The sequence below is a fragment of the Lachnospira hominis (ex Liu et al. 2021) genome (assembly GCF_014287955.1).
GTDB lineage: Bacteria > Bacillota > Clostridia > Lachnospirales > Lachnospiraceae > Lachnospira > Lachnospira hominis.
This window is the reverse complement of sequence record NZ_JACOPD010000005.1, coordinates 173015-230685: the sequence shown is the minus strand read 5'-3', so window position 1 is coordinate 230685 and position 57671 is coordinate 173015. Positions and strand designations below refer to the sequence as shown.

66 protein-coding genes (2 of these 66 running past the window's edge) are annotated in these 57671 nt (G+C 35.7%); 22 read left to right on the top strand and 44 right to left on the bottom strand.

Features of this window, described 5'->3' with window-relative positions:
* From H8S01_RS08740 to H8S01_RS08700, 9 genes are all read left to right on the top strand, one after another.
* On the top strand, positions 1-679 hold the 3' portion of the coding sequence (locus H8S01_RS08740) for a rod shape-determining protein (protein WP_186836924.1). 341 nt of this gene lie to the left of the window's left edge; only the last 679 of its 1020 coding nucleotides appear in the window; its start codon lies beyond the left edge, outside the window; the stop codon is at positions 677-679.
* Between the two features lie 45 nt (positions 680-724).
* Complete coding sequence (gene mreC, locus H8S01_RS08735; protein ID WP_021865460.1) at positions 725-1573, top strand: rod shape-determining protein MreC; 849 nt, start codon at positions 725-727, stop codon at positions 1571-1573.
* A 30-nt stretch (positions 1574-1603) separates the two neighbouring features.
* On the top strand, positions 1604-2134 hold the full coding sequence (mreD, locus tag H8S01_RS08730; protein WP_186836923.1) for a rod shape-determining protein MreD: 531 nt from the start codon (positions 1604-1606) through the stop codon (positions 2132-2134).
* Entirely contained in the window at positions 2118-4871 is a 2754-nt protein-coding gene (locus H8S01_RS08725) for a penicillin-binding transpeptidase domain-containing protein (RefSeq protein ID WP_021866684.1), read from the top strand. The genes mreD and H8S01_RS08725 overlap by 17 nt, the downstream gene beginning before the upstream one ends.
* A gap of 15 nt (positions 4872-4886) precedes the next feature.
* A complete protein-coding gene (minC, locus tag H8S01_RS08720; RefSeq protein WP_186836922.1) occupies positions 4887-5615 on the top strand; it encodes a septum site-determining protein MinC in 729 nt (242 codons plus the stop codon).
* A gap of 97 nt (positions 5616-5712) precedes the next feature.
* Positions 5713-6519 (top strand): septum site-determining protein MinD, encoded by an 807-nt coding sequence (minD, locus tag H8S01_RS08715; protein ID WP_021866686.1) that lies wholly within the window; start codon positions 5713-5715, stop codon positions 6517-6519.
* A gap of 59 nt (positions 6520-6578) precedes the next feature.
* Positions 6579-6854 (top strand): cell division topological specificity factor MinE, encoded by a 276-nt coding sequence (gene minE, locus H8S01_RS08710; RefSeq protein WP_186836921.1) that lies wholly within the window; start codon positions 6579-6581, stop codon positions 6852-6854.
* Positions 6855-6878: 24 nt separating this feature from the next.
* Positions 6879-8033, top strand: a complete 1155-nt coding sequence (locus H8S01_RS08705) for an FtsW/RodA/SpoVE family cell cycle protein (protein ID WP_021866688.1) — start codon at positions 6879-6881, stop codon at positions 8031-8033.
* 28 nt (positions 8034-8061) lie between these two features.
* The gene (locus H8S01_RS08700; RefSeq protein WP_021866689.1) at positions 8062-8457 is read left to right on the top strand and encodes a methylglyoxal synthase; all 396 of its coding nucleotides are present in this window, start codon (positions 8062-8064) and stop codon (positions 8455-8457) included.
* Between the two features lie 65 nt (positions 8458-8522).
* On the opposite strand, the gene H8S01_RS08695 is transcribed toward H8S01_RS08700, so the two are convergent.
* Positions 8523-8732 (bottom strand): DUF378 domain-containing protein, encoded by a 210-nt coding sequence (locus tag H8S01_RS08695; RefSeq protein WP_021866690.1) that lies wholly within the window; start codon positions 8730-8732, stop codon positions 8523-8525.
* A gap of 102 nt (positions 8733-8834) precedes the next feature.
* Here H8S01_RS08695 and H8S01_RS08690 point away from each other — a divergent pair, with 102 nt between their 5' ends.
* From H8S01_RS08690 to H8S01_RS08645, 10 genes are all read left to right on the top strand, one after another.
* A complete protein-coding gene (locus H8S01_RS08690; RefSeq protein ID WP_186836920.1) occupies positions 8835-10271 on the top strand; it encodes an HlyD family efflux transporter periplasmic adaptor subunit in 1437 nt (478 codons plus the stop codon).
* A gap of 24 nt (positions 10272-10295) precedes the next feature.
* Positions 10296-10997, top strand: a complete 702-nt coding sequence (locus H8S01_RS08685; RefSeq protein WP_021866692.1) for a YggS family pyridoxal phosphate-dependent enzyme — start codon at positions 10296-10298, stop codon at positions 10995-10997.
* A 17-nt stretch (positions 10998-11014) separates the two neighbouring features.
* Entirely contained in the window at positions 11015-11551 is a 537-nt protein-coding gene (locus H8S01_RS08680) for a cell division protein SepF (protein ID WP_021866693.1), read from the top strand.
* A gap of 76 nt (positions 11552-11627) precedes the next feature.
* Positions 11628-12719: a 3-dehydroquinate synthase gene (gene aroB / locus H8S01_RS08675; protein ID WP_186836919.1), complete on the top strand. Its 1092-nt coding sequence runs from the start codon at positions 11628-11630 to the stop codon at positions 12717-12719.
* Positions 12720-12738: 19 nt separating this feature from the next.
* Entirely contained in the window at positions 12739-13266 is a 528-nt protein-coding gene (gene lspA / locus H8S01_RS08670; RefSeq protein WP_021866695.1) for a signal peptidase II, read from the top strand.
* Positions 13259-14191, top strand: a complete 933-nt coding sequence (locus tag H8S01_RS08665) for an RluA family pseudouridine synthase (RefSeq protein ID WP_186836918.1) — start codon at positions 13259-13261, stop codon at positions 14189-14191. The genes lspA and H8S01_RS08665 overlap by 8 nt, the downstream gene beginning before the upstream one ends.
* 18 nt (positions 14192-14209) lie before the next feature.
* On the top strand, positions 14210-14755 hold the full coding sequence (locus H8S01_RS08660) for a hypothetical protein (RefSeq protein WP_021866697.1): 546 nt from the start codon (positions 14210-14212) through the stop codon (positions 14753-14755).
* Between the two features lie 104 nt (positions 14756-14859).
* Positions 14860-15492 carry an AAA family ATPase gene (locus H8S01_RS08655; RefSeq protein WP_021866698.1) on the top strand — a complete coding sequence of 211 codons (633 nt, stop codon included), beginning with the start codon at positions 14860-14862 and terminating at the stop codon, positions 15490-15492.
* Between the two features lie 112 nt (positions 15493-15604).
* Positions 15605-16690, top strand: a complete 1086-nt coding sequence (locus H8S01_RS08650; RefSeq protein ID WP_021866699.1) for a L,D-transpeptidase family protein — start codon at positions 15605-15607, stop codon at positions 16688-16690.
* Positions 16691-16777: 87 nt separating this feature from the next.
* On the top strand, positions 16778-18310 hold the full coding sequence (locus tag H8S01_RS08645; protein ID WP_186836917.1) for a sodium/proline symporter: 1533 nt from the start codon (positions 16778-16780) through the stop codon (positions 18308-18310).
* 78 nt (positions 18311-18388) lie between these two features.
* On the opposite strand, the gene H8S01_RS08640 is transcribed toward H8S01_RS08645, so the two are convergent.
* From H8S01_RS08640 to H8S01_RS08630, 3 genes are all read right to left on the bottom strand, one after another.
* A complete protein-coding gene (locus tag H8S01_RS08640) occupies positions 18389-19450 on the bottom strand; it encodes a tyrosine-type recombinase/integrase (protein WP_021866701.1) in 1062 nt (353 codons plus the stop codon).
* 122 nt (positions 19451-19572) lie between these two features.
* Entirely contained in the window at positions 19573-20712 is a 1140-nt protein-coding gene (locus H8S01_RS08635; protein WP_021866702.1) for a DEAD/DEAH box helicase, read from the bottom strand.
* A gap of 123 nt (positions 20713-20835) precedes the next feature.
* A complete protein-coding gene (locus tag H8S01_RS08630) occupies positions 20836-21180 on the bottom strand; it encodes a LysM peptidoglycan-binding domain-containing protein (protein WP_186836916.1) in 345 nt (114 codons plus the stop codon).
* A 259-nt stretch (positions 21181-21439) separates the two neighbouring features.
* Here H8S01_RS08630 and lexA point away from each other — a divergent pair, with 259 nt between their 5' ends.
* Positions 21440-22066 (top strand): transcriptional repressor LexA, encoded by a 627-nt coding sequence (lexA, locus tag H8S01_RS08625; RefSeq protein ID WP_021866704.1) that lies wholly within the window; start codon positions 21440-21442, stop codon positions 22064-22066.
* A 118-nt stretch (positions 22067-22184) separates the two neighbouring features.
* On the opposite strand, the gene rsfS is transcribed toward lexA, so the two are convergent.
* The 25 genes from rsfS to H8S01_RS08500 form a co-directional block, all read right to left on the bottom strand.
* On the bottom strand, positions 22185-22541 hold the full coding sequence (gene rsfS / locus H8S01_RS08620) for a ribosome silencing factor (protein WP_021866705.1): 357 nt from the start codon (positions 22539-22541) through the stop codon (positions 22185-22187).
* Positions 22542-23129, bottom strand: coding sequence for a bis(5'-nucleosyl)-tetraphosphatase (symmetrical) YqeK (gene yqeK, locus H8S01_RS08615; protein WP_021866706.1), 588 nt, complete (start codon positions 23127-23129; stop codon positions 22542-22544).
* Between the two features lie 5 nt (positions 23130-23134).
* Positions 23135-23764 (bottom strand): nicotinate-nucleotide adenylyltransferase, encoded by a 630-nt coding sequence (gene nadD, locus H8S01_RS08610; RefSeq protein WP_186836915.1) that lies wholly within the window; start codon positions 23762-23764, stop codon positions 23135-23137.
* Positions 23765-23790: 26 nt separating this feature from the next.
* Positions 23791-24096, bottom strand: a complete 306-nt coding sequence (gene yhbY, locus H8S01_RS08605; protein WP_021866708.1) for a ribosome assembly RNA-binding protein YhbY — start codon at positions 24094-24096, stop codon at positions 23791-23793.
* 41 nt (positions 24097-24137) lie between these two features.
* Positions 24138-25433 (bottom strand): GTPase ObgE, encoded by a 1296-nt coding sequence (obgE, locus tag H8S01_RS08600; RefSeq protein WP_021866709.1) that lies wholly within the window; start codon positions 25431-25433, stop codon positions 24138-24140.
* Positions 25434-25562: 129 nt separating this feature from the next.
* Positions 25563-25853, bottom strand: a complete 291-nt coding sequence (gene rpmA / locus H8S01_RS08595; protein ID WP_021866710.1) for a 50S ribosomal protein L27 — start codon at positions 25851-25853, stop codon at positions 25563-25565.
* Between the two features lie 5 nt (positions 25854-25858).
* A complete protein-coding gene (locus tag H8S01_RS08590; RefSeq protein WP_021866711.1) occupies positions 25859-26197 on the bottom strand; it encodes a ribosomal-processing cysteine protease Prp in 339 nt (112 codons plus the stop codon).
* 29 nt (positions 26198-26226) lie between these two features.
* Entirely contained in the window at positions 26227-26535 is a 309-nt protein-coding gene (gene rplU / locus H8S01_RS08585; protein ID WP_021866712.1) for a 50S ribosomal protein L21, read from the bottom strand.
* A gap of 116 nt (positions 26536-26651) precedes the next feature.
* Positions 26652-28022, bottom strand: a complete 1371-nt coding sequence (locus H8S01_RS08580) for an alpha-glucosidase/alpha-galactosidase (RefSeq protein WP_186836914.1) — start codon at positions 28020-28022, stop codon at positions 26652-26654.
* 13 nt (positions 28023-28035) lie between these two features.
* Positions 28036-28539, bottom strand: a complete 504-nt coding sequence (locus H8S01_RS08575) for a phosphatase PAP2 family protein (RefSeq protein WP_186836913.1) — start codon at positions 28537-28539, stop codon at positions 28036-28038.
* 14 nt (positions 28540-28553) lie between these two features.
* Entirely contained in the window at positions 28554-29759 is a 1206-nt protein-coding gene (locus H8S01_RS08570; RefSeq protein ID WP_186836912.1) for a ribonuclease E/G, read from the bottom strand.
* Positions 29759-31030 (bottom strand): bifunctional phosphoribosyl-AMP cyclohydrolase/phosphoribosyl-ATP diphosphatase HisIE, encoded by a 1272-nt coding sequence (gene hisIE / locus H8S01_RS08565; protein ID WP_186836911.1) that lies wholly within the window; start codon positions 31028-31030, stop codon positions 29759-29761. The genes H8S01_RS08570 and hisIE overlap by 1 nt, the downstream gene beginning before the upstream one ends.
* 15 nt (positions 31031-31045) lie before the next feature.
* Positions 31046-31765, bottom strand: coding sequence for a 1-(5-phosphoribosyl)-5-[(5-phosphoribosylamino)methylideneamino]imidazole-4-carboxamide isomerase (hisA, locus tag H8S01_RS08560; RefSeq protein ID WP_186836910.1), 720 nt, complete (start codon positions 31763-31765; stop codon positions 31046-31048).
* A 17-nt stretch (positions 31766-31782) separates the two neighbouring features.
* Entirely contained in the window at positions 31783-32382 is a 600-nt protein-coding gene (gene hisB / locus H8S01_RS08555; protein WP_186836909.1) for an imidazoleglycerol-phosphate dehydratase HisB, read from the bottom strand.
* A 1-nt stretch (position 32383) separates the two neighbouring features.
* Positions 32384-33682: a histidinol dehydrogenase gene (hisD, locus tag H8S01_RS08550; protein WP_021866719.1), complete on the bottom strand. Its 1299-nt coding sequence runs from the start codon at positions 33680-33682 to the stop codon at positions 32384-32386.
* Between the two features lie 32 nt (positions 33683-33714).
* Positions 33715-34359 carry an ATP phosphoribosyltransferase gene (gene hisG / locus H8S01_RS08545; protein ID WP_021866720.1) on the bottom strand — a complete coding sequence of 215 codons (645 nt, stop codon included), beginning with the start codon at positions 34357-34359 and terminating at the stop codon, positions 33715-33717.
* On the bottom strand, positions 34359-35666 hold the full coding sequence (hisZ, locus tag H8S01_RS08540; RefSeq protein WP_186836908.1) for an ATP phosphoribosyltransferase regulatory subunit: 1308 nt from the start codon (positions 35664-35666) through the stop codon (positions 34359-34361). The genes hisG and hisZ overlap by 1 nt, the downstream gene beginning before the upstream one ends.
* A 91-nt stretch (positions 35667-35757) precedes the next feature.
* On the bottom strand, positions 35758-37026 hold the full coding sequence (locus H8S01_RS08535; protein WP_186836907.1) for a diguanylate cyclase domain-containing protein: 1269 nt from the start codon (positions 37024-37026) through the stop codon (positions 35758-35760).
* 21 nt (positions 37027-37047) lie between these two features.
* The gene (locus H8S01_RS08530) at positions 37048-37581 is read right to left on the bottom strand and encodes a Holliday junction resolvase RecU (protein WP_021866723.1); all 534 of its coding nucleotides are present in this window, start codon (positions 37579-37581) and stop codon (positions 37048-37050) included.
* Positions 37539-38606, bottom strand: coding sequence for an RluA family pseudouridine synthase (locus H8S01_RS08525; protein ID WP_186836906.1), 1068 nt, complete (start codon positions 38604-38606; stop codon positions 37539-37541). Before H8S01_RS08525 ends, H8S01_RS08530 begins: the two co-directional genes overlap by 43 nt.
* Before the next feature lie 17 nt (positions 38607-38623).
* Entirely contained in the window at positions 38624-39193 is a 570-nt protein-coding gene (locus H8S01_RS08520) for a hypothetical protein (protein ID WP_021866725.1), read from the bottom strand.
* The gene (locus tag H8S01_RS08515) at positions 39171-41132 is read right to left on the bottom strand and encodes a YgiQ family radical SAM protein (protein WP_186836905.1); all 1962 of its coding nucleotides are present in this window, start codon (positions 41130-41132) and stop codon (positions 39171-39173) included. The genes H8S01_RS08520 and H8S01_RS08515 overlap by 23 nt, the downstream gene beginning before the upstream one ends.
* 48 nt (positions 41133-41180) lie before the next feature.
* A complete protein-coding gene (locus tag H8S01_RS08510; protein WP_186836904.1) occupies positions 41181-41912 on the bottom strand; it encodes a pseudouridine synthase in 732 nt (243 codons plus the stop codon).
* Positions 41903-43309, bottom strand: coding sequence for an RsmF rRNA methyltransferase first C-terminal domain-containing protein (locus H8S01_RS08505; protein ID WP_021866728.1), 1407 nt, complete (start codon positions 43307-43309; stop codon positions 41903-41905). Before H8S01_RS08505 ends, H8S01_RS08510 begins: the two co-directional genes overlap by 10 nt.
* Positions 43310-43380: 71 nt before the next feature.
* Positions 43381-44229 (bottom strand): M23 family metallopeptidase, encoded by an 849-nt coding sequence (locus H8S01_RS08500; protein WP_243204301.1) that lies wholly within the window; start codon positions 44227-44229, stop codon positions 43381-43383.
* A gap of 603 nt (positions 44230-44832) precedes the next feature.
* Here H8S01_RS08500 and H8S01_RS08495 point away from each other — a divergent pair.
* Complete coding sequence (locus H8S01_RS08495; RefSeq protein WP_186836903.1) at positions 44833-45201, top strand: hypothetical protein; 369 nt, start codon at positions 44833-44835, stop codon at positions 45199-45201.
* A gap of 92 nt (positions 45202-45293) precedes the next feature.
* Here H8S01_RS08495 and H8S01_RS08490 read toward each other — a convergent pair whose 3' ends face one another.
* From H8S01_RS08490 to der, 6 genes are read right to left on the bottom strand one after another with little or no spacing between them, the layout of a single operon-like run.
* The gene (locus H8S01_RS08490) at positions 45294-45944 is read right to left on the bottom strand and encodes a vacuolar family H+-ATPase subunit H (RefSeq protein ID WP_243204299.1); all 651 of its coding nucleotides are present in this window, start codon (positions 45942-45944) and stop codon (positions 45294-45296) included.
* Positions 45945-45955: 11 nt separating this feature from the next.
* Complete coding sequence (gene coaD, locus H8S01_RS08485; RefSeq protein ID WP_021866732.1) at positions 45956-46444, bottom strand: pantetheine-phosphate adenylyltransferase; 489 nt, start codon at positions 46442-46444, stop codon at positions 45956-45958.
* 1 nt (position 46445) lies between these two features.
* Complete coding sequence (rsmD, locus tag H8S01_RS08480; protein ID WP_186836902.1) at positions 46446-47000, bottom strand: 16S rRNA (guanine(966)-N(2))-methyltransferase RsmD; 555 nt, start codon at positions 46998-47000, stop codon at positions 46446-46448.
* Positions 47001-47004: 4 nt separating this feature from the next.
* A complete protein-coding gene (locus tag H8S01_RS08475) occupies positions 47005-48015 on the bottom strand; it encodes an NAD(P)H-dependent glycerol-3-phosphate dehydrogenase (RefSeq protein ID WP_186836901.1) in 1011 nt (336 codons plus the stop codon).
* A complete protein-coding gene (gene plsY, locus H8S01_RS08470) occupies positions 48015-48686 on the bottom strand; it encodes a glycerol-3-phosphate 1-O-acyltransferase PlsY (RefSeq protein WP_021866735.1) in 672 nt (223 codons plus the stop codon). Before plsY ends, H8S01_RS08475 begins: the two co-directional genes overlap by 1 nt.
* The gene (gene der / locus H8S01_RS08465) at positions 48686-50011 is read right to left on the bottom strand and encodes a ribosome biogenesis GTPase Der (RefSeq protein WP_186836900.1); all 1326 of its coding nucleotides are present in this window, start codon (positions 50009-50011) and stop codon (positions 48686-48688) included. The genes plsY and der overlap by 1 nt, the downstream gene beginning before the upstream one ends.
* A gap of 133 nt (positions 50012-50144) precedes the next feature.
* Here der and H8S01_RS08460 point away from each other — a divergent pair, with 133 nt between their 5' ends.
* A complete protein-coding gene (locus H8S01_RS08460; protein ID WP_186836899.1) occupies positions 50145-50969 on the top strand; it encodes a hypothetical protein in 825 nt (274 codons plus the stop codon).
* Between the two features lie 184 nt (positions 50970-51153).
* Here the strand turns inward: H8S01_RS08460 and H8S01_RS08455 are convergent, their stop codons facing one another.
* The 9 genes from H8S01_RS08455 to rplS form a co-directional block, all read right to left on the bottom strand.
* A complete protein-coding gene (locus tag H8S01_RS08455) occupies positions 51154-51849 on the bottom strand; it encodes a GTP pyrophosphokinase (RefSeq protein ID WP_021866738.1) in 696 nt (231 codons plus the stop codon).
* A gap of 24 nt (positions 51850-51873) precedes the next feature.
* The gene (gene pgeF / locus H8S01_RS08450; protein ID WP_186836898.1) at positions 51874-52899 is read right to left on the bottom strand and encodes a peptidoglycan editing factor PgeF; all 1026 of its coding nucleotides are present in this window, start codon (positions 52897-52899) and stop codon (positions 51874-51876) included.
* Positions 52889-53233, bottom strand: a complete 345-nt coding sequence (locus tag H8S01_RS08445) for a YraN family protein (protein WP_021866740.1) — start codon at positions 53231-53233, stop codon at positions 52889-52891. Before H8S01_RS08445 ends, pgeF begins: the two co-directional genes overlap by 11 nt.
* Positions 53230-53541 carry an EscU/YscU/HrcU family type III secretion system export apparatus switch protein gene (locus tag H8S01_RS08440; protein WP_021866741.1) on the bottom strand — a complete coding sequence of 104 codons (312 nt, stop codon included), beginning with the start codon at positions 53539-53541 and terminating at the stop codon, positions 53230-53232. The genes H8S01_RS08445 and H8S01_RS08440 overlap by 4 nt, the downstream gene beginning before the upstream one ends.
* Before the next feature lie 78 nt (positions 53542-53619).
* Positions 53620-55233 carry a flagellar hook-length control protein FliK gene (locus H8S01_RS08435; RefSeq protein ID WP_186836897.1) on the bottom strand — a complete coding sequence of 538 codons (1614 nt, stop codon included), beginning with the start codon at positions 55231-55233 and terminating at the stop codon, positions 53620-53622.
* A 21-nt stretch (positions 55234-55254) separates the two neighbouring features.
* A complete protein-coding gene (locus H8S01_RS08430) occupies positions 55255-55914 on the bottom strand; it encodes a ribonuclease HII (protein WP_021866743.1) in 660 nt (219 codons plus the stop codon).
* On the bottom strand, positions 55914-56765 hold the full coding sequence (gene ylqF, locus H8S01_RS08425) for a ribosome biogenesis GTPase YlqF (RefSeq protein ID WP_021866744.1): 852 nt from the start codon (positions 56763-56765) through the stop codon (positions 55914-55916). Before ylqF ends, H8S01_RS08430 begins: the two co-directional genes overlap by 1 nt.
* A gap of 21 nt (positions 56766-56786) precedes the next feature.
* Entirely contained in the window at positions 56787-57350 is a 564-nt protein-coding gene (gene lepB / locus H8S01_RS08420; protein ID WP_021866745.1) for a signal peptidase I, read from the bottom strand.
* Between the two features lie 232 nt (positions 57351-57582).
* Positions 57583-57671: the 3' end of a 50S ribosomal protein L19 gene (rplS, locus tag H8S01_RS08415; RefSeq protein ID WP_021866746.1), read on the bottom strand. Its footprint extends 259 nt past the window's final position; the window shows 89 of its 348 coding nt (coding positions 260-348); the start codon falls outside the window, past its right edge; its stop codon occupies positions 57583-57585.

The window sequence follows — 57671 nt, the reverse complement described above, 5'->3', positions numbered from 1 at the left end:
TGAACTAGTTGCTGATTCAAAAGTTAAAGCAAAAAATATATATATTGTTGACAAACCTGTAGCTGATGCCATTGGTGCCGGACTTGATGTAACAAAATCAAGAGGTATCATGATTGTAAATATCGGTGCTGAGACAACTGAGATTTCAGTTCTTTCACTCGGTGGTATTGTTATCAGCAAATCAGTTAAAATTGGCGGTAATAAGCTTGATGACAGCATTATAAGCAATGTCCGTAAAGTATATAATCTTGTAATCGGAAGCAAGACTGCAGAAGGTTTAAAGAAAGAACTCGGAAGTGTAGTCAAGGCAGAAGAGCATTTTGCACCGGGATTTGGCCGTAATGTCCTTTCAGGACTTCCTGTCAGCGTTGACATATCATCCGATGTAATTTATCAGGCTATCGTTGACCCGCTTCATTCAATTATGGATTCAATAAAAGTTATTCTTGAGCGTACTCCGCCAGAACTTGCTGCTGATATTATCAAGAACGGCATATATGTATCAGGTGGTACATCAAATATCAATAACCTTGAAAAATTCATCAACCAGGAGACAAATCTTTCAGTTAATATCGTAGAAAATCCATCTGAAAGCGTTGTCAGAGGTCTTATGGGCGTAGTTACAAATCCTGATTTTGCAGGCGTTGCATATACTCCTCAGGATAAGACTTACGATTAATAATTATCATATGGTGTATTAGAACAGATGTAAGGAATTTGTAAAATGAAAAAAAAGTTTTCAGAAATTTTCACTTCTAAATTCATACTAATTCTGGTGACAGGACTTTGCGTGATATTTATCGCAATCAGTTTTTTTACCAACAAACTTGTCACCCCTTTAAAAAATGTTGTCTCTGCTGTAGTAGTTCCTCTGCAAAAGGGAATGAATTATATGGGATTATGGGCAACTGACGGTTACGACAGACTTCAGGAAGTCAACAGGCTTTTAGATGAGAATGAAAAGCTTAATGAGCAGGTTGATAATCTTACAGAAGAAAATAACCGTTTAAAGCAGGATACTTATGAGCTTGACAGGCTGCGTGAATTGTATGAACTTGATGCAAAATATACAGAATATCCAAAAACAGGAGCCCGAATAATCGGAACATCATCCGACAACTGGTTTTCTACATTTACTATAGACAAAGGCAGTGATGATGGTCTTGAGACAGACATGAATGTAATTGCCGGCGGCGGTCTGGTAGGAATCATAACAGAAGTCGGTAAGAATTATTCTGTTGTAAAGAGCATTATAGAAGATGGAAGTTATGTCAGCGGACAGCTTATTGATACAGGGGATGTCTGCACAATCCGCGGAGATATTGAGCTTATGGATCAGGGACTTATCCATATACAATATTTTAAAAACGGAATAACAATCCGTAATGGCGATAAGATAGTTACATCTAACATAAGCGGCAAATATCTTCCTGGTATTCTTATAGGATATACAAAGGATGTGACAACAGATGCCAATAACCTTACGCAGTCAGGATATCTTGTTCCTGCCGTTGATTTTGGTCATCTTCAGGAAGTTCTTGTAATTACTAAGAAAAAAGAAAACGGAAATTAAACTTGTACCGGTAATCATATAAGGAGCATTATGAAAAGAAAAATAGGAGAATTAATTATAATTTTGCTTTTTTATCTTTTTCAGGTAACACTTGGAAGAGTAATCAGCATTGCTGGAATTATGCCAAATCTGCTTATAATTATACCTGTTATTTTTGGATATTTTAATGGCAAAAATGAAGGTATGTTTACAGGATTTTTTGCCGGTGCATTATATGATTTATCGGCTTCATCATTATTTGGTTTTTCTTCGCTTGTATTTATATACATAGGATACCTTGCAGGTATATTTTACAGAAGATATGAAGGCACAGAAATTATATTTCCGCTTATTATAGTTTCAGCAGGAGATTTAATATATGAATTTTTATCATATATAGGTAATTTCCTTCTTCATAACAGGCTGAATATTGTATTTTTCCTGACAAGATTTATAATACCAGAGATGATTTATACAATGCTTGCTTTTGTAATATTGTATAAGCCGCTTGTATGGCTTAATTCACATCTTAATGTCAGAGATAAAAGGAGAGTAAATAAATTTGATGAGAGAAATATTTGACTATTGTTTAAGTTTACTAAAGTCAAGACTTGTTCCGTTAGTGCTTGTATTTGTAGTACTTGCATCGGTACTTGTAAGCAGATTATTTTCACTTCAGATTATAAATGGCGAATCATATGCAACTAATCTTACTGAATCTATAAAGAAAACTACAAGTGTAGCTGCGACAAGAGGCCGTATTTTTGATAAAAATGGTGTGCTTCTTGCGTATAATGAACTTGCATTTGCAGTTAAAATCAGTGACAGCGGCACATACAAAGATAATGACATTAAAAATGCAACAATCAATAATGCAATTAATAAGACACTTAATATAATCGAAGAAAAAGGTGATAAGTATTCTAATGATTTCCAGATTACATATGAAAATGGTTCTTACCAGTACACTGTGAGCGGTAACTCTCTTTTAAGATTTCAAAGGGATACCTATGGTACGCAGACAATTGCTCAGTTATCTGATGAACAAAAGAATTCATCTGCTTCACAGATGATTGATTCACTCTGCTCACGTTATGGAATTAACCAGCAGGAATACACGCCTGAACATGTGCTTGAGATTATCAATTTAAGGCTTTTAATGTCTGCAAATTCATATAACAGATATATCAGTTTTACAATTGCTAATGAAGTTTCCGACCAGACAGTTGCAGCTATTCTTGAAAATTCAGATGAGCTTGCAGGTGTTACGGTTGAACAGCAGTATATCCGTAAATACGTTGACAGTGTATACTGTTCACAGATTCTCGGATATACGGGTACTGTGTCTACAACCGAACTTGCAACATTAAAAGAGCAAAACTCATCATATGAAAACAATGATGTTGTAGGTAAAGCCGGCATTGAACAGTCAATGGAACAGGAACTTTCAGGTGAAAAAGGTTCAAAAACCGTATATGTAGATACCGTAGGACGAATAACTGAAGTGTTAGATGAGACTGACCCGAAGGCTGGCAATGACGTATATCTTACAATTGATATAGAACTTCAGAAAAAGATATACAATGCAATTGAAGATGAACTTGTATCTATAATTTCATCAAACCTTACAAGCGGTACTACAAAGTATACGTATAATGCTTCAACCGGTGATATTAACAATATTTATATTACTATACCTGAGGTGTATTTTGCTCTTATTGATAACAATCTAGTATCAACAAGTAAGATTGCACAGGGAAATACTGAAAATGAACGTGATGTGTATGCAGCATTCCAGTCTAAAAAAGAACAGATATTTGACTTGTTAAGAAGTGAACTTACATCATCACCTACAGCATATGGACAACTTTCAGAAGAAGAACAGGCATATATCTGGTATATTTACAAAGATTTATTAAAAGCGAATGGCATATTTAATTCCAATAATGTTGATACGAATGATTCTGTATATAAAGACTGGACTAATGGCAATTCAACAAGTCTTGAACAGCTTTTAAGATATTCTATCACAAAAAACTGGATTAATATGTCAGATTTTACATCGGAACAGTATACAAGCCTTGATGAAGCATATAATGAACTTGTCAATTATATATTTGATGTTTTAGAGACTGATGCAGATTTCCATAAAAAATTATACAAGTATATGATTGAGAACGGCAATATATCCGGACGACAGGTATGTATGATGTTATTTGAGCAGGGATTTCTTCAGGGTGATGATGATTATCAGGCATTAAGTTCGGGAAGAATATCTGCATACGATTTTATGAGCAGCTGTATATCATCAAAGAGAATAACACCTGCACAGCTTGCATTACAGCCATGTTCAGGTTCATGCGTAATAACCGACCCTAACAATGGTAATGTTCTTGCACTTGTATCATATCCAAGTTATGACAATAACAGAATGTCCGGAACAATAGATGCAGACTATTACAAGCAGCTTAACAATGACAAATCCAACCCGCTTTATAACTGGGCAACGCAGGCTCAGAATGCTCCGGGTTCAACATATAAAGTATGTACTTCAATCATGGCTCTTGATATGGGAATTATCAATTCTTCAACTTCATTTTACTGTAGTGGTACATTTGATAAAATTACACCTAGTCCAAGATGCTGGGTACGAAGCGGTCATGGAACAGAGACAGTTACAACAGCCATCAGGGACTCATGTAACTTATTCTTCTATAATGTAGGTTACAACCTTGCTTTAAGCAATGGATTATTTGATAACACATATGCAACTTCTGTAATGCAGAAATATGCAGAAGAGCTTGGTCTTGCAACAATGTCTGGTATTGAGATTGCCGAGAAAGCACCTAGTGCATCTAATATTGATGCGGTATATTCAGCAATCGGACAGGGTAATCATGCTTACAGTACACTTAATCTTGCAAGATATGTAACAACAGTTGCTAATTCAGGAACATGCTACAACCTTACACTTATTGATAAGATTACAGATAACAATGGTAATCTTATACGAGATAACAGTGCTGAGGTTGCCAATGTCATGAATATAAGCCAGTCAATATGGGATACGGTTCATTACGGAATGAATCTCGTTGTAAATACGTATTCTGCATTGTCAAAAGTAAATCTTAATTTTGCAGCTAAGTCCGGTACAGCCCAGGAAAATAAAAAAGAGCCTGACCATGCCATGATGATAAGTTATGCTCCATATGACAATCCACAGATTGCAATGGCAGTATCAATACCTAATGGTTATTCTGGTTCGCAGGCATCTGAGCTTACTGCCAAAGTCCTTAATCTATATTTTGGACTTGAATAATATAGTAACGAGGTGATGAGGGTGAGTAATACTGTTATTATTAAAGGTAACAAACACGGTATAACTGTTGTATTAAATGGCGATGACAGCTTCGCCGATTTAAAAAACAGTGTGAGAGAAAAATTCCGACAGTCAGCGGCTTTCTTTGGAAAAGCTGATATGGCACTTGCGTTTGAAGGCAGGTTTTTGTCAGAAGACCAGCAGATACAGCTTATGGAAATTATCCAGGAAGAAACAGAAATGAATATTTTATGTATTGTAGACCTTGATAAAGACCGTGATGCTTTATTTGAAGCGGCAGTAAAAACACAGACAGAACTGCAGGAAGAAATGCCGGGCACTACAACTGCACACAACAATAATGCCGGCGGTACGTCAGAAGGCCTGTTTTATAAGGGAACACTTCGTTCCGGACAGGTTCTTGAATCTGAGACAAGTGTAATTGTTCTTGGCGATGTAAATCCTGGCGGACGCATAATCTCTGCCGGTAATGTAATTGTGCTTGGAAGCTTACGCGGTAATGTTTTCGCCGGTGCAAACGGAGACGAACATGCATTTGTTGTTGCACTTGAAATGAATCCTATGCAGATAAAGATTGCAGATGTCATAGCAAGAAGTTCAGACAGTGCTCCAAAGAAAAAGAGCAAAAATAAAGGTGTGATGCCTAAAATATCGTTTGTTGAAGACGGAAATATTTATATAGAAGAACTTACATCCGATATTCTTGAAGATATACGAATTTAAAGAAAAGAATTTGAAAGAATTTTAAAAAATTATTGATTTAATTGAAAAAATTACGCATAATGTAATTTAATAGTATTAATTAACCGGGAGGCATATAATGAGTGAAGTAATTGTAGTAACGTCTGGAAAAGGCGGAGTTGGCAAGACTACTACAACAGCCAATATTGGCACAGGACTTGCAAAACTTGGAAAGAAAGTAGTAATGATTGATACAGATACAGGTCTTAGAAACCTTGATGTTGTTCTTGGACTTGAAAACAGAATTGTATACAATCTCGTTGACGTTGTTGAAGGAAACTGCCGTATAAAGCAGGCATTAATCACAGATAAACGATGCCCTAAGCTTTATCTTCTTCCTACAGCACAGACAAGAGATAAATCAGCCGTAACTCCTGAGCAGATGATAAAGTTACTCGATGAACTCAAATCTGACCCTGAAGGTTTTGATTACATAATTCTTGACTGCCCAGCTGGTATTGAACAGGGCTTCCAGAATGCAATCGCAGGTGCAGACAGAGCTTTGGTTATCACAACACCTGAAGTTTCAGCTATAAGGGATGCAGACAGAATTGTGGGACTTCTCGATGCACACGGACTTAAAGATCATGAAGACTTAATTGTCAACAGAATCCGCATGGACATGGTCAACCGTGGCGAAATGATGTCAATTGAAGATGTTAATGATATTTTACAGCTTAATGTAATTGGTGCAGTTCCTGATGACGAAAATATAGTAGTTGCTACTAATAAGGGCCAGCCTCTTGTTGGTGATGATTCACTTGCCGGACAGGCATATATGAATATCTGCCATAGAATAATCGGAGAAGAAGTACCTTTCCTTGATCTTAATGGCAAGGGTGGTTTCTTTAAAAAACTTTCAGCTTTATTTAAAGGCGGCAAATAATATTTAATTTTGCAGCTATAGATGCACATTATACGTGTGCCAAAGATTGGAGAATATGTATGAGCTTATTAGATTTATTTAAGAAAAAAGGCTCTGGTGATGTTGCAAAAGACAGACTTAAACTTTTATTAGTTTCGGACCGTGCGAACTGTTCGCCAGAAGTCATGGAAATGATTAAAAATGATATTATAAAAGTAATATCAAAATATATGGTTATAGATGCAGACGGACTTGATATTCAGATTACATCAACAGAATCTGATACAAACAATGGCTCTGTGCCTGCATTATTTGCAAATATTCCTATTAAAGATATGCGTAACAGCGATAAATAATAATAGGATTAACGAGGATTTTTTATGTTAAAAAAATATCAGTTGCGTTCATATAATATAAGACTTGTTATAGCACTGCTTATTACATCCGGATTTGGTATAATTGTTATCAACAGTGCCAATTCAGCATATACGATAAGACAGTGCATAGGTCTTGCAATATCACTTTTTTTGATGGCTGCAGTATCCTTTATAGATTACAACTGGATTTTGAAGTATTATTGGCTTATTTACATTGTCAATCTTGCTGCATTGCTTGCTGTTAAACTGTTTGGTCATGAAAGCCATGGTGCTAAAAGATGGATAAAAGTTCCTCTTATCGGACAGTTCCAGCCGTCAGAGTTTACAAAACTGCTTCTAATTCTCTTTACAGTAAAGCTTTTATGCATGTATAAAGATAAGATTAACGATTGGAGATTTCTTACAATACTTGCAATTTTACTTGCAATACCGCTCGCTTTTATTTTGAAACAACCGAATCTTTCGACAACATTATTGACATTTCTTATATTATTTACAGTAATTTTCTGTGCAGGATTAAGTTATAAAATAATCGGAATTGCACTTCTCATAATTGTGCCTGTTGTAAGCGGATTTATGATTTATATAAGCAATCCCGATAACAAAGTATTTTTTATACAGGATTATCAAAGAACAAGAATTATGGCCTTCCTTAACTCAGATGCCAATGAATATGATGATTCCAATTATCAGCAGGAATATGCAGAACGTGCAATCGGTTCAGGACAGTTAAGTGGAAAAGGGCTTAATAATGATGATCCTTCCTCATTAAAAAATGCTCATTATATAGCAGAAGCCCAGAATGACTTTATTTTTGCCGTAATTGGTGAAGAATTAGGATTTGTCGGTGGATGTATAACGATTCTACTATTGTCATGGATTGTTATAGAGTGTATAATTGTAGCAGTAAAGGCAAAAGACTTTGCCGGGCGGCTGATATGCTGTGGTGTCTCGGCATATATAGGTTTCCAGACATTCATTAATATAGGTGTTGTAACAAGACTCCTGCCAAATACAGGTCTTCCGCTTCCATTTTTCAGTTATGGACTGACATCACTGTTTTCATTGTTTATATCAATGGGAGTAGTTCTTAATGTAAGTCTGCAAAGAAAAGTTGAAAGAGATGATGATATTTTTGCGGATGATTTTAAAGGATAGAATATAAAATGAGAAAGGGTATTGTAATATGAACATTGGTTTGATTGCACACGATTCAAAGAAAAAGTTAATGCAGAATTTCTGCATAGCTTACAGAGGAATTTTAAATAAGAATCAGCTTTTCGCTACAGGAACAACAGGACAGCTTATTGAAGAGGTTACTAATCTTTCAGTGCATAAATTTCTTGCCGGAAGACTTGGGGGAGATGTCCAGTTATGTTCATTAATTGAGAGCAATCAGATGGATCTGGTCGTTTTTCTTCGGGATGCTGTAAATCCAAAATCATATGAACCAAACTCAGAGAGAATTTCTATTTTATGTGATATGTATAATATTCCACTTGCAACTAATCTTGCAACAGCAGAACTTCTTATAAAGTCACTTGAACGTGGTGATATGGAATGGAGAGAAATATATCAGTAGGAAAGCATATGCCGGCTAAGCTTTAATTAAGCTGATGCCGGCATAATTTACCTGTGCGGTACAGTTTAATCGCTTAAATCCCTGATTCTGCCGTATACACTTATCTGGTACAGTCCACACAGACCAACAATTGCATATATTACACGCGATATCCATGTTGCCTGTCCAAATAAAAAAGCGACAAGATTAAAGTTAAAAAAGCCGATAAGCCCCCAGTTTATCGCTCCGATTATAATAATTGTTAAAGTAGTATAATCAATACATTTTGAATTCATATTCAACCTCCTTGATTTATCAGCTGCTTTTATTATTATGTCATTTAGTATTATAAGTATGTTTGAAAAATAATGGAATTTTAATCAGAAATGAGGATTATTATGGGAAATAATCACACCAAAGTCAATCGTAAAAAAGATAATAGAAAAAAAAGCAGCCGTAAAGTCATAAAATATAAAAGAAGACCGAAAGCAGCCGCATTTATATTTGCCATAATATTAATATATGTTGTAGGCTTTATTTCGCTTTACCTTACAAAATCAAAAGTCAGAACATATGAGGTTGATATGGGTGCTTTGACATCTGATGCAACATTTACCGGAATCGCACTTCGCACAGAAGAAATTGTTAATTCCGGATATTCAGGAGATATTAATTATTACAAAAAAGAAAGCAGCCGTGTTAAAGTTGATGATACAATATGTACTGTAGATGAAACAGGTCGTGTATCACAGATTCTTTCACAGTATACAAAAAGCGATGAAAATTCGTTATCAAAACAGAATCTGGCATCAATCAAATCAATGCTTAATAACTTCCGCACTAACTATGACGGAAGCAATTTTTATGATATATATAACCTGAAAACAGACCTGAATTCCGCGGTGCTTCAGGCAATGAATGAAAATATAATCGCTAATCTTGACAGCATAATTTCAAGTACCGGAAGCCAGAATCTTTTTCAGACAATAAAGAGTGAAAAATCCGGTGTGGTCGCATACTATACAGATGGATACGAAAATGTTACAAAAGATAATCTTTCTGCTGATTTATTTAATAAAAATAATTACAAAAAAGAAAATCTCAAATCAGAAGATATCGTAGTTGCCGGAAGCCCGGCATATAAACTCGTAACTGACGAAAACTGGTATATATGCATTATGCTTGACCAAAAAGATATATCAGCATATGAACTTGATAAAAAGTCAAGTGTATCAATTAAGATAAAAAAAGATAACATTATAACATCAGGTTCATTTACGATTTCAAATAAAGACGGCAATTATTACGGAATAATTGGTCTCAATAAATATATGATACGATATGCCAATGAACGTTTTCTTGATATAGAGCTTACTTCGACAAGCAACACAGGCCTTAAAATACCTGTTTCAGCAATTACTGAAGAAGAGTTTTATACAATTCCAAAAGCTTATCTTACAACCGGTGGAAACAGTAATACATATGGTTTTATATGTGAAGAATATTCAACAAATGGTGATAAAACAACACGTTTTGTTACCGCTGATATTTATAAATCAAATGATAATGTGTGCTATGTCAGCAAAGAAGATTTTACAGCCGGAAGTAATATTGTTAAGCCTGATTCAACAGAACGATATGTTATCGGTGCCGTTGAAAAACTTAAAGGCGTATATTGCATTAATACCGGTTATACAACATTTAAACTTGTTGATATAATAGATGAAAACAATGAGTATGTAATTTCAAAAAAAAGCATTTCACACGGAGTGTCAATCTATGACAGAATAGTGCTTGATGCAGAAAAATACTCACTTAATCAGCTTATTTATTAAAAATATTTATAAAAGAGGTATGACATGGAAACTAATATTGCATTAAATATTGAAAATGTTAAAAAAAATATTGAACAGGCATGTCTGCGTTCGGGACGCAATCCCAAAGATGTAACTTTGATTGCCGTAAGCAAAACGAAACCAAATGAAATGCTTATGGATGCCTATAATGCAGGTATGCGTACATTCGGAGAAAATTATGTTCAGGAACTTGTCTCTAAGATTGATACTCTCCCTGATGATATAGAATGGCATATGATAGGTCATTTACAGACTAACAAAGTTAAATATATTGTTGGAAAAGTGGCTATGATTCATTCAGTTGACTCGGTAAAACTTGCCCGTGAAATAAGCAAAGAAGCTGTAAAAAGAAATGTAACAGCTGATATTCTTATTGAAGTCAATGTTGCACTTGAGGAAAACAAATTCGGAATCACACTTGAAAACGGGATTGAAACAGTAACAGAAATTGCAAAACTTCCGGGACTTAATATACGAGGACTTATGACAAGTGCTCCATATGTTTCCAATCCTGAAGATAATCGTAAATATTTTCGCGATTTGAAACAATTATGTGTTGACATAAACAGCAAAAACATTGATAATATTCATATGGATGTCCTTTCGATGGGAATGACTAATGACTATATCACAGCGGTTGAGGAGGGTGCTACAATGGTCAGAGTAGGTACAGCGATATTTGGGGCTCGTAATTATAACAAATAAATCAGGAGATAGATGTGATGGGAATTTTAGATGGTGTTATTAACGTATTCAAACTTCATGGTGATGATGACTATGATGACGAATATGATGATTACGATGAATACGATGAAGAAGACGAGGACGACAAAGGTTCGACAAGAAAGAAACTTTTTGGTGGAAGCAAAAAGTATGATGATGATGCAGATGATGACGATACATCAGTAAAATCTACAGACAAGCCTAAGTTCGGAGGCAAAAAAGTTGTTCCGATTAAACCGGCAGGTTCAAGAGGACTTGAAGTTGTTGTAATAAGACCTGAATCAATGGAAGATGCAAGTGATATAACAGATACTCTTTTAAGTGGCAAGGCAGTAGTTCTTAATCTTGAAGGAATTCATGTTGAGGTGGCACAAAGAGTTATTGATTACTCAGCTGGTTCATGTTATGCAATGAGGGGCAATCTTCAGAAAATAACAAGTTACATATTCCTTGTAACACCTCCTAATGTTGATATTTCAGGTGACATACCTGAACTTGTCGCAGGAGGAATAGACTTATCATCTTTTAAAAACTAAGAAAAACTGCCACCTGTTGCAATTACAGCTTCAGGTGGTATTTTACCATATACAATAAAAAAATTTGGAGTGCTATATGTCAAAATTAATTACAGTAAATTACAATCAGAAACCTTGTTATAACATTGTTATTGAAAATGATTTTTCAAAACTTGCCGAAAATGTAACAAAACTTGAAATATCAGGAAGAAAACTTGCAGTTATAACCGACAGCAATGTTGGTCCGCTATATGCAGATAAAGTTGCACAATGTCTTAAAGAAACAGGCAACAACATATTTGTCTATACATTTGAAGCCGGAGAAAAGAACAAAAATCTTAATACAGTCCAGGATGTGTATGAATTTCTCATAAAAAATAAATTTGACAGAAAAGATATGCTTGTAGCCCTCGGCGGCGGTGTTGTCGGCGATCTTACAGGATTTGCTGCTGCAACATATCTTCGCGGCATTGATTTTATACAGGTTCCGACATCACTTCTTGCACAGGTAGATTCTAGCATTGGCGGAAAAACAGGTGTAGATTTCCGTGCATACAAAAACATGGTCGGTGCATTCCATCAGCCACGCCTTGTATATATGAACACATCCACACTTTCATCATTAAATACACGACTTTTTAATTCCGGTTTTGGTGAAATATTAAAACATGGTCTTATAAAAGATGCTTCATATTTCCAGTGGCTCAAAGATAATATTGAAAAAATTGCCGCTCTGGACAGTGGGTATCTTGAAGAAATGATTTACAGAAGCTGTGAAATAAAGCGTAAAGTTGTAGAAAACGACCCTACTGAGAAAGGTGAACGTGCACAGCTTAATTTCGGACATACACTTGGACATGCCATTGAAAAACAGATGAACTTTGAACTTTATCACGGAGAATGTGTTGTTCTTGGCATGATAGCAGCACTTAATATATGTGTTGAAAGAGGCACAATCACAAAAGAAGAATATGATGATATTTATAATACTTTCAAAGCATATAATTTCCCTATGACAGTTGATAAAACTACAATAGATGAGGTAATTGCCGCTTCAAAAAATGATAAAAAAATGGATGGCAACAAAGTAAAATTCATTCTTTTAAAAAAAGTCGGGGAAGCATACATTGATATGACTGTTGACGATAATACTATGCGTCGTTCTTTGAAAAATGTAGTTATAGAATAATCAATGAGGTGATTTTTATATGAAAGAAAAAAACAGCAGCTTAAAATCCATATTAATATTTGTTATATCAGTTGCAATCCTTACATTTTTTGACCAGCTTAGCAAGATAATAATGGTTGATGCATTAAAGACTACAAAAACAATACCGCTAATCAAAAATGTATTGGAATTTTATTATATCGAAAATACAGGAACAGCCTGGGGAATGTTTGGCGGTGGAAGAATATTTTTCCTTGTGCTTACTGTTATCATTATGGCAGTTCTGGTTTATATCACATATAAACTGCCAACAACAAAAAAATATATGTTAATGCGTATTACAATAATACTTCTGGGTTCCGGTGCTGTTGGCAATTTTATAGACAGGCTTTTTCTTGGTTATGTAAGAGATTTTATATATTTCAGACTTATCAATTTTCCGGTCTTTAATGTCGCTGACTGCTATGTTACAATCGGACTTGCATTATTTATAATTATGGTATTATTTATATACAAAGATGAGGACTTTAATTTTTTAAAGCCTGACAGAAAGGGCAGCAATGAGTGATTCACCTGAAACATTAATATTAAACGTTGATGAAGCGGCAGACGGAGTAAGGATTGATAAGTTTTTATCAGATACACTGACAGAATATTCACGTTCATTTATACAGAAAATAATAAAGGATGAGCTGGTACTTGCCAATGACAAACATGTGAAAAGTAATTATAAAGTAGCAGCCGGTGATGTTTTAAATATCACTATACCTGAATGTAAAACACCTGAGATTGAACCGGAAAATATTCCTCTTGATATAATATATGAAGATGATGATATAATAGTTGTCAATAAACCAAAGGGAATGGTTGTTCACCCTGCAGCAGGTCATTACAGCGGAACACTGGTAAATGCATTAATGTATCACTGCAAAGATAATCTTTCCGGAATAAATGGTGTATCAAGACCGGGAATTGTGCATAGAATTGATATGAATACAACAGGAGTGCTTGTTACATGTAAAAATGATTTTGCACACAGCCGCATAGCTGCACAGCTTGCAGTCCATGATATAACAAGGAAGTATAATGCAATTGTATGGAATCCGTTTTCTGTGGAATCAGGTACAGTTGATGCACCGCTTGCAAGAAGCCGCAAAGATAGAAAGAAAGTAGCAATTGACCAGAGCGGCAGACGTGCAGTCACACATTACCGCGTCCTTGAAAATTTCAAACAGTTTGCACATGTTGAATGCCAGCTTGAAACAGGACGCACACATCAGATACGTGTACACATGTCAAGTATTGGACATCCGCTTCTTGGAGATGATGTATATGGAAGCGGTAAATCGCCATATAATATTACGGGGCAGGCATTACATGCAAGAGTCCTCGGATTTGTTCATCCAAGAACAGGTAAATATATGGAATTTGAAGCACCTTTACCGGATTATTTTCAAAAGATTCTTAATGATCTTGAAAGCAACGGCAGGTAGTAATAGGAGAGCATATAGATGAGAAGAAAAGAATTTATTGATATTATTTTAAACAGTATATCAGATAAATTTGATATTTATCATAACTATTATTTTAATGGCAGAAAATTTGTTATTTATGCATATTGCTACAATCACAACAATCGTTTTGAGACATCAGGCGATGAATCAAAACTTTGGGATACCCGCTGTTTTGAGCATCTGTTTTTTATAAACAGTGACAATCTTGACATGCACACATTAAATAATTTAAAAGATTTTGCCATAAACAGCATTGAGCCTCATTTCGTCAGAGGTGATGGAAAATATCCTGTTAAGCATCATCTGTATTCCCATATTTCGTTTATCATAATTACACGCAATAAACCATCTTATGAAGTTGAAGAGGCAATAAAAAATATTACATGGAATAAATCATATATGTTTTCAGCCAAAGGATATTGCAATTTGAAAATGGTATGCGTAACACCACGCGAATACAGTGTAATTGCCAATGAAAATGCAAAAGATATAAAAGATTTCCTGATGGATATACTGCTTCATATTGATCATTATGAAGATTGAAAAGATTGAAAATATGTGAAAATTATATAAATTTGTAGATTTTTTACGAAAAATAATATATAATGTAAGCATAAAAATTCGTGCAGTTAAGGAGGACAATTGTTATGGATGAAAGAACAGTTATTACAATCGGCAGAGAATTCGGAAGCGGTGGTCATGAGATTGGACAGAAGCTCGCAGAAAGACTTGGTATCAAATGTTATGACAAAGAATTACTTGAGCTTGCAGCAAAGGAAAGTGGTCTTTGTCAGGAACTTTTTGCATCACAGGATGAAAAGCCAACAAACAGCTTTTTATATTCATTAGTTATGGATACATATTCTTTAGGTTATTCTAATTCATATGTTGATATGCCTATTAATCACAAGGTTTTCCTTGCTCAGTTCGATGCAATCAAGAAACTTGCACAGAAAGAATCATGTGTCATCGTTGGACGTTGTGCCGATTATGCACTTGAAGATGATCCATTTGCAGTAAGTGTATGGGTTAAAGCAAGTCTTGACAAGAGAGTTGAAAGAATCAAAAAAATGTATGATCTCTCAGAATCTAAGGCTACTGATTTAATCCAGAAGACTGATAAGAGAAGAGCTAGTTATTATAATTATTATTCAAGCAAGAAGTGGGGCGAAGCAAAGAGCTATGACCTGTGTCTTGACAGCGGTGAACTTGGAATTGATGGTTCTATTGAACTCATCCTCAAGTATATCGAATTAAAAGAAAAGAACTTAGCAAAGTAAATTTTAGATTAATTAACGCGGCAGACAGACAGTGTCAATGATTTCAAAAAACTATGTCAGCTGCCGCAAGTTTCACCATAATTTAGCTTATTTAAGGACAGATATATTTTCTATGGAATTCAAATATCAGAAAATTAAAAAGCTGGACATTAAAAAATGGCTGCAGGGCGGCAACTCAAAGATATATTTAATTATATTGGTTGTTTTCCTTGCAGCCGTAATTTTTGCACTAACCAGCATAAAAGAATTAAGCAAAAATTCACAATCCAACAATAATATCACACAATCTGACGAATCAGATAATAATAAAGAGACTTCGGCTTTTGTTGAAAATAATCTCGGCTATAAATTGCGTGTGAACAAATCACAGAATTTTATTACCGTATACAAAAAAGACTCATCAGGTGAGTTTAAGCCATTATCTGTTTTTGCATGTTCTGTAAATTCTAATGTCAATACAGGTGACACTGTAATTTCAAACAAACAGACATGGAGTATGCTTGCATCAAATACATATGGTCATTATACATGTATTCTTGGTAATGGTGCATATATACATTCTGTACCTTATTGGTCACAAAATGTAAAACAGCTCAATGTAGATGCCTATAACAGACTTGGAATCACAGCAAATACAGGTTCTATATATCTTCAGGCAAAAGACGCAAAATGGATATATGAAAACTGTGGTGTTAATATTCCCGTTGAAATATATGAAGACGCAAATGAAAAAGCTCTTCTTGATTATAAAATACCGGATAAACTTGCTGCCGGTGCCAATTATGATCCTTCAGACACTGAAGCATTAAATGCTAATATAAATGGCAAAATAGATTATATGTCAGGTGTGAAAAACTGCCAGATAGCACTCAACCAGCCATTTGACAAATGGGAGGGTATCTATGCGGTTGATACAAACGGCAATAATATAACTTCATCAATAACAATTTCTGGAAATGTTGACGTTACAAAACCTGGAGTTTACACTTTGATTTATTATTTATCTGATAATTTTGGAACTGACCTTGCATACTACAGATATGTGACTGTCGGTGAAGGTGAGACATCAAATGCTGCGGACAATAACAATAATAAACAGCAGACAACAGCTGCTCCTTTGCCATCCGCAACACAGCCTCAGACCTCACAGCCGCAGACACCTGCATCACAGCAACAGTCTTCCAATCAACAGCAGTAAATTTATTAAACAAAATCTATTCCTTTTATTATAATTTTATGTTATACTTTAATAGTTAAACTAAAAACTGAGGAATGGAGAAATAATATGTCTGATATTATAATTATGGTATCAATTGTTGTATATCTATTAGTTGTTGTTGCTATCGGTATACAATATTCCAAGAAAAACAAAAGTTCAGATGACTTTTATCTTGGCGGAAGAAAGCTTGGTCCTTTCGTAACTGCTATGAGTGCCGAAGCTTCTGATATGAGCAGCTGGCTCTTAATGGGACTTCCCGGCGTTGCTTACCTTACAGGTGTAGCAGATGCAGCATGGACAGCGATAGGTCTTGCAATCGGAACTTACATAAACTGGCTTATAGTAGCAAAAAGAATACGTATGTATTCACAGGGATATGATGCATTCACAGTTCCTGATTTCTTTTCGAAAAGATTCGGTGGATGTAAAACCTTATCATGCATTGCAGCTATAATGATTGTTGTATTTTTCGTGCCTTATACAGCATCAGGTTTTGCAGCATGCGGTAAATTATTTTCAAGCCTTTTTGGTGTCAGCTATCTTCCCGCAATGGTTATAAGTGCTGCTGTAATCGTATGTTACTGTACATTAGGTGGTTTCCTTGCTGCAAGTACAACAGACCTTATTCAGAGCATTGTTATGTCTGTAGCACTTATTGTTGTTGTTGTTTTCGGTATAAATGTTGCCGGAGGATTTGATGCTGTTGTTGATAATGCAAAGCAGCTTCCGGGCTATCTTGGATTATTTAAAACATATTCAGCCGAGACAGGTACAGCATCCAATTACAGTTTCTTAAAAATATGTTCTACACTTGCATGGGGACTTGGTTATTTCGGTATGCCACATATTCTTTTAAGATTCATGGCAATAGAAGATGAGAAAAAGTTAAAATTGTCCAGACGAGTTGCTACAATCTGGGTTGTAATTTCACTTTCAGTTGCAGTATTTATCGGTATTGTAGGTTACGGCATGTCAAAAGCAGGTGCTCTTGATATTCTTACAGGTTCAAACTCTGAGACAATTATAGTAAAAATTGCTCATCTGTTAAGCACTCATGGTGTAATCGCTGCCATAGCTGCCGGTGTTATTCTTGCCGGTATTCTTGCCGCAACAATGTCAACAGCAGATTCACAGCTTCTTGCCGCAGCTTCCGGAATATCTCAGAATCTTGTAAGAGAATGTATGGGTGTTAAGCTTTCAGAAAAAGCAGCTTTAATTGTTGCAAGAATTACAGTTGTTATCATCTCAATTGTAGCAGTATTTATGGCCGGCAACCCTGACAGTTCAGTATTTGAAATCGTATCATTTGCATGGGCCGGTTTTGGTGCAACATTTGGTCCTGTAGTCCTTCTTTCATTATTCTGGAGAAGAGCTAATAAATATGGTGCAATATCAGGTATGATTTCAGGCGGTATTATGATATTCCTTTGGAAATATGTAATATCAGGATTTGGCGGTGTCTTTGCAATATATGAATTATTACCGGCATTTATCGTTGCAATTATCGTAAATGTTGTTGTGAGTCTTCTCACAAAAGCCCCTTCAAAAGAAGTTCTTGATAAATATGATGAAGTAAGAGCAATTGAAATTAATGCATAATATATTTTAAATACAAAAATTCCTGTCCGACTTAATAAATCAGACAGGAATTTTTATTGTTATTTATCATTAGTCATTTTAATCATCAGCCTCTGTACGCAGACGTACAATATTTCGTGCACTGCGTTTATTTTCATCGACAATCTCTGCATAATGCTTTCTTGTAGTATTGACGTCTTTATGACCAAGAACATCAGCAACAAGGTAAATGTCCTTGCTTGCCTGATAAAGATTGGTACCATATGTACTTCTTAATTTATGTGGTGTTATATGCTTGACAGTTGTTACGGTAGAAGCATATTTTTTAACAAGAAGTTCAACCGAACGTACACAAAGCCTTTTATTTTTTGAAGAAATAAAAAGTGCATTTTCATGTCCTGAATCAGGATTCATCTGTTTGCGTTCTTCCATATAATCAAGCAGTGCCGCACGTACTTCATCGCCAAAGTAAACAAAGCTTTCCGAACCACCTTTTCTTACGACTTTAATTCTGTCATTATCAAAATCAACATCATTAATATCAAGTCCTACACACTCTGATACACGGATACCTGTACCAAGTAGAAGAGTAAGAAGTGCTAAATCCCTGCATTTTAATTTTTCGTGTGTCCTTAACTGTGCCGTTGTCAGCTTATTGCCATTTTCAACATTATCAAGAAGTTCAGCAACCTCATTTACATCAAGACGTGTAATTGCTTTATCGTGAATTTTAGGCATATCAACCTTCAGGGACGGATTATTTGATATCAGCTCATATCTGTAATAGTAACCATAAAAACGTCTTAATGAGCATAATTTACGCTTTGCAGCACGTTCATCATTAGTGACAGTCGTTCCATCCTTATCATAAACCTTCATATATCTTAAATAATCAGAAATATCCTGTCCGGTGACACTTTCAATATCATGAAGAGTAAAATCACTTATCTGATAATTACTGTACTGTGGAAATTCTGCTATCAGAAACTCAAAAAATGTTTTCAGATCTCTTGCATATGCAAGACGTGTACGCGGCTGTTTTGAATACTCGAGACTGTTAAAATACTCACGACAGAATTCCGGAAATATTTTAAGCAGTTCATTTATCTTCTGGGCATATTTTATATTCTGTTGTTCAGCATAAGTCTTACTTGCTGCCATAATAGCCTCCTTAATCACACATACATCACTTCGCCAAACTCCAGTTTAACGAAGTTAGAATAATGAATTAATATATACCCGTGCATGTTCTGCATGGGTATATATATTTTTATAACATTACATTATTTTGAAACAATTTTTCCATTGTACAAACGTTTCTGGACAATGTTTATATTGAATGCTTTCTGATATTTTTTAATCTTATTTAATTCATTCTCAGTTATGATTGATATACACAATCCCTGTTCGTTGTTACGTCCGCATCTGCCGGCACGGTGAAGATATTCTGTTGGTTCTTCCGGAAGATTCACATTAATAACTGTTGATACATGATCAATCTGTAATCCTCTTGCAGCAACATCCGTTGCCAATAGATATTGAAGTCTGCCATTTTGAAAATCTTCAACAGCTTTTTTCTTAGACTGTTTATCTATATTACCTGCTAATGCCGCAACATTGTAATTATGATATTGTAATTTCTGTAATGATTCTTCAAGGTCGTACTTTGTATTAATAAATATCATTGTTTTATCTGAATTAACAGCTTTCGCAATCTTACGAAGTGTCTCAATTCGTTCACGACGGTCTGATATTATAAATATATGTTTTATTGTTTTAGGTATAAGTTCTTTATTTTCCTTTGACAATTCATATATAACAGGATTATAAGTTATTGTATTAGCCTGCTTTATTGTCTTGTTACTTATACTTGCTGAAAATAAGAGAACCTGTGTTCTTTTCATAAGAGACTTTCTTATGAAAATAATGCTCTCAAGATATGTTTTATCCATAAGCTTATCGGCTTCATCAAGTATAAGTGTCTTTACATTATGAACTTTTAACTTCTTCATTCTTATAAGCTGAGCAGCTCTGGATGGTGTTGCAACAGCAATTACAGGCTTAATCTTCAGACTTTCAATCTGACGTGTAATATTTCCGTCACCAATCAACATAAGTGTATGTGCATCTGAATGCATATTATCAAACAAGAGCTGAATCTGCTTATTAACCTGTGATGCCAGTTCCTGCGTTGGTACTAAAACAAGTGCCTGAAGTGTGTTCTCAGCGAAATCAACTGACGATAAAACAGGAAGCAGATATGCAAGTGTCTTGCCGCTTCCGGTGCTCGAACATGCTATCATATCTCTTCCATCAAAAACCGGCTTTGCTGCTTTACACTGTATCTGTGTAGGCTGTGTTATATTTTGAACCTGTAATGCGTCAATTAATTCAGGTTTTATTAATAAATCTTTAAATGTCATATTAAACTCCGATTATTATATAATATATTACTGTATAAATTATATCAGATAAAATATCCAAAGTCCATACAATCATAGCCTTTCATTCGTGTCCATCCTATTCATACACTACATGCCAGGGTATCATTTTGTATAATATATAACTATATTCTGTCCCGAATAAATAGTATCATCTGTCATATTATTAAGTGACTTTACTGCATTGATATACTGCTGATGGCTCTCACCATCTGAAGCATAAGAATCTGCGATATTCCAAAGTGTATCATCAGGCTGCACTGTAATACTCGTATAGAAACGCTGCGTCTGTGATTTCTCCGGATTAGAATTAGATGCATTCACAATTATTATTCCATAAATACTTATAGCAGCCACCATAATAACAGCAAGCACAATAGTTATTAAAGTCTTCTTTGCTGATAAATGTAACCATCTCCTGCGTGAATGTCTTCTCTTATTGTTCATCATAATAAAAACCTCCTCAAAAAATAAAAATGTAAAAACCATAAATATAACTATATAAATAAGCATCCATGAACAGTTGTTCCGAATAAATGTTCTGTTTATGCTTGGATTATAGAATAAGAACATTTGTTTGTCAATATAATTCAAGTAAAAAATCGAACATTTTTTCGGAAAATTTGTTTGATTTTTTACATTTTAAATGTTATAATAAACAAAAATATTATATTTTATGGATAAACGAATTAACTGGGAGGTATGTTTAATGGCATATGGAAGAATTACAAAAAAACAGACTGAGATTCTTGAATATATCAAGTCTCAGATTTTAAATAAAGGTTATCCGCCATCAGTACGTGACATATGTGAAGCTGTCAATCTGAAGTCAACTTCATCTGTTCACGCACATCTTGAAACACTTGAAAAAAATGGATATATAAGAAGAGACCCTACTAAGCCAAGAGCTATAGAGATTATTGATGATAACTTTAATCTTACAAGACGTGAAGTTATTAATGTTCCGCTTGTAGGACGTGTAGCTGCCGGTGAGCCGATTCTTGCCGTGGAGAATATACTAAGCTACTTTCCTATTCCTGCGGAATTTATGCCGAATACAGAACTTTTTATGCTTACTGTAAAAGGCGAAAGTATGATTAACGCCGGAATTTATGATGGAGATAATATTATTGTAAGCAGACAGAACACTGCACATAACGGAGAAATGGTTGTAGCACTTGTCGATGATTCTGCCACAGTTAAGCGTTTTTACAAAGAAGAAGGACACATACGTCTTCAGCCTGAAAATGATTACATGGATCCTATTATTGTAGACAACTGTGAGATTATCGGAAAAGTAATTGGCGTAATAAGAATCGACAATTCAGGATTATAAATACAGGCACAGACATTTTTATATTCGCTATAATAAAACACAAATCAGCCACCTGCAGCATTATAATTGCAGGTGGCTGATTTTTATCTATATTATATTTTTGTTTATATTAGTTTTTCTAGATTTCTTCAGGATTGACTTCAATTCCGTCACGCCATATTCTTTCAAGATTATAGAAAAGTCTGTCTTCCTTTGAAAATACATGTATAATTACATCTTCATAATCAAGAAGAATCCAGCTTGCACTGTTATATCCCTCAACTTTAGGATCTGCAAATCCTGCTTTATATAACTGTTCTTCAACATTATCTACAATAGCCTGAACCTGATTAGGGTTATTTCCATTTGCTATTATAAAATAATCCGCAATAACTGATACATTACTGATATCTATAACTCTGATGTCCTCTGCTTTTTTGTCTTTCATTGCCTCGATGGCTGCCTTTACCATCTCTTTTGATTTTGAATCGGCCATTTAAAAACCTCCTGTACTTTTATAATAGTCACACGTTTCCTGTGTGAGTGGATCTATTGGTTTATTCCGTTTTTTTAAATACTCAATTGTGCTTAATGTTACACGATATATTGCCTCTTTTATATCTTTAAAAACAAGGGCCCGTATTTCATCAAGATTGTCTGCCTTATTTCGCAAAGGTTCCATATAATCTGCAATAAACACAATCTCCTCAAGTGGTGTCATGCCGGGATGACCTGTGCTGTGATATCTGATTGCATTGCATATATCTTCATCATCGATGCCATATTTTGTACCGGCAAAAAAAGCCCCGGCTTTTGCATGTAAAAGATATGGACTCAGACGTTCTGCCTGCGTGATTTCAATATTGTTGCTCTCACATATCTCAATCAGCTGTTCATCCGAATAACATTTGGCACAATCATGAAGAAGTCCTGCCGTAAATGCTTTCTGCATATCGACACCATAACGCATTGCAAGACATGCACTTGTCTCTGCAACACCTATTGTATGCCAGTAACGTGCTTTATCCGCTGTAAATTCCTTTTTTACCTCTTTCCGGAGTGCTTGTATATATTCGTTATCCATTACAGTTATTCCTCCAATTTGGAACTTTTAACACCATACAGACCATGCTTCATTATATAATCATAAACGGCTGGATTTATCATTTTCTCAACAGACACGCCATTTTTTAAATTTTCACGTATAACAGTGGAACTATATGGCAGGGCCGGTGTGTCAATAATATCTATTAAAGCTCCATACGTATTTTTAAGAAATTCTATACGCTGTTTAATCATTTCATCATCCAGATTGTCCCTGTTTGCGACAAGAAGATGACAGTTTTTCATTACATAATCAGCGTGATACCATTTATCTATAGAAAACAGTGAATCCGCACCTATAATAAAATAAATCAGATTATATTTCTCTTTCAGTATTTTTAATGTATCACACGTATATGTTCTTCCGGGACGTTTTACTTCAAGCTCGGAAAGTTCCATATAAGGATAATCTTTTATTGAAAGTGAAATCATATTGCATCTGTCTTTGGCATCCGCAATAAGACTTGTGTCTTTATATGATGACGGATTGCCACTTGGCATTATAAGAATTTTGTCAAGATTAAACTGGCTGTGAACATGACGGGCAATCTCGATATGTCCTGTATGGACAGGGTTAAATGTCCCACCAAATACACATATAATATCAGAATTCATATTCAATTCCTTTATTAAATCTATTATTAGTTCTTTTTATTTGCAGGTGGAAGTTCGATTTTTTTCTTGTTTTTTGATTCTTTATATAAAACAATCTTTTTGCCAATCACCTGAACAACCTGTGAATGTGTACGCTCTGCAACAATCTGTGCAAGTTCATTCGGATCATCTGCACAATTTTGCAATACATTTATTTTTATAAGTTCCCTTGCTTCAAGAGCTTCAGCAATAGCCTGTGTATTTTCAGGCGTAAGGCTTGATTTTCCAAGCTGGAAAATCGGATCCATTGTCATGGCAAGACCCTTTAAATAAGAACGCTGTTTGCTTGTCATATTTTATCTCCTTTAAATAACAATTCATTCATAATCTATAATTAATCGTAGTAATCAAATTCAAGATAGTCGCCAACTCTTACAGTATCACCCTCCTGGACACCAAGCTCTTTAAGCTGCTTTAAAATACCTGTCTGACGAAGGAACTTCTGGAAGAAATTAAAGCCTTTCTCAGATTCAAGATTAGTATATCCAAGCATTCTGTCGATTCTTGGGCCTGATACAACATAAACGCCTTTATCATCTTTTTCAACATAAAATGCTTCATTAGGATTATCAAAAAGTGTATCTGTATCGAGTTCCTTCTCAAACATAACAGGTTCATCTGTCATACTATCAAGAAGTTCACGTACATAATATAAAAGTTCTTTAAGTCCCTGACCTGTAACTGCCGAAATTGGATAGACTTTTATTCCTTCAGGTTCAAAGGCTTTTTTGATTACATCGACTGGATTTTCTGTTTCATCGTCTGTGTATATTGCATCAATTTTATTTGCTGCAATAACCTGTGGACGTTTTAAGAGTTCAGGATTATATGCCCTTAACTCTTCATTAATTGCCTTGATGTCAGCGACAGGGTCTCTTCCTTCTGTTGAAGCTGCATCAACCATGTGAATTATAACTTTAGTTCTCTCTATGTGGCGTAAAAACTCATGTCCAAGACCAACACCTTCAGATGCTCCCTCAATAAGTCCCGGAATATCAGCAATTACAAATCCTCTTCCACCATCAAGGTCAACAACACCAAGATTAGGATTAAGTGTCGTAAAATGATAATTTGCAATCTTAGGGCGTGCATTAGTTACTCTTGAAAGAAGTGTTGACTTACCTACGTTAGGAAAACCTACAAGACCAACATCGGCAATAACCTTTAATTCAAGACGCACCCATAGTTCCTGTGCATCCTGGCCAGGCTGTGCATACTGTGGGGCCTGCATTGTTGATGTTGCATAATTCATATTTCCTTTGCCACCACGGCCGCCTTTTAAGATTACCTCACGCAGATTGTCATTTGACATATCGGCAATTACTTTTCTACTCTCATCGTCATATATAACAGTTCCTTCCGGAACTTTTATTACCAGATCTTCACCGTCTCTGCCTGTACAGCGTCTCTTTCCACCCTCTTCACCGCTTTTTGCAATATATTTGCTGTTATGTCTGAAGTCTCCGAGAGTGTTAAGTCCCTTGTCAACTTCAAATATAATATCGCCGCCTTTGCCGCCGTTACCACCATCAGGACCGCCATCAGGAACATACAGTTCACGTCGGAAACTTACATGTCCGTCGCCGCCTTTGCCGGATTTTATAAAAATTCTTGCTCTGTCTGCAAACATAAATGACCTCCTCTGTAATTATTTTGCCTGTTCTGTTATATAAAAAATTCCGTTATTTATTTTATCACACGGATTATATAAGGTAAAAAAGCTCCAAATCCGAAGACTTGGAGCTCAAATAAACTAAAATTATTCGTTAGAAGTAACAGGATAAACAGAAACCTGCTTTTTATCTCTGCCCTTTCTTTCGAACTTAACAGTTCCATCAACAAGTGCGAATAATGTATCATCGCCACCGCGGCCTACATTAACACCTGGAAGAATCTTTGTTCCACGCTGTCTGTAAAGAATATTACCAGCAAGAACGAACTGTCCGTCAGCTCTTTTAGCGCCTAATCTCTTAGACTCTGAATCTCTACCATTCTTTGTAGAACCAACACCCTTTTTATGGGCGAAAAACTGAAGGTTCAAATTCAACATATTAGTTACACCTCCTCGATTGATATGGATAAGTAATCAGGATTACCGGCAGCCACCTGGGATAATCCCAGTTCAAGTGCGTTAAGTAATACTCTGATATCACTTGTAATCTCTGTCATTTCAGATGTGAGCATAAAAGAAATCAATGCTTCATCTTCGTTTACCTGTGTCTCATACTTAGCATCGGTAAAAGTATCGATGGCATTAATCGTATTAATCACAAGCAATGAAATAGCCGAACATACAATATCGCTGCCTTCATCGGCATAGCCAGAATGTCCGTATGTTTTAAATCCAAGCACCTCACCGTTAACGTGGGACTTGTAAATAACAGCATGTGTCATAAGCCATGCCTTTCTAACTTAACAAGTAATTAAGCGTTAATCTTTTCAATCTTAACCTTAGTGAAAAGCTGTCTGTGACCATTTTTCTTATGGTAGCCAGTTTTTCTCTTGTACTTGTAAACGATAACCTTTTTGTCTTTTCCTTCTCCAATAACGCTTGCTGTAACTGAAGCTCCTGCTACTGTAGGGTTTCCAACCTTAGCATCTCCGTCATTTACGAAAAGAACCTGGTCAAATGTAACAGTGTCACCAGCGTTCACGCCAAGCTTTTCAACCTTGATTACGTCGCCTTCAGAAACTGTGTACTGTTTACCACCTGTTGCTATAATTGCGTACATATGGCACCTCCTAAATTAAATACTCGCCAGTTTTGGGGAGAATATCATAAAAACATTCTGCTTGCATCCTAACTGAGCGGCACACTAGAATATAATATATTACTTGTCTTATATTGTCAATTATTTTTTTGAAAAAATCTCAAATTTTTTTCATACATTTCATCAAAAAGACTTCTGGCCTCATCAAGCGTTAAAGAACTGCAAAGAGGCTGGTTTACGAATGACTCAAATATTATCTTCTTATCCCGTTTTTTTATTCCTTCATAAAGAATATCTATATTATCGCTGCACCTTCTTACAAGCGACTGTACAGCCACAGGAAGAGGCTTTGTTGTGACAGGAACAACTCTGTCGTTTGAAAATACCGCATTTGTCTCAACAATGCTTCCCTCAGGCAGCCATGAAATCTGTCCTCTGTTTGGAAGATTTACATTGCTTATCGTAGTTGTAAGTCCGAGCACGCTACGCATAAGTTCAACAGCTTCCTCATCAGACTTCTTTACTTCAGGTTTTATTTCACCTGATGCAAGTTTTTTTGACTCCTCAATTCTTTCATTCATCTGCTTAATTCTGAAATCAACTGTTGTCAGTGCAAATTTCCACGAGTCAACCTGTGACGGACTTGCAAGGTACCATTTATTATTCATAAATTCAGCAAGATGTCTGTCTCCCGCCGCACCGAGCACACCGTAACGCTTATACATATCCATTTTTACACGGTTCGCATATGCGAATGTGTCTGTCTTGTAAGAATCAGCCGGACCGTGCTCGTAATGGCCTTCCTCAAAATGCTTTGCAATATAATCATCCATGAAATCAAATATTTCAATATCTTTATATTTTGCACTTGAAATCCATGTAAAATGATTAATTCCCGCAACTTCTGTATATATCTCTTTTCTTTTTGCCTTAATGCCCGTAAATTCTTCAAGAATATCGCACAGAAAATCCTGTGTGTGAAACACTTCATGACAACAGCCAAACGCTTTAACAGAAGGAAATACATCATACAACGTCTTTGTGCATATGCTCATTGGATTGGTAAAATTAATAACCCATGCATCAGGACAATATTTTTCTATTGCTGCCGCAAACTCTTCATAAAACGGAACTGTGCGGAGTGCTCTTGACACACCTCCCGGACCTGCCGTATCACCGACGCTCTGGTAAATATTATATTTTTCAGGATAATGGACATCCACTCTCATATCTTCAAAAGTTCCCGGAAGAATTGATATTACAACAAAATCCGCACCACATAAAACTTCCTTGAGACTGTCATATACAACATAATTCCATCTGCTCACTGTTTCAGGCTGTTTATTAATATTGTTACCTATCTGCTGATTGCGGACTGCCGCCTCTTTGTCTATATCAAAAAGCCCGATTTCACCTGTCAGGTCGCTGCACAGTGCAAGGTCATTCATAAAAACTCTCGCCCACTGCTTTGAGCCGCCGCCGATGTATGCTATTTTTATATTTTTCATAATTCAATTCCTCTTAAAAAACAAAATATATTATTCCAGAAAGTATTCCGATTACAGCCCCGGTAATTACATCTTTTGTAAAATGCACACCTGAGACAACTCTTGTTATTGCAATTATCAATGACATAACAGCAAGTACAATTCCAACCGGAAAATATACATAAAATCCCGTCATTGTTATAAGAAATGCAGATAATGTATGTCTGCTCGGAAATGACTCTCCGATTTTATCCTTATTTATAAGCGGCGTAATATCATACTTTGTGTATGGTCTTGGCGAATCAATTAATTTCCTGAAAATCGACACAACTACAAATGCTGTTGCCGGAACAACTATACATTTTGTAAACATCAGATAATCTTCTTTTACAAAACTGTAAATAATCAGTCCGCAGTAAACCGCCGCTTCAAGCACCGGCAATACCTTGTATAGAAATTTTAATATATCAAACCGTATTTGTTTCTCTTTAAAAAAAGCTTCACATTTTCTGTAAAATCTGACATATAAACAATCCAACTATATCAACTCCTTTAAAATGAAGTATCTTTCAATGCCTGTAAAAGTGTTACACCCTCTCTTTTTCTCGTCACTTCCACAAGACCGAGTTTTGTAATATCAATAAGCGTAGTTGTCACTTTGTCATTTTTAAATAAATGCCTGATACCGGACATAAGCTTTTGCGTATTATCTTCACTTTTCATATTAATAAAATCAATTATGATTATTCCTGACAGATTTCTTAACTTTATCTGTCTTGCAATTTCATCAGCAGCTTCACTGTTTACTTTGTATACAGTATCCTCTTTTGCAGCTTCGCCGCTCTTTTTTGAAATACATTTTCCGGAATTGACATCAATGCTTGTAAGTGCTTCGGTCTGTTCAATTATAATATATCCGCCGCATTTAAGCCATACTTTTTGTGCAGATGCCTGTTCAAGCTGCTTTTTAACGTCATACAGCTTATAAAGTTCCAACATCTCATCTTTGTACAGGCGTACCTTCATGCGTTCATTTTCAGGAAGATACGCACATATAGTATCATATATGTTATCATCATCGGTTATTATTTCATCAATATAATCATTCGGAAATCCAAGAATATGATTTACATATAAAGGTTTTTCTTTGTAAAGACACACAGGTGCTTTTTCATACGTTGCCCTCTGTAAAATATTTTCAAATTTTTTGGACATATCATGTGCTTCTTTTAAAATATCTTCAAAATCCGATTCATTTACATCTTTGCAGTTTGTACGTACTATAAATCCGAATTTTTCAGTATTTAAAGATTCCAGCAAAAGTGACTGCACCTTTTTGCACAGCTCATCTTTTTTTGTTTTTGAGGAAATGTTTACGCCTCTTATATCGGATGATAATACAACATATTTTCCTGTCAGTGAAACCTTTGTTGTCACAGTCGGAGGTTTTGTTTTTACAGCCTCTTTAATTACCTGGACAAGCACCGAATCGCCCTGATTTAATTTGTCATTATTTTTATTGTTAAAAAAAATGTGCCTGTTGTTGTCTGCTTCAAGAGGAAAATAACATTTTACTCCTTTTTCAATTTCAACAAAAGCACAATTAATATTTTTGACGACATTTTCTACACGTCCTGCATATATATTTCCCATAACACCGGTGGGGCTTAAAATATCAAGCCCCACACAGATATTATTGTCATACTCAGCAGATACAAGCCTGCCGTCAATATGTGTAATAATATATTTTGCACTCATTATCTGTTAGCAAGTTCCTTTACTATATCTTCCCATGTAACACCTTTTAAAACCATAAGAACCATCACATGATAAAGGAAATCAGAAATTTCGTATTTGATTTCCTCAGGGTCAGGATTTTTGGCGGCAATAATAACTTCTGTTGCCTCTTCACCACATTTTTTAAGAATTTTATCAATTCCCTTATCGAATAAATAATTAGTATATGAGCCTTCTTTTGGATGTTGTTTTCTGTCCTCGATTATGCTCATTACATTATTAAATACTTTAAGTGGATTTGTCTGTGCATATTCAGTAGAAACAAGATTACGGTAAAAACAGCTCTTATTTCCTGTATGGCATGCAGCACCAATCTGCTTTACTTTTGCAAGAAGCGTATCATTATCACAGTCTATCTCAATAGAACGGACATACTGGAAATGACCTGATGTAAGACCTTTAACCCAGATTTCATTTCTGCTTCTGCTAAAATAAGTCATTCTTCCTGTCTCGATTGTAAGGTTAAATGATTCTTCATTCATATATGCAAGCATAAGAACTTCATCAGTCTTGTAATCCTGAACAATAACAGGAATAAGCCCCTCTTTATTTAATTTGAAATCTGAAAATGGAATTGAACTTGTAAATGTATTCATAACGATACCATTTTTTGTAAGTTCATGTTTCTTTTTCATAAAATCATAGTCAGTTGTACTTATAATACTGCCAGAAATACCTGCAACTAAATCAAATGCAATTATTTCATCAAACAATACAGATGTCTCAACTATAGCCGGAATTCCATCAAAATCCGCAACTGCTTCTTTATAAGACACACCATCTTTTACAAAAACAAATGCTATCTCGTTATCTTTTGCAAGCTGAATAACATCTTTATCATATGCTCTGTATATAAGTGCAATCTTATCTTTGCCAAAACGGTCGCAGACTTCTTTCATCATAATCATATTTGACTCGCGTGATTCGTCGAGAAGAGCTGCCTTTGCTCCTGCATAAAGATACTTCTTAACATCTTCAACCCTCTTTACATTGCCGCCGGCAATAACCGGTGTGTCAAGTGCCTTTGTAATCTGTCTGATAATGCCAATTGCTTCATCATGTGATGCATCATCATATGATAAATCCATGATAATAATTTCATCTGCACCGTTTGCACTGAAGCTGTCCGCAACACTGACTGCATCATCACTTATAAGATTAGTAAGTGCTTCATCGCTATATGCTTTTGTATCTTTTAAATAAATTATTGGAACTAATTTTTTATAAGACATAATTATAAGTCTCCTTTAATTTTCAAATTCTTTTACTGCATCTTTTAATATGATTTTTTTCTCATATAATGATTTACCCATGATTGCACCATGGATACCGGCTTTGTATACATTGCGAAGATCATCCATACATGACATGCCGCCTGATGCAATAATATCTATACCGGTTTTATCAGACAGAAGCTTTGTCTGTTCAATATTTGGTCCTGATAACATGCCATCTTTTGATATATCCGTATATACAATAGTTTTCACACCTATATCTTTCATTGCAAGTGCAAGTGAAATAGCTGTTTTATCACTGACTTTTTCCCAGCCTTCAACGGCTACCATTCCATTTTTTGCATCAATTCCGACAACAATATGTTCTGCACCGAAATTTTCAATAGCCTGTCTGATAAAATCAGGATTCTCAACGGCTTTTGTGCCTATGATTGCACGATATATACCAAGATTAAGAACTGTCTCAATATCTTCAAGTGTTCTTATTCCGCCGCCAAGCTGGACAGGAACTGATACACTGTCAACAATCTTCTTTATTGTCTCTGAATTTACTGAGTGGCCGCCTCTTGCACCATCAAGGTCAACAGTATGTATAAATTTAGCACCGTCTGCCTCAAAACTTTCGGCTATTTCATATGGTTTATCAGAATATACTGTAACTTCGTTAAAAAGTCCTTTTTTTAATCTGACGCATTTTCCGTCTTTTATATCTATAGCTGGATAAAGTCGCATGTTAATCTCCAATCTTTTTAAAGTGTACCTTTTGTGGAAAGCACTGATTTAATTCTTGAATCTTTCATTGTAGCTTCATCGAGGGCTTTTGCAAACGCCTTAAACATTCCCTCAATAATATGGTGGTCATTCTCCCCGCTTATCTGGCGTATATGAAGGTTCATTCCTGCACCGTAAGATACAGCATAGAAAAATTCTTTAACCATCTGTGTATCAAAATATCCCACCCTGTCAGATGTGAAATTTCCGTCAAATACAAGGTAAGGACGGCCTGATAAATCAATTGCACAAAGTATAAGTGCCTCGTCCATAGGCAGTGTTATATCCCCATATCGTCTTATGGCTTTTTTATCTCCTATAGCTTCTTTTATTGCCTCGCCAAGAACTATTCCAACATCCTCAATTGTATGATGGCAGTCAACAACAAGGTCACCCCTTACTTTTAACGTAAGGTCAAAAAGACCATGTCTGGCAAAACTGTTAAGCATATGGTCAAAAAAGCCTATTCCTGTATCAATATCTGCTTCACCTGTTCCATCAATAACAAGTTTCATCTTTATATCTGTCTCATTTGTCTTACGGCTTATTTCAGCCTGACGAACATTTTTTTCAGCCATTTTACTTATCTCCTTCAAAACGTACATGTATTGAGTTCGCATGTGCTGTAAGGTGCTCTGCCTTTGCAAATGTTTCTATATCGTTATGTATAAGCTCAAGTGCTTCTCTTGAGTATGAAATGATACTTGATTTCTTGATGAAATCGTCAACGCTTAAAGGTGAGAAGAATTTTGCCGTACCATTAGTTGGAAGTACATGGTTAGGGCCTGCAAAATAATCACCAAGTGGTTCTGAACTGTATTCACCAAGGAAAATAGCACCGGCATTTTTAATCTTTGTCATAACATTAAATGGGTCTTTTGTCACAATTTCAAGATGTTCTGATGCAATATCATTGGCAACTTCAATTGCCTCATCAATAGAATCAGCAACAAGAATGTAGCCATAATTTTCAAGAGATTTGCTGATAATCTCACTTCTTGAAAGTTCTTTTAAGAATTCATCAATCTGAGCTGACACTTTCTTTGCAAGTTCTTCACTTGTTGTCACAAGAATTGCAGATGCCATCTCATCATGCTCTGCCTGTGAGAGAAGGTCAGCTGCAACAAATCTTGGATTTGCAGTCTCATCAGCAATAACCATAATTTCACTAGGGCCTGCTACGGAATCAATGCTTACATAACCAAATACAGCTTTTTTTGCAAGTGCAACATAAATATTACCAGGTCCCACAATCTTATCAACCTTAGGAACCGATGCTGTGCCGTATGCCATAGCTGCTATGGCCTGTGCACCGCCGACTTTGTAAATCACATCGACACCGGCTTCTTTTGCAGCAACAAGTGTTGTCGGATATACTTTGCCTTCTTTATCAGGAGGAGTACACATAACAATCTGTTCAACTCCTGCAACCTTTGCCGGCATTACATTCATAAGAACTGACGAAGGATATGCTGCCTTTCCGCCAGGCACATATACACCAACTCTTGATAATGCTGTAACTTTCTGTCCGAGAATTGTTCCATCCGGCTTAGAATCAAACCAGCTGTACTGTTTCTGTTTTTCATGATAATCACGGATATTTACAAGTGCTTTTCTTATAACATCAAGAAGCTTGTCATCTACAAGTGAATATGCCTCATCAATCTCTTCCTGTGTCACAACAATATTTGAAGGATTAATATCTGCCTTATCAAAATTTCTTGTATATTCAAATAAAGCATCATCGCCTCTTGATTTTACATTTGCAAGTATATCCGCAACGGCACTTTCAAACTTTCCATAGCTGTTAGGACTTCTCTTTAAAAGATTTTCAAGTATGTTTGATTTACTTTCCTTAGTCAGTTTAACAATTCTCATATTATTTTCTCCATTCCGCAGTTGTCTGCTCATTAACAATTTTCCATATATTTACGCAAATCTGAAAGAATCTTGTTAATTCTTTCATTTTCCATTTTCATGCTTACCTGATTAACAACAACTCTTGCTGAGAGCGGACATATTTCCTCAAGAACCTCAAGTCCGTTTTCACGAAGCGTCGCACCTGTCTCAACGATATCAACGATAACTTCTGCAAGACCGACAATCGGTGCAAGTTCAACAGAGCCGTTAAGCTTGATAATCTCAACTGTCTGATGCTTTTTATTGTAAAAATAGTCTTTTGCAATGTTAGGATATTTTGAAGCAACACGTATAAGCTCATGGTGCTGCAATTTTTCTTTCGCAGATGATGGACCGCATACACACATTTTACAGTTGCCCACCTTTAAATCATATACTTCATAAAGCGTACGGCCTTCTTCAAGAAGCGTATCTTTTCCGACAATTCCTATATCTGCGGCACCATATTCAACATATGTAGGTACATCTGACGGTTTTGCAAGGAAAAACTTTAATCCAAGTTCTTCATTGGTGAATATAAGTTTCCTTGTATTTTCGTCTTTCATTTCATCACATGTAATACCAATATGTTCAAATATCTCTAACGCTTTCTTAGCAAGACGACCCTTTGAAAGTGCAATTGTAATATATCTCATTAATACTTACCTCCAAGCAGCTGTTCTACAGTAATATTTTTTGTGCAGTTATCTTTTACATCAGTAGTCTGTACTGTAAGACCCAGAAATTCTGCAGATGAAACATCTGCATTTGTACAGTCCGGAAGAAATACTGCATTGGCAAGCTGTGAGTCAGCCGCATATTCAACATACTGCTCTTTAGTCTTTTCAGAATTACATGATGTCATGCATACACGTATGCCTTTCTTTCTTAATGAATCTGCCACCGATACCGCCTGTGAAAGATTTTGAGAGTTGTATACAAGAAGTGTTCCATTAATATCAACAGGAATATCTATATTCTGTCTTGTTATTGCAGCCATGAGACTGTCGAGTGTTATAGAAAAACCTATGGCTGCCTTTTCACGTCCGAACTGTCCGACAAGCTTATCATAACGACCGCCGCCGATTACAGGCTCGCCTGTCCCAAATGTATATGCATGAAATACAATTCCTGTATAATATGCATGATTACTAAGTTCACCAAGATCAAACGAAACATATTTATCCGCACCTGTAATCCGGCAAAGATTGTATAATGCATACAATCTGTCAATTGCCGCGAGACACTCCTTATTATCAGTGAGTGCTTTTGCTTTCTCAAGGACCTCAACAGAGCCAAATAACTGTGGAAGTGCAAGTAAAACATCAGCTATATGTTTATCGATATTTAATGATTCAAGAAGTTCTTCAACGCCAAGAAAATTCTTTTCCTGTATAAGTGATACGAGATTTTCCTCATCATCACCGCTGATTCCCGCTTCATCGAGCAATCCCTTAAAATAAGACACATTACCAATCTCAACCTGAAATTCAGTAAGACCTGCATTTTTCATACAGTCTATAACCATTGAAATTATCTCAAAATCAGCATCAATTGAAGAATCACCGATAAGCTCTGCACCTACCATTGTATTTTCCTTTAATTTGCCCTGATAATACTTGCTCACATTAATAAATGTATTGCCTGCATAACACAGTTTGACCGGCAGGAGGTTATCTGCATAATACTTTGCTGCCGTTCTTACTATTGAAGGTGTCATATCAGGTCTTAGAACGAGTGTATTGCCATATCTGTCAAAGAGTTTGAACATTTCATTAGATGGCACACTGCCTCGCTCTTTGCTAAAAACATCAAAAAATTCTATTGTTGGTGTCTGAATGTCATTGTAACCATATTTAAGGCAGACATCGTGCAGTCTTTCCTGAATCACCGACTTCCTGGCACATTCACCATTATAAATATCCCGTACGCCCTCAGGTGTATGTAATAAATCTCTCTTCATATAAAATCTCCATTCCTGCGTCTGCCACTTTATCGTGGTAACGTGATAATTCGTAAAACTGTTCAGATTATACAGGATAACAATCTTAATGTCAACTTATTTCACCGTGTAAATGTTCACGATAAATAATATAATGATTGTGTCCTCTCTCATGTGCGATATCAAATGCACGATAAAGTTTTTTCTTTACAAGTTCCATCGTTATGCCATTTTGCGGATATCTTGCAATTCCAATAGAAAAAGTAAGATTTTTCTTTCCGTTCATCAGAAGCACATTCCATGCAATCTGATTTCTAAGCGACTCAAGAAATGAACGTAAGTTTACTTCTGAATTAATATCACGAATTGCAATGCATATCAGATTATGTTCAATCTCACATACTATTCCTCTGTATGAAATCATCTGCTTTGCAGTCTGTAATGCTGTATAAAGAATACTGTCCGCATATTCTTTTCCTGCCTCTGCCGTCATTACGTCAAGGTCATCTATCTCTAGAAGCATAAGCGAGAATTCACATGCCGGATTATATCGTATATTATTATCGCAGAACTGCTCAATATCAGCCGACGTAAAATAACTTCCTGCTTTTTCAAAATTGTAAGTTGTAACGCTCTGGTAGCCCTGTGAATTAGTAAGATTGCGTATACTGGCAACAGCTTTGGCCGGCTTATTTTCACTGTAAATAGTTGTGACCTTTAATTCTATCAGGTCATACTCAGCTTTCTTTGTAAGCATATTTGTCTTAAATCTGTGAGTATATGAAACCGTGCCTTTTTTCATATCATCAACAAATGCATTATACTCATCAATTGTATCATCTGAAATAAGATGCTCATCTTCCATCTTTGATGTAAGTTCAGATATATCCATATCAATTATGTTATGTATTTCATTGTCAATGAAATTATTTATCTTAAAGTTATGGGTTTTATAATCATAAATAAAGAACAGTTCATTTTCCATTGCAAGAAGATGCCTGAAACTCTGCATATTATTTTGAAGTGTTGCATTCTGTTTTTTCAATGCAAGTATATCCGATGCAGACAATTCAAAATATTCAAACGAATTGTCCGTTGACACAAACTGAAAATGTGCAATGTGAAGAAGAATCCAGCGGTATGAATTATCTGAACGTCTCATTCTGATAACCATATCAGCTTCCTGATCCTGTCTTAAATGATGTGCAACATCCATGAAATCATCAAGGTCAACCTGATGAATTGATTCTAGAATTGATGTCATTGTAGATATTCCGATAAAACGGTACATTTCTTCATTTGCCGTGATAATATTATAATTCATATCTATAATTGCATGACCATCTATCAGTTCATATTTTTCTATAATATTTTTTTCCATAAAATCTCCTCATAAAATCAATCAGTCTCTGGACATAATATCTTTTTGCAAAGCATCAAGATAATGAACCGGAACGCCTTTCGATGCATGTATGCGGTAGCTCTTATCTATTTCATCATATGTAAAGCTCTTTCTACCGCCATTTTTGCCTCTGTTCCAAAAGTTAATTATATCACAGAAAGGTACATAATAAAACTCATCTCTGGAAGAAAAATACAAAATTATAAACGAAATACCCTGCTGTTTTTCAAAATCAGACATAAAATTCACCTGATGTTCATGTATATTCTGCAGCGGAAATATATCAACCGCCGTCTCTTTCGCATCAAAACATACCGGTATTCCCTGAACAACACCTATATAGTCAACCGTACTTTTCATATCAAAATAGGCAAGCGTTATATGTCTTGTGTCTTTGTCTATTTTAATAGGTTTTATAGGCGTAGGGATTTTCTGTATCAGTGCCAGATTGCTCTGCTGATATTTTTCATTTGCGAGATTGATAAAATCTTCTAATGTAGAGCCTCTAAGTCCTCTTGAGTTCCATGTTGCCATAGATTTTCTCCTTTTAAAACTTTAATAAACCCATCCGGTACATTTGTACGGATACACATCTCTCCTGTATCATTAATGTATGCATTATCTTTATCAGCTGCATTATCAATATTCATATTGCTGCTTATAGCTTTTGGTATAGCAAGCTCATAAGCATGCAGCATCTGGTTTTTTATGCCATATTTTTCTTTGAAATATCTGTTGAAAGTTTTGTCTCCATACTTTGCATCTCCCGCAAGCGGATGTTTCTCATATGCAAGATGTGCCCTTATCTGATGCGTCTTTCCCGTTATAAGATGCACTTTGACAAGCGACACTTCATCAGATATACACACAGGAAAATATTCAGTCTCAATTGCTGTATAATCATCCATGCCAGCACCCTGTGGTATATTTTTTACAACATTAACTTTATTGACGTCCGCATCTTTTCTAAGCCATCCTTTAATATGAACTCTCTTTGACACTCTGCCCTTTACAATACATATATAATATTTTTTTATCGTTCTGTCATGAAATGCCGCTGACATTTCCTGAAGTCCCACAACAGACTTTCCAGCAACAACTATTCCGCTTGTATTTCTGTCAAGTCTGTTGCATATACCGGCCTTAAATGTACTCTCTTTATGTTCTTCTTTCGCAGCAAGATAATCATTGACATATTCGACAAGCGAAATATCATTTTTTTCTGCTTTTTGTGATAACATTCCCGATGGCTTATTTACAATAAGAAATTTATCATCTTCATAAAGCACATCAAGTTTTACTTCATCAGACACAGCTGCAATTTTAACGCTTGTTTTTTCATCTGAAAATTTTTCAAATGTCTCATCTGAAAAAAATATTTTTACGCTGTCGCCGGCTTTTATTTTTTCATTTCCATCAGCCTTTTTTCCATTAAGTACAATATTCTTTTTTCTTAACATTTTGTACAGAAAACTTTTCTGTGCTTTAGGCAGGCATTTTACCAGATACTTGTCAAAACGCTGTCCTTCCTCCTGATGTGAAATAATAAATTCTTTCATACAATCTCCGTTTTATTCTAAATACACATTGACAACAAGGAATGTGCATTCTTTTCTATATTCATATTTGGGGTACTGTCATCTTTTGATAATGCAAGTGTTGATACTCTTGATAAAAATGATTTTTCGTCATTATAAAGCGTCACATTGACATTTCTTGAGTCGTTTGCCATAAAATCTTTAAGACTTGTCTCAAAAAGTTTTTTATCAGCATTGTTTTCATTTGTAAGTGCAATTACAGCTGCATCAGAAACTACTACTGCCTGAGTTCCTATAGGTTTTTTGCTGTTTGAAAATATCAAATCGTAATATACGCCAAGACTTCCAGACTTTGATTCTACTTTTTCTTTTAATTCATTATCAGCCGGTTTGTGAGGCAGAACAACAAAATATGCAACTGCCATTTTTGCTGCCGGAAGAACAAGCACAATCGCTGCAACTGTAAATATATTTGCTCTTGTTTTGTATACAATAAAACCAATAATAAGAACTGCTGCCACAACAGCAAATGAAACTATCATTTTTATGAGATTTAATTTTTTTCGGTAATTAAGATAACCAAATTCACCTTTTTCTTTTCCTGCCATGTAATCCATTCTCCTTCTTTTCGTCTTTTACAAATTTAGTATTTTTTGTACTTTTCGTCTTTTTTGCGTTATTTATATTTCTTGTATTTTTAACATCAGCAGACTTTCTTTTATTTGATTCGCCATGCTTTTCATTTTTAAGAAGTCTTGGCGGGATAAGGCAATTTTTGTCAAATCCAATTAAATCTGTTCTGTTATTTTTTATGAGAGCCTCTTTTACAAGGTCATAATTTTCAGGATTTTTATATTGTATCAACGCACGCTGCATGGCTTTTTCGTGATATGACACAGGTGTGTATACAGGCTCCATCGTTCTTGGGTCAACACCTGTATAATACATGCATGTTGACAATGTCGATGGTGTGGGGTAAAAATCCTGTACCTGCTGCGGCATGTATCCTAAGTCTCTTATGTATTCAGCAAGTTCAATAGCTTCTTTCATAGTTGAACCCGGATGTGATGACATAAGATACGGAACGACAAACTGTTCTTTTCCTGTCTTTGCATTAATTCTCTGATAACGTTTTATAAATGCCTGATAAACTGTGTTTGCCGGTTTTCCCATATATTTTAATACATTTTCGCTTATATGTTCAGGTGCCACACGCAGCTGTCCGCTTATGTGATAATTACAGAGTTCTGATAAAAAAGTATCGTCAGAATCTGCCATGCAGTAATCAAAACGTATTCCCGAGCGGATAAATACTTTCTTTACTCCAGGAACAGCTCTTAGCTTTCTTAACAGGCTTATGTAATCCTTGTGGTCAACCGTAAGATTTTTACAAGGCGACGGATAAAGACACTGCCTGTTTGTGCATACACCTTTTGTCAGCTGTTTCTGGCATGAAGGGTGACGGAAATTAGCAGTCGGTCCTCCGACGTCATGGATATATCCTTTAAAATCTTTATCCTTTGTCATGCACACAGCCTCGTTTATAATTGATTCGTGGCTTCTTGTCTGCACTATTCGTCCCTGATGAAATGTCAATGCACAAAATGAGCATCCGCCAAAACATCCCCTGTTGCTCGTTATACTGAACTTTATTTCTGATAATGCCGGAATTCCGCCCTGTTTTTCATACATAGGATGATAATTACGCATGTAAGGAAGAGCATATACGTCATCCATCTCCATGGTTGTAAGCGGTTCTGCCGGTGGATTCTGTACTACGAAGCATTTATTTTTGTATTTCTCAACAAGTGTTTTTGCTGTAAATGCGTCTGTATTTTCATGCTGGATTTTAAAGCTTTTTGCATATGAAATCTTATCTGATGAAACCTCATCATAATCCGGCAGTTCAATATAATCATACAGACTGTCAGTATCTTTTGCTTTATATACAGTGCCTTTGACATATGTTATGTCTGATACGTCCATGCCGCTGTCAAGTGCATCTGCCACTTCAACAACAGATTTTTCGCCCATTCCATATAATAGTAAATCCGCACCGGAATCTATAAGTATTGAATGTTTTACTTTATCTGACCAGTAATCATAATGTGCAAGTCTTCTGAGCGAACTCTCTATTCCGCCTATTATAATCGGAACATCTTTATAAGTCTGTTTTATGAGATTACAGTAAACTATTGTTGCATAATCAGGACGCATTCCCATTTTGCCACCCGGTGAATAAGCATCTGTATGGCGTCTTTTTTTATTAACAGTATAGTGGTTTACCATTGAATCCATATTTCCGGCTGTGACAAGAAATCCGAGACGCGGTTTCCCAAGCAGTGTTATGCTGTCTTTATCTTTCCAGTCCGGCTGTGGTATTATACCAACTTTGTATCCAAAAGATTCTAAAACCCTGCTTATTATTGCATGTCCAAATGATGAGTGGTCCACATATGCATCACCTGTTATATATACAAAATCGCACTGTTCCCAGCCTCTTTTTTCCATATCTGACCGGCTTACCGGCAGAAAATCCTTAATCATATTAATTCTCCATTCCGTAACTTCCAATGAATGTATTCATCTGTTTTTTCAGTTACAGTTATATAATTCATCTATCTCTTTTTGTGTCAAAGTTCTGTATTCTCCCGGTTTTAACGTTTCGTCAAGCACAAGGCTTCCCATTCTTAATCTTTTAAGATATAAAACTTCACTTCCTACAGCTTCAAACATTCTTTTTATCTGGTGAAACTTTCCTTCATGGATTGTTATTATTACATCTGTGTAATTATCTTTATCATTATATCCCTTAAGTTCAAGTTTCGCCGGAAGTGCCGTAAATTCATCATCAACATGCAGTCCGTCCGCAAACAGCTTTATAGCCTCTTCCCTTATGCGTCCTGCTGCCCTGGCATAATATGTCTTATCAACATGCTTTTTTGGTGCAAGCAGATTATGTGCAAGCTCTCCATCATTGGTTATAAGCAAAAGACCTTCTGTATCTTTATCAAGTCGTCCAACCGGAAAAAGATCTTTTCTTTTCACATCCATCAGATCAAGCACAGTCTTTGCATTTTTGTCCATTGTAGCTGTTAGCACACCAGACGGCTTATTAAGCATATAATATTCCATTGTTACATAGTTTATCATTCTGCCATCCAGAAATACTTTCTGTGTCATTATATCTACTTTCTGTTCAGGCTTTTTTACAGTTATTTCATCTACCTGCACACGGCCTTTTCGTATATATTCTTTGACTTCACTTCTTGTTCCGGCTTTCATGTCCGCAAGATATTTATCAAGCCTTATCAAACTCATTGCCATCTCCATCCTGCAAGGTACTTATTTTTTAATGAACCATTTTTGAACTTTCCCCAGCCAAGAGGATATCCGTCAACGCAGAAAAGATTCCATCCGTCTCCTGTTTTTCCGTCAAATTCCGGCAGATCAAGTGTTTCACCTTTTAGATATTTGATTACACGCTCATCTGATGCAGGAAGATTTATAACATCAGGATAATCTGACATTTTTAAAACCATTGCAAGTGCCTGGCTTGGCTCAAAGCGGTTCTTTTTTAATTCTCCCAGCAAAAGCCCTGTTCTCATAATTCTCATACCTTTCTGGCCAGGCATATAAGGAGAGCAAAGATAAACATAATTATCCTTTATCATAATATTATCTTTTGCATTTTCTATATCAAAATTGACAGTGTCTTTATTTAATTTTCCAAGAAAATCTTCAAGTTCCGTGGCTAACTTCGTATTTTTCTGCTTATGTATTATGCCATGACCCTTAAATGGAGTTTCGCCGTCACTTTTCTTTTCAAACAATGCAACAAAATGTCCTTCTCCCTCCATTTTATGCGGAAAAATCCTTACAGTTTTCTCAAGATGCATATTTTTAAGCTCGTCATCATATGTAAAGCCACTTGAAAATCCATCATAATGCTTTATGTCTATAAGGTGCATATCAGGTCTGTTGATAAGAAGGTGACGAACCGTTTCTTCATCTTCAAGTTTTGAAAATGTACATGTTGAATAAAGCATCTTGCCACCCGGCTTTAACATATCTGCTCCTGTAAGAATTATATCACGCTGTATCTTTGCATAGAATTCCGGACCAGTTTTTTCCCAGCTCTTTATAAGCTTATTGTCTTTTCTGAACATTCCCTCACCGGAACATGGTGCATCTATAAGAATTTTATCAAAAAATTCATTAAACCCAGGCTGTATATTTTTCGGGTCTTCACTTACAACATATACGTTAGGAATACCAAATACCTCAACATTTTTAAGAAGTGCCTTTGCTCTTGAATTGCTTATATCATTAGTCACTAAGAGTCCGCTTCCGTTAAGCTTTGCTCCAAGCTCAGTAGACTTGCCGCCAGGTGCCGCACACATGTCAAATACTATATCGCCCTCCTCGACAGGAAGAACATTGGCAGGTGTCATCGCACTCGGTTCCTGGATATAATAAAGTCCTGCAAAATAATACGGATGTTTCGCAGGCTTATCATCCTCACTGTAATAAAATCCATTTTCAATCCACGGAATCGGAGTAAGTTTAAACGGACTTATTTTAAGAAAATCCTCGACTGATATTTTCATTGTATTTACTCGCAGTCCGTAAAGACGGCTGTCATTGAAACTTTCTATATATGCATCAAAATCCGTGCCCAGAAGTTCTTTCATATTTTCAAGATATTGTTCAGGTAAATTCATATATTTCTCCCGTTTTTATATTATTAAATTTTTGTCTTATTAAAAATTTTTTATATTTTATTGTAACATATTTAATATTGATAATACAGTATTTTGTTGCTTATGTTTTTCAAAAGATAATACGGATTTAATGCAGTCTCTTTTCCATCTGTATAAATATATATCCCAAAATGAAGATGCACATCAAATTTTCCTACTGTCCCTTCAACTTTACTGTATCCCGAATCTCCCATATATCCGATAAGCTGACCCTTTCGTATCTTAGTGCCCTCTGCCATATTATCTGCATAAGAATCAAGATGTGCATAATAATAATAAATTCCGTTATCTGATGTAATTCCTATACGCCACCCGCCAAGTTCAAGCCAGCCTAAGTTTGTCACTGTCCCGCCGCTTGCAGCGATAACCGGCATCACTCCGCGTTTATTTTCTTCTGACATTATATCACACCCCTCATGTGTCCGCTTCCCTCCGTATGTACGCTCATTTCCCCATGAATCCTCGTATTCCACCCATGTTTTTCTCGTCTTTGACCGTGCCACAGGAAAATACTCCATATCAATAATCAGCGAGTCAATTACATTTGTATAAAATGCAAATTCTTCTCCGTTAAAATGCATCAGCCTGTTTTTATTTCTGACGCACACTCTCTTATCAAGCTTATCCAAAATATCATCATTAACGCTGTAATTATTCATCATAAGTGCAATAAGAATAATCTCACCTTTACTCATTCCAAGCCTTTGTGCATTCCTGTCCGCACCATCGGGTGTAATATCAAACTGAAGTGATGTAAATGCTTCATTATCCACCTTCAGATTTAACAAAACATAATTATCATCTGTAACAAATCTTAACTCAAGATTAACAACTATTGAAATTACAAGAATTAAAATTATAAGCTTTTTGGCATGTTTCATTTTTATTTCGCATATTTTTTATTAATTATTTATGCGGCAGATGTACATTAAATGAATTTAAAAAATAAAAAATTATATTTTTTCTTATTAACAGTAACTGTTTTTCTTTTATTTATCATATTTCCGAAAATTGCATTTAACGGAGCTTTAACAGGACTTAAATTATGGGCTTTAACTATTCTTCCAGGACTTTTTCCGGCAGCAGCCGTCTCATCCTGCATTATGGCATTTTCTCATAGATACAGCGAAAAAAAAGGAATTATATACATATACATCACACTCGCCGGACTTGTCTGCGGTTATCCTCTCGGTGCGATACTTGCCTCTGAATATTGCAGACATCATAAATACAAAGATACACTATGTGAAATGCTTATGCCATTCTGCAATGTATCCAGTCCGTCATTTATAATTAATTACATATTTTTGCAGCTTCCGCAGACATCCGGCAAATTTAAAATTTTAATATGCATTTATGCCCCTCTTTTTTTATGTATTCTGGGCACTGCTTTTTATTATATGTGCATCCATGAAAAAAGCCCTTTACCTTTGCATATTTCCGGTATACCTGACAATCGTAAAAATCAACGGTCCTGTTTAAGCATGGCAGACATCATTGATGATGCCATTCTTAACACCGCCAAAAACATGATTAAACTCGGCGGATATATCGTAATATTTTCATGTATATCCGCATACATAAATGTAATACCGTTTAAAAACGACATTGTTCCTGCAGTAATCTGCGGCATTACTGAAATTACCAACGGAATATATATAGCAGGAAAAATTAATGCAGATAAAAAATTAATCACTACATTTATTATTTTAATTAATTCTTTCGGAGGGTTCTCCACAATCATGCAGACTATGGGTATGATTAACGGAAGCGGATTATCAATCAGAAAATATATTTACGGAAAAATACTGTGCACATTCATAACAGGTGTTTTTTGCATAGTCATTCTTTAAATAATAAACAATTTCGGAGAATACAAGACTATTCATCCCATATTCTCCGAAAATACAATCACATTAAATAAATTAAATTTATAATCTTAATATTACTGATTTGACATTGGAACATCAACATCAAATCTGTCAGCTTTATCACCAGCAGACTCCAATGCCGGCTGGGAATCTTTTTGTTCACTGTCTGTCTCATCATCATCCGAATTACTTGCATTAAGCTCATTACGATTATTATTTACAACTGCGAGGACATTCTCAAGGTCCGATATTAAAGAATTATATTTTTCTTTATTATCTTTTATTGAATGTTCAATTATGTACTGAAGCTTTGAAAGCATATCATCTGTATATGCAACCGCACCCATTCTTATGCTGTTAGCATCTTCTGTCGCATTGTCAAGAATAGACTGGGCCTGTGCAGTAGCCTGTTCAATAAGCTGGTTTGCCTGTGCATACGCTCTTTGCATAATCTCATGCTCATTGATAAGTTCTTCTGTCTGAACCTTGGCAGCATCAAGAATAGCATCTGCCTGCTCTTTTGCATCATTTAAAATTGCTTCTTTATTATTAATTATCTTCTGATATTTCTTAATTTCTTCCGGTGTTTTTAAACGAAGCTCTGCAAGCATATCTTCTAACTGGTCTTTATCTACTATTATTTTTGTGTTAGAAAATGGCTGAAATTTACAGTCATCAAGATAAGCCTCTATATCACTTATTACCTGTTCTATTCTACTCATCATGTATATCCCCTTTATTTATTTTTTATATGGTATTTTTCATATACTAAATCTACAACCTGTGCAGGCACAAATTTACTTATGTCACCACCATATTGTGCCATCTCTTTAACAATGCTCGAACTAAGATAAGCATACTTGAGGCTTGTATTTAAAAAGATTGTGTCAACATCAGGATTAGCCACTCTGTTAGTCTGTGACATTGCAAGCTCGTATTCAAAATCTGTAACAGCACGAAGTCCCCTTATTATAACCTGAACATTATGCTTTCTTGCAAAATCAACCAAAAGCCCGGAAAAACTCAAGACCTCAACATTAGGTATATCAGCCGTGACCTCTTTTATCATATTAACACGTTCGTCCACGGAAAACAATGGCGTTTTTGAACTATTGTTAAGAACACCAACTATAAGGTGATCCGCAAGTGAGGCTGACCTCTTAATAATATCTAAATGTCCAAATGTCACCGGGTCAAAACTTCCGGGATAAATAGCAGTTTTCATTTTATTCTCCAATCCTTAAAAAAACATGCTTGTTTGTTTTATATCTTTTTTCTTTGTATATTTCATAACCAAGTTCAGATACATATGATAAATCTGTATCAAGTGCCTCCTCAATTATGATTATTGTGTATTTATCAATAATATCGCCGTTCTTTAATGCCACAAGGACATCTCTTTCCTGTCCTGTTTTATAAGGTGCATCCATAAATACTATATCAAAAACACCTTTCCCGGCAAGTCTGCTTATTCCCGATAACACATCCTGTTCCATTACAACAGCCTTATCGGAAAGCTTTGTAAATTTGAGATTATCTTTTATACATTCAACACACTGTTTTGAATGTTCCACAAATACAGCAGCTTTGGCACCACGGCTCAAAGCTTCTATTCCTATAGCTCCGCTTCCTGCAAATAAATCAAGAAATCTTGATGCATATACATCTGTCTGAAGCATATTAAAAAGTGTCTCTTTTATTCTGTCTGTTGTTGGTCTTGTATCCATTCCATCAACAGTCTTTAAAGGAAGACTTCTTGCTGTTCCTGCAATAACTCTCAATATATTACCTCCAATCGCTGTCTGCCAGCTCAATCTTTTTATCACGAAGCATAAGTTCTTTTACAGCCTCTGACGGCTTTTTATCATCAAATAAAACAGCATTAACCTGTTCAACTATAGGCATCTCAACATTATATTTTTCTGCAAGTTTATGTGCCGCTTTCGCAGCATAAACGCCCTCAACAACCATCTGTACTTCTGCCATTGCTTCATCTTTTGTATAACCTTTTCCGATAAGAATACCGGCACGTCTGTTACGGCTGTGCATACTTGCACATGTTACAATAAGGTCGCCAATTCCAGTAAGGCCTGTAAATGTCATCGGGTCTGCACCCATGGCAATTCCAAGTCTTGCAATCTCTGTTATTCCTCTCGTTATAAGTGCAGCTTTTGTATTATCTCCATAGCCAAGGCCGTCAGCAATACCGGCAGCAAGTGCTATAACGTTCTTTAATGCACCACCAATGCATATTCCAAGCATATCAGGACTTGTGTATACACGGAACACATCATTCATAAATATATTCTGAAGATATTCAGCATCTTCTTTTTTATGCGTGCCGATTACACATGTTGTAGGAATCATTCTACCCACTTCCTCAGCATGGCTCGGTCCTGAAAGAACCGCTGCCGTACACTGCGGTATTTCCTGCTCAACAACCTGACAGAGCGTCATCAGCGTATCCTCTTCAATTCCTTTGCCTACATTGACAATATACTGTCCTTTTTTTACATAAGGTGCAAAAAGCTTTGCCGTTGACCTTGTGTAAGGAGACGCAACCGCAAGAACGATAACATCCGATTTTTCAACAACATATTCTGTATCAGCAGAAAATTCAATATTTTCAGGAATATGGACACCCGGAAGACACTTTTTATTTTCACGCTCTTTTGCAAGCAGTTCTACCTCATCAGGAAATACTGACCATACATTTACATGATGTCCGTTGTTATTAAGCAGAATAGCAAGGGCAAGTCCCCAGCTTCCTGCACCCATTATAGTAACTTCAGCCATTATTTTACTTCCTCCGTTCTCTTCTGTCCGACTTTACGCTCGGTTCCGTTGATAAGACGCTTAATATTGCCTCTATGCTGTATAAATCCAAGAAGTGTAATTATAAATACTACTCCGTAACATTCATACAGTACACTTCCTGAAAGTGGAAGCCAGCCGACACAGCCCCATATTACGAATTCAACAAACCACATGCCGATTCCCATAAGTGAACCGAGTGATACATACTTTGAAAAATACGTAACAAGACCGAATGTCAATGCTCCAAGTACAGCAAATGCCCAGCAGTGTGTAGGATAAAATAAAAGTCCGAGTACAATTCCCGATGTCGCAGCAATTCCCTTTCCTCCCTTAAAATTAAGGTAAAATGGGAAATTATGTCCAAGCACAACGCCAAGTCCGCCATACATCATCAGAAGAAGCTCATTACCATTCTTATTGCCAAATACAAAATGAATTATAGCCATACACATAATTGGCTTTAATGCATCAAAAAGATATGTTGTCATACCGGCTTTTTTGCCAAGTGTTCTCATAACATTAGTTGTTCCGGCATTACCGCTTCCATATTTTCTTATATCAATATGCTTAAATCTTCCATACCAGTAGCCGGCCTGGATTATTGAGCCTAAAAGATAGCCGGTTACAAGACAAATCACACGTTCTAACATCAGTCTTTCTCCTTGCGTTCCCTGTTAATAAATCTTATTGAAGTTCCCCTAAAGCCAAATGCCTCACGAATCTTATTTTCAATATATCTTGTATACGAAAAATGAGTAAGCTGCTTATCATTTACAAACATTACAAATGTAGGCGGTTTTACAGACACCTGTGTAATATAATAAATTCTTAAACGCTTTCCTTTATCTGAAGGTGGCTGCTGCATAGCAACTGCTTCTGTAAGTATTTCATTAAGCACACCTGTAGGCACACGCATGTTCTGGCTGTCTATAATCTCATCAATAAGCTCATAAATCTTATTGAGACGCTGTCCTGTGAGTGCTGAAATAAAAAGAATCTCTGCATAAGGCATAAATGAAAGCGTATCTTTTATTTTATTGGTATATTCATATATCGTCTTATCATTCTTTTCGATTGCATCCCATTTGTTCACGGCAACAATTATACCTTTGCCGCGTTCATGTGCAATACCGGCAATCTTTGCATCCTGCTCTGTAACGCCTTCTATCGCATCAATTACAATAATAACAATGTCAGCACGCTCAACAGCCGCTACAGTACGTATAATACTGTATCTTTCAATTTCTTCTTTTATCTTGTTTTTACGGCGTAATCCAGCTGTATCAATAAATACATACTCTTTGTTATTATACTTTATCGTTGTATCAATAGCATCTCTTGTAGTACCGGCAATATCGGAAACAATAACCCTGTTTTTACCGACAAGCTTATTTACAATTGATGACTTACCTACGTTAGGTTTGCCTACTATAGCAATCTTAGGTCTGTCATCTTCCTCATCGCCATCTGAATCTTCAGGAAAATGCTTAATTACTTCATCAAGCATATCTCCGATTCCCAGCTTTGAAACAGCAGAAACCGGAATCGGGTCGCCGATGCCAAGATTATAAAATTCATATACATCCGGCATGAACTTATCGAAATTATCAACTTTATTTACAACAAGTATTACCGGCTTATGAGAACGGCGGAGCATATCAGCAACTTTGGCATCTGAATCAACAAGTCCCTGACGCACATCAGTAAGGAATATGATTACATCAGCTGTCTCAATAGCTATCTCAGCCTGCTCACGCATCTGCGAAAGAATAATATCATTAGTTTCAGGTTCAATACCGCCTGTATCAATAAGTGTGAACGACCTGTCAAGCCATGTCACATCTGCATAAATACGGTCCCTTGTAACACCGGGTGTATCTTTTACAATAGAAATCTGCTGTCCCGCAAGGTCATTAAATAATGTTGATTTTCCAACATTTGGTCTGCCGACAACAGCTACAATAGGTTTGCTCATCTATAGCCTCCATTAACAAATTTACAAAAAATTAATAAACATAATCTAATATATAATAGCAGTTAAATTGTATTTTGTAAAGTTATGTGATATTGTTATAGACGTGTTAATATTTATTGGAGGTACATTTTTAATGTTAAAAAATACATCACGATTCAAAAAATTGTGTAAATCGGCAGCAGCCGTCTTAATCGGACTGCAGCTTGCCATCACATCACTTGTTCCTGTAATGGCAGAAGACATTTCTCTTTCCGACACTTCAAAAGCATCGACTTACAAAATTGCCGACCTTGATGTCGCTGTAACAGTTTCGGACGACCTTGTCTGTTTCACACAGAATGTTACATCTAACAATTCTTATCTTGACCTTATCGGTGCAGATGACGTAGAACAGCTTCGTGCACTTATGAAAGTTAATAATATTTATCTTGAAATCATACCAAAGCAGAATGTTACATATGAAATACTTTTAAGCGGAAAAGACGCTCCTTCCGGTGTAGAATCACTTAACGATTTAAGCGATGATGAGTTACAAAGCAGCTTCAAATCATATGTCGAATCGAGAGACAACACAAAAAATGAGATTGTCACGGAAAACATTACCAATTCATATATTGATAAAATCAACGGTGTTACATACTTTGTAACAGATGTAACTTCAATTGCCAATAATGATGTAACTGTTTATCTCAGAAAATATTATACAATCATGCGTGGCAAGGCAATTTCATTTTCGCTCCAGACAAACCAGTCAGTGCTTACAGACAACATGAAAACAGAACTTGAAAATATAGTAAAAACAACCGAATATAAAAACATCAAAAAATCAATATTTGACAATCCAATTTATTCAGAAATAATGACAACTGTTCTTTCATTGCTTCTTCCTATCGCAATTCTTGCACTTATAGTATTTTTTATAACTAATAGTGCCAAAAGAAAAAAGAAAAAACATTGATTTTTAAAATTCATTATTCACATAACTATGAGAAACACGCTCCGCGAGTTTCTCAAGTTATCGCGGCAGTCGCCAAGGTCTCGTGCAAGCACGGACTTTGGCTCGTTACACGCGTAAATAAAACAAAGCTGCCACTTAACACAATCTATCGTTAAGCGGCAGCTTTTAAGTTTTTTATAAATGTTTATTCATTAAACTTATGTATATCTTCCCTGATTTCCTGCATCCGTACATCTGTCTGATAAATATTTTCAGCACATTCTGTAAGCTGTTTTACTATTTCAGGCATATCATCATTATCAAACTGTTTATAATGCATCTGATGTTCGAGACTTGCCCAGAAGTTCATGGCAATCGTTCTTATCTGGACTTCAACTTTCATATATTCTTTTCCTGACGATAAGAAAATAGGAATAATTACTACATAATGGAGACTTCTGTAACCGTTCGGCTTTGGATTTTTGATATAATCTTTTACTTCCATAACCTCCACGTCGTCCTGTGATATAAGCATGCGTGCAACATCATAAATATCACTTATAAACGGACAAACAACACGGATTCCCGCAACATCATTAAGATTGTCTGCTATCGACTGTATTGAAACAGGATAATTTCTTCTTTTAAGCTTCTCATATATGCTCAATGGCGATTTGATTCTTGAACGTATGCTGTCAATCGGATTACGCTGGCGTTTTGTCTTAAATTCATCATTTAATATTTCAAGCTTTGTCTGCACTTCCCTTATCGCACATCTGTACATCATCATAAGTTCCTCAAATTTCACACTGTTCTCAACAAATTTAACGAACTGCTCCTTTGTAATAATATTTTCAGGAATAATTTCCTCAGTACCATTTAAAAGTTCTAATTCATTCATGGTTATCCTCCGGGTATTAATATATTAATTAATTATTTTTATAAAATTACACATTATGCCTCGTCTTCCGCTGCTTGCACGATGTGAAAACAAAATATCGCTGTTCTCGCTTGTGCATACATCAGACAGGTAAATGTTTTCAGGTCGCACACCTGCGTTAATCAGATTAATATAATCAGCCCCTGGCAAGTTAAGAAGATATTTTCCAGGTTTATTTTCCGGCTGAATTATAAGTTCACATTCGCTCTGGCTATAATTTTTTCTGAATTCATTTATTGTATCCTGTGACACTTCATAGCAGTCCACACATATTCCCGGACCGATAAATGCAATTATATCGCACGAATTGCTTCCAAACTTATCTGTCATCATATTTATGGCATTCTTAACAATATTGCCGACTGTTCCACGCCATCCGGCATGAACTGATGCTATGCAGCGTGATTTTTCATCTGCCATGACAACAGGGATACAATCCGCAAACGATGTCACAAGCGTAAGTTCCTTCGTACCAGTGACAAGACCGTCTATATTATCATAATTCCTGTCTTTCACTATTCCCATTCCACGATTACTGTCATCAACATACAAAACATTATTGGTATGTGTCTGTTTTGAATAAACCATATCTTCAACAGGCGTATTAATCACTTTACCCATACGCCTGAAATTTTCCATAACATTATCACGCAAATCAGCCTCATAACTTCCGACTTTATTAAATGTCAGATTCATGCTCTTAAACATTCCACTGCTTACGCCTCCAAGTCTCGTTGAAAAACACTGGCTTACAAATGAGGACTTTTCAAAAGGTGCAAACTTAATATGAGGCACAGGTTCATTGTACAAATGTATTGTATCAATGTAATTCGACTCTTTAATATCTGCCATGCCATATGTTTTAAAAATATTATAAAAAAGGCGTTCATTATCTTTTCTTACAATACGCCCCAAATTATTACTGTTCATTATAACCCCTGTATTGTTTTTATTATAATCTTTTCCCACATCCAATGTGTCACAGGCAGCCCTGTCAGCTTTAAAATGCATTCTTTATAATCTGCGGATTTCCGGCATCAAAAGCCACAACATCAAATCTGCATTGAGTATCTGCAATATTATGTGTATACAGATAATACTGTGCAACGCGTCTTATAATCTGCTGCTTTGCCTGTGTTACAGCCGAAGCCGCAAAGCCATATCTGCTTGTTTTTCTATACTTTACTTCTATAAAACAAAGTGTATCTTCCGCTTTTGCTATTATATCAATCTCACCGATACGGCATCTGAAATTAGTCTCCAATATCTCATATCCTGATTTTTTAAGATAATCTGCAGCCGCATGTTCCCACTTTGAACCCAGTTTTCTATTATTTATACTCAATGTTTAACTTTTCCCCTTATTCTGTCGCATTCATCGACAAAGACAAGAATCTCTGCTACAACACCATATAATTCCGGCGGTATCATATCACCGATTTCAAGCTTTGAAAGCGTATTTGCAAGCTTGCTGTCCTGATAAACAGGTACATCATTCTCTTTAGCCTTGTCAATAATCTTATCTGCAATAATTCCTCTTCCTGATGCAATAATCTTTGGTGCTTCCTCATCAGGATTATATTGAAGGGCAACTGAAATTTTAGGTTTATCATCTTTTTCTTTTTTATTTTCAAAAAAATTTTGTCCGTTCAATTTACATCTCCTATTTTATACCATGTTAAAAACATATCAATAAATAAAGTATAACAATTTATAAATATTTTATAAGAATTATGCCTTTACATCAAAAACATACTGCGATGTCTTATTTTTCGGTATATCTTTATCAACAAAATCATTTACAAAATCAAAATCTTTTTGTTCGCTGTTGAGCTTCATTTCAAATGTTGTATTATACCCTAGTGCTTTTAATCTCGCATTTAATTTATCTATATTAGAATATACGAAATCAAGCAGTTCTTCGCTCTCAAGGCAGAAATTTGTCGAGACATTTTTCTTGTTAAGTCGGACAAATACATCAACAGGTCCGAGATTTTCCATATCAAGATGAAGAAGTGCACTCACATTGTCTGTTCCCTGTGCAAGTGCTTTTTTATTTGTAAATACATATAATTCACCATTTGCATCGCTCTGGGAAAAACGAAGCGGCATCTGGAAATATGTCATATTTTTATTAAGGTCATTCATAAAATCAATATTACTTTTTATTGATTCCATGCTCTTTGAGATGTCTCCTGCCTTATCGGATAGTTCCGAATTTTCCGACATTTTTTCCATAACATTTTTTATACGTTTATAATAATTTTTAATTCCATCCGGATTAGCAACATCAGAAGGATTAAGCTTGAGTGTCTCATTAGTCATCTCTTTTATAAGCCTGCCCAAAAAATCACTCCCAATATTTTTAAGCAGTGTCTGTCCACTTCTGTCATTTTTTATTATATCTGCCAATCCTGATATAACATCATGTATTGACGCCTGATTATTATTCAATTTATCCAGAAGCTGTTTTACAGATGAACTGTCAGTCTGGCTTCCGGCTGCCTCTTTTATTATATCTTTAAGGCTATTAATTGTGTCATTATCAAACACATCTGATATATTAGTGCTTTCAGTTTTATTTCCATCATAAAGTATTTCTGTCAGATTATCAAATAATGAAGCTGACTGTTGTGCTGACTGTGCATCACCACTATCTGAAATCATTGAATTGAAAAGCTGTGAAAATCCATCTTCCATAGTATTAATATCAGATAGCACACTGTGTTCATAACTTTTATATGCTTCAAACTGTGTAATATTTTCCTGGGTAACAGGTATCTGAAGCCGCATAAGATTAGCAATAGTGGCATCTGATGTATCAGGAAATTCAAGAACTGTTTTTGCCAGTTCACCAAGCATCTTTGCATCAATTGGCATATTAAGTGAGAGCAGCGTCTTTACAAGACCTGCATTTTCTTCATTATTATCAAGTCCCGCCGCCTCAAGTGCTTTTGATATGATTACATTTTCCTGCTGTTTCGTTCCAAGCAGCTTTACAGTAATCCCATCAGAGCTTTGTCCATCAACTATAAATGTCTGAATCTGACCATTTGCAAGTCCTTTCGCCGATTCAGCAAGTTTTGCATTGATAAGGCTGCCGTTTGTAAGCTGCAATAATGCGTTGCCGTCTGACACATTAATAATCTGTCCGGAAAATGTATCTCCTTTAAGCATATTTTTAAGCATGGCAATTCCTGCTTCATCAGCTGTTTTTTGTATAATTCCTGATATATTTTGTGCTCCGGACGTATTGCCGGCATTTTCTGCTGACTGGGCTTCTTTATTATTTACCGGAGAAACCTCATTTACTGCAGAAAACAATGAAGAAAGATTAACTGGCATATCTGCTCCTGACTATTTTTATTATGGGACAAATTTTGTGATAAATGTCCTTCTGTGAATAGGTGACGCACCAAACTGTTCAAGTGCCTGTATATGCTGTTTTGTTCCATATCCCTTATGTTTTGCAAATCCATATTCCGGATATTTTTTATCATATTCTTCCATAATTCTGTCCCTTGTTACTTTTGCAAGCACACTTGCGGCAGCAATACTGATGCTTTTCGCATCTCCTTTTATAATAGGAACCTGTTTAATATCAACCTTTGGAATTGTAACAGCATCATTTAATAATATATCGGGTGACGGATTGAGATTATTAATGGCACTCCTCATAGCTTCATAAGTTGCCTGCAAAATATTAATCTCATCAATTCTTGCAGCATCTATTATTCCAATTCCATATGTAACAGCTTCTTCTTTTATTATATCAAATAATTCATTTCTTCTCTTTTCGCTGAGTTTTTTTGAATCATTAATATATAAAATACGGCAGTCTTTTGGAAGTATCACAGCCCCGGCAACAACAGGACCTGCAAGAGGACCTCTTCCGGCTTCGTCTATTCCGCATATATATGAATACACACCATATTCTTTTTCATATTCGCACATCTGCTCAACCCTCGCCTTTTCAGCCTCAAGCTTCAAAGCACGCTTCATGGCAGATTCTTCTTTTTTAGTCATTATATCTCTTCTCCCGGTTTTTCAAGTGTTATCCTGCCTATGCGTCCGCTTCTGAAATCATCAAGTATTATTCCGGCAAGCTTTTCATAATCAGTCATGGCACCTCTTTTAAGACATCCCCTTTTAGCGGCTATCGCATCCATAATTTCAAGCGTTTCCTCATCCTCATCAACACCATATCTTTCTGACAGATTACCACTGTAATTATTTTTCAAAAATGTCACAGCCTCGAATGCAAGGTCTTCAATATTAATTACCTCATCATTCATTGAGCCGATAAGTGCAAGATTTCTTCCTACAATCTCACTGTCAAACTTTGGCCATAAAATACCCGGAGTATCAAGAAGTTCAACTGTTTTGCTTAACTTTATCCATTGCTTTCCTTTGGTCACACCCGGTTTGTTACCCGTCTTTGCACACGCCCTGCCTGCATATGCATTGATAAATGTCGACTTTCCAACATTCGGAATACCTACAACCATAGCTCTTACAGGACGGTTCATTATACCTTTCTTTTTGTCACGCTCAATCTTTTCATGGCATGCTCTTTCGATTGCTGAATTCATCTGCTTAATTCCGGCTCCGCTCCTTGAATTAAGTTTCAGACACAAAACTCCTTTTTGTGCAAAATAATCGATCCATTGCTGGTTTAACCTCTCATCAGACAAATCTGACTTATTAAGAAGTATTAACCTGGCCTTATTTTTTGCAAGATTGTCTATATCCGGATTGCGGCTTGACATAGGAATTCGTGCATCAACAACCTCTATCACAAGGTCAATAAGCTTGATATTTTCCTCCATCATTCGTCTTGCTTTTGTCATGTGACCGGGATACCATTGATAATTCATAAATTCTATTCTCCTATTCTATCATTTTACAAAGCCAAGTCTTTTAACAGGGCCGACAATTGCCCACACAGAGCCTGTTATATTCTTTTCTTTTACTATTCCGACCCCTGCAAATCTGCTGTCTTCACTGTTATTTCTGTTATCTCCAAGCAGAAAATACTCATCTTTTCCCAATGTGATCTCATTGGCTGCAAGTCCGGCTGTAAGTATTGTATCTGTAAAAACATCATCTTTTAACTGTTCACCATTTATATATACATGTCCATCTTTTATCTGTATCTTTTCACCCGGAAGACCGATAACACGTTTGACATAAACTTTACTCGAATTTGAACCCGGCAATTTGAATGCAGCTACACTGTATCTTTTTGGTTTTGTAAATGAATATGCAAACCTGTTTATAAGCACAGTATCCTCATTTTCTATCACAGGCTGCATAGAACCGCCTGAAATAATTGTTCTGTCACACATAAATGTGACTATAACATAAGCTGACACAATAACCATAATTATATTGACAATCATCTTGCATACAGACTGTAGTCTTGTATTTTCCTGATATCTTCTTTGAAAAAGTGTAGACATAAAACTAACTCCGCTTTCCAGATGTCTGCGACATCTTTTGTATACTTAATTTTGAAAATATGATTAACACGCTATGCAAATTTCCCATGTAATTTCATATAGATTATATTTTACTACAAATCATCAAAAATGAAAAGAAAAAGAGACTGCGTTCCAACGATTTTTATTCGTCAAAACCACAGTCCCTTAAATGTCATTGATTATGAAAAACACGTTTCACGGATTTTCCAAATTATCTAACTAATTCTTTAACCTTAGCAGACTTACCTGTTCTCTCACGTAAGTAGTTAAGTTTAGCACGTCTTACTTTACCACGTCTTA

Coding starts and splice junctions, on each gene's coding strand:
- mreC (WP_021865460.1), top strand. CDS start 725: ATGAAAAAAAAGTTTTCAGAAATTTTCACTTCTAAATTCATACTAATT.
- mreD (WP_186836923.1), top strand. CDS start 1,604: ATGAAAAGAAAAATAGGAGAATTAATTATAATTTTGCTTTTTTATCTT.
- H8S01_RS08725 (WP_021866684.1), top strand. CDS start 2,118: ATGAGAGAAATATTTGACTATTGTTTAAGTTTACTAAAGTCAAGACTT.
- minC (WP_186836922.1), top strand. CDS start 4,887: ATGAGGGTGAGTAATACTGTTATTATTAAAGGTAACAAACACGGTATA.
- minD (WP_021866686.1), top strand. CDS start 5,713: ATGAGTGAAGTAATTGTAGTAACGTCTGGAAAAGGCGGAGTTGGCAAG.
- minE (WP_186836921.1), top strand. CDS start 6,579: ATGAGCTTATTAGATTTATTTAAGAAAAAAGGCTCTGGTGATGTTGCA.
- H8S01_RS08705 (WP_021866688.1), top strand. CDS start 6,879: ATGTTAAAAAAATATCAGTTGCGTTCATATAATATAAGACTTGTTATA.
- H8S01_RS08700 (WP_021866689.1), top strand. CDS start 8,062: ATGAACATTGGTTTGATTGCACACGATTCAAAGAAAAAGTTAATGCAG.
- H8S01_RS08695 (WP_021866690.1), bottom strand. CDS start 8,732: ATGAATTCAAAATGTATTGATTATACTACTTTAACAATTATTATAATC.
- H8S01_RS08690 (WP_186836920.1), top strand. CDS start 8,835: ATGGGAAATAATCACACCAAAGTCAATCGTAAAAAAGATAATAGAAAA.
- H8S01_RS08685 (WP_021866692.1), top strand. CDS start 10,296: ATGGAAACTAATATTGCATTAAATATTGAAAATGTTAAAAAAAATATT.
- H8S01_RS08680 (WP_021866693.1), top strand. CDS start 11,015: ATGGGAATTTTAGATGGTGTTATTAACGTATTCAAACTTCATGGTGAT.
- aroB (WP_186836919.1), top strand. CDS start 11,628: ATGTCAAAATTAATTACAGTAAATTACAATCAGAAACCTTGTTATAAC.
- lspA (WP_021866695.1), top strand. CDS start 12,739: ATGAAAGAAAAAAACAGCAGCTTAAAATCCATATTAATATTTGTTATA.
- H8S01_RS08665 (WP_186836918.1), top strand. CDS start 13,259: ATGAGTGATTCACCTGAAACATTAATATTAAACGTTGATGAAGCGGCA.
- H8S01_RS08660 (WP_021866697.1), top strand. CDS start 14,210: ATGAGAAGAAAAGAATTTATTGATATTATTTTAAACAGTATATCAGAT.
- H8S01_RS08655 (WP_021866698.1), top strand. CDS start 14,860: ATGGATGAAAGAACAGTTATTACAATCGGCAGAGAATTCGGAAGCGGT.
- H8S01_RS08650 (WP_021866699.1), top strand. CDS start 15,605: ATGGAATTCAAATATCAGAAAATTAAAAAGCTGGACATTAAAAAATGG.
- H8S01_RS08645 (WP_186836917.1), top strand. CDS start 16,778: ATGTCTGATATTATAATTATGGTATCAATTGTTGTATATCTATTAGTT.
- H8S01_RS08640 (WP_021866701.1), bottom strand. CDS start 19,450: ATGGCAGCAAGTAAGACTTATGCTGAACAACAGAATATAAAATATGCC.
- H8S01_RS08635 (WP_021866702.1), bottom strand. CDS start 20,712: ATGACATTTAAAGATTTATTAATAAAACCTGAATTAATTGACGCATTA.
- H8S01_RS08630 (WP_186836916.1), bottom strand. CDS start 21,180: ATGATGAACAATAAGAGAAGACATTCACGCAGGAGATGGTTACATTTA.
- lexA (WP_021866704.1), top strand. CDS start 21,440: ATGGCATATGGAAGAATTACAAAAAAACAGACTGAGATTCTTGAATAT.
- rsfS (WP_021866705.1), bottom strand. CDS start 22,541: ATGGCCGATTCAAAATCAAAAGAGATGGTAAAGGCAGCCATCGAGGCA.
- yqeK (WP_021866706.1), bottom strand. CDS start 23,129: ATGGATAACGAATATATACAAGCACTCCGGAAAGAGGTAAAAAAGGAA.
- nadD (WP_186836915.1), bottom strand. CDS start 23,764: ATGAATTCTGATATTATATGTGTATTTGGTGGGACATTTAACCCTGTC.
- yhbY (WP_021866708.1), bottom strand. CDS start 24,096: ATGACAAGCAAACAGCGTTCTTATTTAAAGGGTCTTGCCATGACAATG.
- obgE (WP_021866709.1), bottom strand. CDS start 25,433: ATGTTTGCAGACAGAGCAAGAATTTTTATAAAATCCGGCAAAGGCGGC.
- rpmA (WP_021866710.1), bottom strand. CDS start 25,853: ATGTTGAATTTGAACCTTCAGTTTTTCGCCCATAAAAAGGGTGTTGGT.
- H8S01_RS08590 (WP_021866711.1), bottom strand. CDS start 26,197: ATGACACATGCTGTTATTTACAAGTCCCACGTTAACGGTGAGGTGCTT.
- rplU (WP_021866712.1), bottom strand. CDS start 26,535: ATGTACGCAATTATAGCAACAGGTGGTAAACAGTACACAGTTTCTGAA.
- H8S01_RS08580 (WP_186836914.1), bottom strand. CDS start 28,022: ATGAAAAATATAAAAATAGCATACATCGGCGGCGGCTCAAAGCAGTGG.
- H8S01_RS08570 (WP_186836912.1), bottom strand. CDS start 29,759: ATGAGTGCAAAATATATTATTACACATATTGACGGCAGGCTTGTATCT.
- hisIE (WP_186836911.1), bottom strand. CDS start 31,030: ATGTCTTATAAAAAATTAGTTCCAATAATTTATTTAAAAGATACAAAA.
- hisA (WP_186836910.1), bottom strand. CDS start 31,765: ATGCGACTTTATCCAGCTATAGATATAAAAGACGGAAAATGCGTCAGA.
- hisB (WP_186836909.1), bottom strand. CDS start 32,382: ATGGCTGAAAAAAATGTTCGTCAGGCTGAAATAAGCCGTAAGACAAAT.
- hisD (WP_021866719.1), bottom strand. CDS start 33,682: ATGAGAATTGTTAAACTGACTAAGGAAAGTAAATCAAACATACTTGAA.
- hisG (WP_021866720.1), bottom strand. CDS start 34,359: ATGAGATATATTACAATTGCACTTTCAAAGGGTCGTCTTGCTAAGAAA.
- hisZ (WP_186836908.1), bottom strand. CDS start 35,666: ATGAAGAGAGATTTATTACATACACCTGAGGGCGTACGGGATATTTAT.
- H8S01_RS08535 (WP_186836907.1), bottom strand. CDS start 37,026: ATGGAAAAAAATATTATAGAAAAATATGAACTGATAGATGGTCATGCA.
- H8S01_RS08530 (WP_021866723.1), bottom strand. CDS start 37,581: ATGGCAACATGGAACTCAAGAGGACTTAGAGGCTCTACATTAGAAGAT.
- H8S01_RS08525 (WP_186836906.1), bottom strand. CDS start 38,606: ATGAAAGAATTTATTATTTCACATCAGGAGGAAGGACAGCGTTTTGAC.
- H8S01_RS08520 (WP_021866725.1), bottom strand. CDS start 39,193: ATGGCAGGAAAAGAAAAAGGTGAATTTGGTTATCTTAATTACCGAAAA.
- H8S01_RS08515 (WP_186836905.1), bottom strand. CDS start 41,132: ATGATTAAGGATTTTCTGCCGGTAAGCCGGTCAGATATGGAAAAAAGA.
- H8S01_RS08510 (WP_186836904.1), bottom strand. CDS start 41,912: ATGGCAATGAGTTTGATAAGGCTTGATAAATATCTTGCGGACATGAAA.
- H8S01_RS08505 (WP_021866728.1), bottom strand. CDS start 43,309: ATGAATTTACCTGAACAATATCTTGAAAATATGAAAGAACTTCTGGGC.
- H8S01_RS08500 (WP_243204301.1), bottom strand. CDS start 44,229: ATGAAACATGCCAAAAAGCTTATAATTTTAATTCTTGTAATTTCAATA.
- H8S01_RS08495 (WP_186836903.1), top strand. CDS start 44,833: ATGGCAGACATCATTGATGATGCCATTCTTAACACCGCCAAAAACATG.
- H8S01_RS08490 (WP_243204299.1), bottom strand. CDS start 45,944: ATGATGAGTAGAATAGAACAGGTAATAAGTGATATAGAGGCTTATCTT.
- coaD (WP_021866732.1), bottom strand. CDS start 46,444: ATGAAAACTGCTATTTATCCCGGAAGTTTTGACCCGGTGACATTTGGA.
- H8S01_RS08475 (WP_186836901.1), bottom strand. CDS start 48,015: ATGGCTGAAGTTACTATAATGGGTGCAGGAAGCTGGGGACTTGCCCTT.
- plsY (WP_021866735.1), bottom strand. CDS start 48,686: ATGTTAGAACGTGTGATTTGTCTTGTAACCGGCTATCTTTTAGGCTCA.
- der (WP_186836900.1), bottom strand. CDS start 50,011: ATGAGCAAACCTATTGTAGCTGTTGTCGGCAGACCAAATGTTGGAAAA.
- H8S01_RS08460 (WP_186836899.1), top strand. CDS start 50,145: ATGTTAAAAAATACATCACGATTCAAAAAATTGTGTAAATCGGCAGCA.
- H8S01_RS08455 (WP_021866738.1), bottom strand. CDS start 51,849: ATGAATGAATTAGAACTTTTAAATGGTACTGAGGAAATTATTCCTGAA.
- pgeF (WP_186836898.1), bottom strand. CDS start 52,899: ATGCATTTTAAAGCTGACAGGGCTGCCTGTGACACATTGGATGTGGGA.
- H8S01_RS08435 (WP_186836897.1), bottom strand. CDS start 55,233: ATGCCAGTTAATCTTTCTTCATTGTTTTCTGCAGTAAATGAGGTTTCT.
- H8S01_RS08430 (WP_021866743.1), bottom strand. CDS start 55,914: ATGACTAAAAAAGAAGAATCTGCCATGAAGCGTGCTTTGAAGCTTGAG.
- ylqF (WP_021866744.1), bottom strand. CDS start 56,765: ATGAATTATCAATGGTATCCCGGTCACATGACAAAAGCAAGACGAATG.
- lepB (WP_021866745.1), bottom strand. CDS start 57,350: ATGTCTACACTTTTTCAAAGAAGATATCAGGAAAATACAAGACTACAG.